The organism is Streptomyces bungoensis, assembly GCF_001514215.1.
Lineage (GTDB): Bacteria > Actinomycetota > Actinomycetes > Streptomycetales > Streptomycetaceae > Streptomyces > Streptomyces bungoensis.
Window position 1 is genome coordinate 1 of sequence record NZ_KQ948877.1, and the last position, 57,671, is coordinate 57,671.

The following is a 57,671-nucleotide window of genomic DNA, read 5'->3' on the forward strand; positions in this document are numbered from 1 at the left end:
AATCATTGAGAAAGGCCCACGCCGCATGGCGTGGGCCTTTCTGCGTTCCCAGGAAAAAAACCGCCGCTCACAGGCGGCCGGCCGCCTTCAGAGCCAGATACGCATCCGCCAGTGCCGGGGCGAAATCATCCGGTGTCGCGTCCACGACCGTCACCCCATGACGACGGAGCTGCTCCGCCGTACGCTGACGCTCGCTCTGCGCCTGAGCCGCCGCGGCGGCCTCGTACACCGCCTCGGCATCCCCTCGCGCCTGCGCCATACGGGCGATCCGGGGATCGGCGACCGAGGCGACGAGGATGGTGTGGCGTTGGGTGAGCTGCGGGAGCACCGGCAGGAGCCCCTGCTCGACCGGCGCCGCGTCGAGCGTCGTGAGCAGCACGATCAGGGAGCCACGCGGAGCCGTCCGCAGAGCCGTCGCCGTCAGACCGCGGGCATCGGTCTCGACGAGCTCCGGTTCGAGCGTCGCCATCGCGTTGACGAGGGACGGCAGGAGATCGCCGGCGGAGCGGCCCTGGACGAGGGCGCGCACACGACGGTCGTAGGCGAGCAGGTCGACACGGTCACCGGCGCGGGAGGCCAGCGCCGCCAGGAGCAGGGCCGCGTCCAGCGAGGCGTCCAGACGGGGAGCGTCACCGACGCGACCGGCCGACGTCCGTCCCGTGTCCAGGACGAGGACGATGTGGCGGTCCCGTTCCGGCCGCCACGTGCGGACGGCCACCGTGGACTGGCGGGCGGTGGCGCGCCAGTCGATGGAACGGGTGTCGTCGCCCGGTACGTACTCGCGCAGGCTGTCGAACTCGGTGCCCTCACCGCGGGTCAGCACGCTGGTGCGTCCGTCCAGTTCGCGCAGTCGCGCGAGTTTCGACGGCAGGTGCTTGCGGCTGGTGAACGGGGGCAGGACCCGGACCGTCCAGGGCACCTTGTGGGCGCCCTGACGGCAGAAGAGGCCGAGCGGGCCGTAGGAGCGGATCGTCACGCGGTCGGCCTGGCGGTCGCCGCGGCGGGTGGGACGCAGCCGGGTCGTCACGCGCCGGCGCTCGCCGGCCGGAACGGTGACGCGGTGCCGGGAGCCCTCGATCTCGGTGCCGGGCTGCCAGCTGCTCGGCGGCCACGCGTCCCGCAGACGTGCCCGCAGGAGGCGGCGCGACGGATTGGTGATCGTCAGCGTGACGCCGGCAGCCTCGCCGAGCCGGGTGGAGGTGTCACCGGAGCGGGACAGGACGAGCCGTCGTACGGGGGCCGCGAGTGCGTAGTCGCAGGCGCAGGCCAGTGCCAGGGAGCCGTTGACCGCGAGGAGCCCGGTCCAGCCGGGTTCCAGGATGCCGACGGGGAGGGAGCCGAGTGCCGCGAGGAGGGCGGCGCGTCCGGTGAGAGCCATCAGCGGGGGACCGGGACGTGGGCGAGGATCGCGTTGATCACCGAGTCGGCGGTCACGCCCTCCATCTCGGCCTCGGGGCGCAGCTGGATCCGGTGGCGCAGGGTGGGCAGGGCGAGTGCCTTCACGTCGTCGGGCTGGACGTAGTCGCGGCCGGTCAGCCAGGCCCAGGCGCGCGAGGTGGCGAGCAGGGCCGTGGCGCCGCGCGGCGAGACGCCGAGGGTGAGGGAGGGCGACTCGCGGGTGGCGCGGCAGATGTCCACCACATAGGCGGTGATCTCGGGGGAGACGGTCGTCTTCGCCACCGCGGCCCGGGCCGCCTCGAGGTCGGCCGGGCCGGCGACGGGGCGCACGCCGGCGGCGCGCAGGTCGCGGGGGTTGAAGCCGGAGGCGTGGCGGGTGAGGACGTCGATCTCGTCCTGGCGGGAGGGCAGCGGGATGGTCAGCTTGAGGAGGAAGCGGTCCAGTTGGGCTTCGGGGAGGGGGTAGGTGCCCTCGTACTCGACCGGGTTCTGCGTCGCGGCGACCAGGAACGGGTCGGGGAGCGGGCGGGGCGTGCCGTCGACCGTGACCTGGCGCTCCTCCATGGCCTCCAGCAGCGAGGACTGGGTCTTGGGCGGGGTCCGGTTGATCTCGTCCGCCAGGAGGAGGTTGGTGAAGACCGGACCCGGCTGGAAGGAGAACTCGGCCGTGCGGGTGTCGTAGACGAGAGAGCCGGTGACGTCGCTCGGCATGAGGTCGGGGGTGAACTGGACGCGCTTGGTGTCGAGTTCGAGTGCGGACGCGAGTGCCCGGACGAGCAACGTTTTGGCGACCCCGGGGACTCCTTCCAGGAGAACGTGTCCGCGGCAGAGGAGGGCGACGACGAGGCCGGTCACGGCGGGGTCCTGGCCGACCACGGCTTTGGCGATCTCGGTGCGCAGGGCTTCCAGGGAGGCTCGGGCGGTGCCCGCGTCCCCGGTGTTCCCGGCGTCGTCAGTGGTCGGGTCCATCATGAACGGCGTACCTCTCTTTCGAGGGCGTCGAGGTGGTCGGTGAGGGCGATGAGGGCCGCGTCGTCGCCGGGGGGCGGCCCGAACAGGAGTGAACGCAGGTCCTGTCCGTCACCGTGGAGATGGGCGGACAGAGCGGGGAGCAGGGCCTCGGGCGCGTGTGCCTGGGCGACGGGGACGCCGACGAGGGGGGCGAGGCGCGTGCGGGTGGTGGAGCGAAGAGCGGTGGCCGCGCGGTCGCGTGCGTTGGCCTTGCGGTAGAGGCGGGCGCGGCCTTCGGTGGTCTCGGAGGCGCGGATCACGACGGGAAGTTTCTCGGGCACGAGGGCGCCGAACCGGCGTGCCCGCCAGAAGGCGGCGAGGGCCGCCGCGACGAACAACTGCAGGGTGCCCCACAGCCAGCCCGAGGGGAGCAGGTCGACGAAGGTCTCCCGGTCGCCCTTGGTGGCGGAGGCGTCGGAGAGCGAGGGGAGGTACCAGACCAGATGGGGGCGGGAGCCGAGGAGCTGAAGGGCGAGCGAGGCGTTGCCCTGACTGCCGAGACGCTTGTTGTAGAGGATGGCGGGCGCGCCGAGTACGACGGTGTCACCGCCCCCGGAGGCGGCCGGGACGCGGAGCACGGTGGCGAGGCGCTGGCTGGGGTAGCAGGAGTCCGCGTCGAGGTGGGTGGTGGTGTAGCGGATGCCGCCGGTGTCGGCGCTGCCGGCCCGCCGGGCTTCGGGCAAGGTGCACTCGGGGGCGAAGGTCGAGCCGATGCTGGTGGCGGGATCCGCGGTGACACCGGGCGCGAGTCGCTCGATGGACCAGCTTCCGGCGGCGACGAGCACGGTGCGCCCACCGGAGGCCGCGGTCGCCGCGTGCAGACGGGACTGCTGCCGGTGGGTCAGGCGGTCGGGGGCGGCGACCAGGAGTGTGGTGTCCGGGCCGGCGGCGGCGCGCGCCGCGCCGAGCGAGGTGACGACACGCGTGGAGACCCCCCGGTCGGCGAGGAGTTCGGCGACGGCACGGCTGCCGTAGGGGTCCACGGAGCGCGGGTCGAGTTCCCCGTGCCGGACCTGGGAGCGGACGGCGGCCATGACGAAGGCCGCGACCAGGATGAGGACGGCGGCGACGGCGATGCCCCGCCCGCGGGTCCATACCTGGCGGGTGGTGGGCGACGTCGAAGTGGCCGGCAGGGTGGCCGCGTCGGTCATTCGGCGGCTCCCGGGCGGTGCTGGTCCGTGCTGGGGGCGCTAGCGGCGAGGACCGGCCTGCTGCGTTCCAGGTCCCGGTCGAGTTCGGCGATGCGCTGGTACGAGGGCTCGTCGGCGCTGCGGCCGCCGTACGTGACGTCGTCGAACTCCCGGGCGGCGGAGCGTAGCCGGTCCCGGTGCCCGGGGAGGGCGCGGCCGGCCTCGGCGGCCGATTCGTCGGCGGTGCGGCCCGGTCGGTCGTCGAGCAGGGCCCGCTCCTCCAGGGAGCGGACGATCGCCCGCATGCGCTCCTGGACGGCCTGGTTCCAGTGGCCCTGGGCGGCGTGCGCCTCGCTGGCCGCGCGGTGTTCGGCGGCGCTGCGGGGACGGTTCTCGAAGAGGGCCGCCGTGGAGACGGGCCCGCGCCGCGGGGTGCCCAGGCGCCACCAGAGGGCGGCCAGCACGACGAGGACGAAGAGGACGACGACGACCAGGCCGAGCGTGCCGCCCGGGGTCGCCGAGGCGGCCCGGTCGAGCAGCCTGCCGACCCAGTCCCAGAAGGCGTCGAGGGCACGCTGGATCAGGCCGGGGTCGTTCTCGTGGTACATCCGCTTGGACAGCTCGCGGCGCGCCGCCTCCCGCGCGGGGTCGCGCGGTGTGGTCACGGGCGGCTCGCCGCCGGAGCCGCCGGCCGCCGCCGCGGTCGCGTGGGCGGCGGCGAGCAGGCGTCGTGCGGCCGGTCCGGCGGCGCCCGGCAGTGCTGCGGGTACGGCCGTGAGAACTCCCCCCGCCAGGTTCACCGCATCAGCTCCCCGGGACGGGGCCGGGGGCGGCACCGGGGGTCTGGACACCGGCGGCGCGGGCCAGTTCGAGGTCGAGGGCCTCGCGGCGGATGCGCTGGTCGATGTACAGGAGCACGGTGACGCCCGCGTTGATCGGGAGGGTGACCATGGAGCCGATCACCGCACCGATGCCGCTGACGACGAGGAACGTCCAGCCCGGGTTCTGGCTCTGGGCGGCGAAGAGGCTCATCATGCCGTCGCCCTGGCCACCGCCGCCGGAGGCCGCAGCCGCGATGAACCGGAAGGGGACCTCGACGATGCCCGCGACGATGTTGGCGATGAGACCGGCGAGGAGCTGGATGCCGAGGACACGCCACCAGGAGCCGCGCACCAGCTTCGCGGAGCGGCTCATCGACTTCACGACGCCCTGCCGCTCCAGCATCAGGGCCGGCGAGGCAAGCGAGAAGCGGACCGCCAGCCATGCCGCGACGACGAGGGCCGCGAGGATGCCCACGACGAACAGGGCGATGGCGGCTCCTTGGCTGCCGCCGGCCACCCCGACGACGAAGCCGGGCAGCATGCCGCAGAAGATCACGCCGAACGAGATCAGGCCCAGCAGGAACAGCAGCCCGAACAGCTTGGGGACCTGCGAGCGGGCTTCGCGCCAGGCCTCTCCGACGCTGACCGGCCTGCCGAGGACGGCACGGCTGGTGACGGTCGTGAGCAGGGCGGTCGCGATGATGCTGCCGACCACGGCGATGAGTCCCACCGCCACGAGACCGGTCATGACCGTGCCGAAGGCCCGGAATATCTCACTGGCGGAGGCGCTGGGGTCGTTGAGGGTGTCGACGGTCCCGCTGTCGCCCAGGACGAGACCCTGCAGGAGGATCATGCCGACGTTGATGAGGACCGCGACCGTCAGCGAGATGCCCAGTACCGTGCGCCAGTAGGTGCGCATGGTGGAGACGGCGCCGTCGAGGATCTCCCCGACGCCGAGCGGGCGCAGCGGGATGACGCCGGGCTTGGCGGCCGGCGGGGGGCCGCCCCATCCGCCGCCCCAGGCTCCGTAACCGCCGGGAGGGCCACCGGGAGCGCCGTGACCCCCGTGTCCGCCGGGGGGACCACCGTATCCGCCCCATCCGCCGCCCGCGCCGGGGCCGCCGGGCTGTCCTGCGCCCCAGCCGGGGCCGGGCGGCGGGGGTGGAGGGGCCTGGCCCGGGCTCGGGGGGCCGGTGGGCGCGGACCACTGGCCCGCCGGCGGCTGCTGGTCGGACCACTTCGCGCCTGGGCCCTGCGGATGCGTGCCGGGCTGCGCGGACGGCGCGGCGGGGCCGGCGGGGTCCGGACGGTCGGCGGGTTCGGCGGGGCCGGACGCGCCGGGTTCCCGCCCGTCGGACGACGGGGCGGATCCGGGCGAGGCCCAGCCCGGAGTGTCAGTCATCGAAGCTCCTTCACGGTGCCCGTCCGCGGGCGCGGCGGCAGGTTGGCAGACATCGTGCCACGCGGTCGTCCCCGGGTGACCGGCCGCGGTGACGACCGCACTCCTTCAATTGTCCGCCGGATACAGGGCAGACTGACCGCATGGCTGATCAGCACGCGCAATCAGGCGAGGACAAGCGGCCGACCGAGATACCTGCGATCCGATGGGAGGAACCACCCGAAGGTCCCGTCCTGGTCCTGCTCGACCAGACGAGGCTCCCGGTCGAGGAGGTCGAGCTGGTGTGCACGGACGCGCCGGCGCTGGTGGAGGCGATCCGCACGCTCGCCGTGCGCGGGGCGCCGCTGCTCGGGATCGCGGGCGCGTACGGCGTCGCGCTCGCGGCCGCTCGGGGCTTCGACGTGGAGGACGCCGCACGGGCGATCGAGGGTGCCCGGCCGACCGCGGTGAACCTCTCCGTCGGGGTGCGCAGGGCCGAGGCCGCGCACCGGGCGGCGCTGGGCACGACCGGGGACCCCACGGCGGCCGCCACCGCGGCGCTGGCCGCGGCGCGCGCGCTGCACCAGGAGGACGCCGCGGCCAGCGCCAGGATGGCGGCCCACGGACTGGCGCTGCTGGACGAGCTGCTGCCGGCCGGCGGGCACCGGATCCTGACCCACTGCAACAGCGGATCCCTGGTCTCCGGCGGGGAGGGGACGGCGTTCGCGGTGGCCCTCGCCGCGCACCGGCAGGGGCGGCTGCGGCGGCTGTGGGTGGACGAAACGCGTCCGTTGCTGCAAGGTGCTCGCCTGACGGCATACGAGGCGGCCCGCCACGGTATGGCGTACACCTTGCTCACCGACAACGCGGCCGGTTCGCTGTTCGCGTCGGGTGAGGTGGACGCGGTGCTGGTCGGGGCGGACCGGATCGCGGCCGACGGTTCGGTGGCGAACAAGGTGGGGAGCTATCCGCTCGCGGTGCTCGCGCGGTACCACCATGTGCCGTTCATCGTGGTGGCACCGGTGACGACGGTGGATCCGGGAACGCCCGACGGGGCGTCCATCGAGGTGGAGCAGCGCCCGGGTTTCGAGGTGACCGAGATCACCGCGCCCCAGGTGCAGGTGACGGGAGCAGGAGGCGGGATTCCGGTGGCACCCCTGGGGACCCAGGCGTACAACCCGGCGTTCGACGTGACGCCGCCCGAGCTGGTGACGGCGATCGTCACCGAGGAGGGAGCCGTCTCGCCCGTGACCGCCGAGGCTCTCGTGGAGCTGTGTGCCAGGTCACGCCAGGTAACGATTTAGTTAATGGGATGATGTCGTTTATGAAGGGAAGAGTCCTTGTCGTCGACGACGACACCGCACTGGCCGAGATGCTCGGCATTGTGCTGCGTGGTGAAGGTTTTGAGCCGTCTTTCGTAGCCGACGGCGACAAGGCGCTGGCCGCTTTCCGGGAGACCAAGCCCGATCTGGTGCTGCTCGACCTGATGCTGCCCGGCCGGGACGGCATCGAGGTGTGCCGCCTGATCAGGGCTGAGTCCGGGGTGCCGATCGTGATGCTGACGGCCAAGAGCGACACCGTCGACGTGGTCGTGGGCCTGGAGTCGGGCGCCGACGACTACATCGTGAAGCCGTTCAAGCCCAAGGAGCTGGTGGCCCGGATCCGGGCGCGGCTGCGCAGGTCGGAGGAGCCGGCGCCGGAGCAGCTCACGATCGGTGACCTGGTCATCGACGTGGCCGGGCACTCGGTGAAGCGCGACGGCCAGTCGATAGCGCTGACCCCGCTGGAGTTCGACCTGCTGGTCGCGCTCGCGCGCAAGCCGTGGCAGGTGTTCACCCGCGAGGTGCTGCTCGAGCAGGTGTGGGGGTACCGGCACGCGGCGGACACGCGGCTCGTCAACGTGCACGTCCAGCGGCTGCGCTCCAAGGTCGAGAAGGACCCGGAGCGGCCGGAGATCGTGGTGACCGTCCGTGGTGTCGGTTACAAGGCCGGACCGAGCTGACATGGCCGGGGACAGCGCCGCTTCGGCCCCCGGCCGGTCCGGGACCCGGCCGGAGCGGCCTGTCGGCCGGCAGGGGGCGGATCCGGGCCGGGGACGCCTCTTCGAGGGCGGGCTGCTGCAGGGCGGGGTCCAGGGCAGCCCGGTCCTCCGGCTGTTCATGCGCTGGGTGCGCCGTCCGCTGCTGCCCGTGATGCGGCTGTGGCGGCGCAACATCCAGCTCCGGGTCGTCGCCACGACCCTGCTGATGTCGCTGGGCGTCGTCCTGCTGCTGGGCTTCGTCGTCATCGGGCAGGTGCGCAACGGTCTGCTGGACGCCAAGGTGAAGGCGTCGCAGAGCCAGGCCACCGGCGGGTTCGCGGTGGCCAAGCAGAAGGCCGACGACGAGGCCGCCAGCGGGGGCGCGGGCGGGGCCACCGGCTCCGGTGACGCGGCCGCCGACGCCGACGGACGGCAGTCGCAGAGCGTCATCCAGTGGATGAGCGACCTCGTGGAGTCGCTCTCCAGCGGTGGCGCCGGCGCCTTCGACGTCGTGACGCTGCCCGTGGGTGACGACAGCGGCGGCGGGCGCAGCCCGCGCGGCTCCGGGAACGTCAGTCCCACCGACAGCGTGCCCGGCGACCTGCGCGAACGGATCAGCGACAGCACGACCGCCGCCCAGAGCTACACCCGGATCGTCTACAAGGACGGCAAGGAGTCCCAGCCGGCGCTGGTCATCGGCAAGCAGGTCAACGATCCCAACGGCCACCCGTACGAGCTGTACTACCTCTTCCCGCTCACCCAGGAGGAGAAGTCCCTCAGCCTGGTCAAGGGCACACTGGCGACCGCCGGGCTCTTCGTCGTCGTCCTCCTCGGAGCGATCGCCTGGCTCGTGGTGCGGCAGGTCGTCACGCCGGTGCGGATGGCGGCCGGGATCGCCGAACGGCTGTCGGCCGGACGGCTGCAGGAACGCATGAAGGTCACCGGCGAGGACGACATCGCACGCCTCGGCGAGGCCTTCAACAAGATGGCCCAGAACCTGCAGGTGAAGATCCAGCAGCTGGAGGACCTGTCGCGGATGCAGCGGCGGTTCGTCTCGGACGTCTCGCACGAGCTGCGCACCCCGCTGACCACCGTGCGGATGGCCGCCGACGTCATCCACGAGGCCCGCGAGGACTTCGACCCGGTGACCGCCCGGTCGGCCGAACTGCTCGCCGACCAGCTGGACCGGTTCGAGTCGCTGCTCGCGGACCTGCTGGAGATCAGCCGCTTCGACGCGGGCGCCGCCGCGCTGGAGGCCGAGCCGATAGACCTGCGGGAGGTCGTGCGGCGGGTGGTCGGCGGGGCCGCGCCGCTCGCCGAGCGCAAGGGCAGCCGCGTGCGCATCGTCGGCGACCAGCAGCCGGTCGTGGCCGAGGCCGACGCCCGGCGGGTGGAGCGCGTCCTGCGCAACCTAGTCGTCAACGCCGTCGAGCACGGTGAGGGCAAGGACGTCGTCGTCAAGCTCGCCGCCGCGGGCGGCGCGGTCGCCGTCGCGGTGCGCGACTACGGCGTCGGGCTCAAGCCCGGCGAGGCCACGCGCGTCTTCAGCCGCTTCTGGCGGGCCGACCCGGCACGCGCGCGTACCACCGGCGGTACGGGCCTGGGGCTGTCGATCGCCCTGGAGGACGCCCGGCTGCACGGCGGCTGGCTGCAGGCCTGGGGCGAGCCGGGCGGCGGTTCGCAGTTCCGGCTGACGCTGCCCCGCACCGCGGACGAGCCGCTGCGGGGATCGCCGATACCGCTGGAGCCCAAGGACTCGCGGCGCAACCGCGGGCTCGCCGCGGCCGGTCCTGCCCGCGGCGGCGAGGAGAAGCGGGCGACCGTGCCGGTGCAGCCGGGCGGCGGCCAGGCACCGCCGCTGCCGGCGCATGCCGCGATCGCGCCGCACCTGGCCTCCGTGACGCCGGCCGTCGACCCGAGCGCGCTCCCCGGCAGTGGCGCGCGCGTGGTGCCCCGGCCCACCGGCGGCACCCGGCACCCCGGCGAGCCGCCCGCGCACGGCCCGGGAACCGACACGTACGACGCTCGACCCGATGCGGACGGGCGCAAGGACCCGAGTGAGCCAGGGGAGGCATTTCGTGGGCGTTGACCGCGAGGGGGGCGTCCGGCACCGGTCCGGGCGCGCGGTGGTCTTCGCCGCCTGCGGAGTCGTCCTGCTGGCCGGGTGCGCCTCGATGCCCGACAGCGGGGACCTGCGCAACGTCGAGTCCACGCCGCGGCAGGACACCGGCGTGCGCGTGTTCGCCATGCCGCCCGCCGAGGACGCCGAGCCCAGCGAGATCATGCAGGGCTTCCTGGAGGCGCTGACCAGCGACGACCCGCAGTACGACACGGCACGCAAGTACCTGACCGCCGACGCGGCCCGCGTCTGGCGCCCCGAGCGGTCGGCCACCGTCCTGGCGAACGGGCCGAGTGTCGTGCCCGACCGCGAGCCCGCCGGCCGGGAGACGACCGGCAGCCTCTCCTACGTCCTGACGGGCAGTCGGGTCGCCACGGTCGACGCCCAGCAGGCGTACGCGCCCGCCGACGGGCCGTTCCGCAAGAAGGTGCACCTGACCAAGGACGCCAAGAGCGGCCAGTGGCGCATCGACTCGCTGCCGCAGGGCGTCGTCATGGGCAAGACGGACTTCCAGCGCAACTACATGTCCGTCAACAAGTACTACTTCGCCTCCGGTCCGACGGTCGGCACGACCGGGCAGCCGGTGGCGGTCGCCGACCCGGTGTTCGTCCGCAGCAAGGTGGACGCGATGACCCAGGTGGTGCGGTCGCTGCTGAGCGGGCCCACCCATTGGCTCGGACCGGTCGTCAGGTCCAGCTTCCCGACCGGCACCGCCCTGCAGAAGGGCGTGTCGGGGCTGACGCCCGACGACCGGAACACCCTGACGGTTCCTCTGAACGCCGACGCGTCCCGGGTCGGGCAGGCCAAGTGCACCGAGATGGCGACCCAGTTGCTGTTCACGCTGCGGAACCTGACGCCCACGTTGGACTCGGTCGAACTGCAGGGGCCCGGCGGGCGCCTGCTGTGCGAACTGAACGAGCAGGACGCCGAGTCCGCCGCCTGGCAGGCCTCGGCCCAGCGCCCGCAGAACCTGTACTTCCTCGACGGCAAGCACCGGCTGGTGCGGCTGTCGACCGGGGACCCGACGCCCGCCACCCTTCCGGTGCCGGGGCCGCTGGGGGAGGGCGCGAAGGAACTGCAGTCGGTGGCGGTCTCCCGGGACGAGCACACCGTGGCGGGAGTCGGCGCCGACGGCAGGTCCCTGTACGTGACCTCCCTGGCGTCGGGCGGTTCGCTCGGGGACCCGGTGGTCAGCAGCCAGGGAGCGCGGCCGGAAGACCGGCTGACCAGGCCGAGTTGGGACGCCGCGGGCGACCTGTGGGTGGCCGACCGCAACCCGGACGCGCAGAAGCTGTACGTCCTGAAGCAGGGCGCCGGGAAACCGGTGCAGGTGACCCTGCCGAGCCTGCCCGGGCGCATCCAGGACGTGCGGGTGGCCGCCGACGGCGTACGGGTCGCGATCGTCGTGGAGAAGGACGGCAAGCAGTCCCTCCTCATCGGCCGGATCGAGAACGAGGGCAAGCCGGGGGAGAGCCCCTCGGTCCTCGACCTGCACTCGGCCGCTCCCGACCTGGAGCAGGTCACCGCCATGTCCTGGGCCGGGGACAGCCGGCTGCTCGTGGTCGGTGTCGAGCAGGGCGGCGTGCACCAGATGCGGTACGTCCAGGTCGACGGCTCCACGATCGACGGTCCGGCGCCCGCCGCCCTGTCGGGCGTGAAGGCGATCGCCGCGGCCGAGGACGACCGGGTGCCGCTGGTCGCCTGCTCGGAGGACGGGATCGTGCGGCTGCCGTCCGGGGCCCAGTGGCAGAAGGTGGACAAGGACGGGACGGCGCCGGTCTACCCGGGCTGACGGCACCCTGACCCAGCGCCCCGACGGCGCCACTCGTACGGGTGACCGTCGGCGACGGTCTCTTCCGGTTGTCCACAGGGCGTTGTCCACAGGGCGTTGTCCACAGGGGTGGCCGGCTCCCGCGGCCCCGGGCACAGTGGTGGCCATGCGGGGGTGGTGGCAGGACCTCACCGACCTGGTGCTGCCGACCGAGTGCGCGGGCTGCGGAGCACCTCGTACGGTGCTCTGTCCGCGGTGCCGTAGTGCTCTTGGGGGAGCCGGGCCGCGCCGGGTGCGGCCGGTGCCGGAGCCGCCCGGGCTGCCGGTGGTGCGTGCGGCTGCTCCGTACGCGGGGGAGGTGCGGGAGCTGCTCCTCGCCCACAAGGAGCGCGGGGCGCTGGCGCTCACGGGGGCCCTGGGCGCGGCCCTGGCCGGCGTGGTGCGTGCGGGGCTTCGTGCGGGCGGCGGCGGACCGGTGCTGCTCGTCCCCGTGCCCTCCGCCCGATGGGCCGTGCGGGCGCGCGGGCACGACCCGGTACGGCGGATGGCGCTGGCGGCGGCCGGGCAGCTGCGACGCGCCGGGACGTCCGCCCGGGTGGCCGCGGTACTGCGGCAGCGGCGGGCCGTGGCGGACCAGGCGGAGCTCGGCGCCCGGCAGCGCCTGGAGAACCTCGCCGGCGCCCTGGAGGTGACGGCGGGCGGGGCGGCGCTGCTCTCCGGCGGGCGGGTCGTCCTCGTGGACGACCTGATCACGACGGGCGCGAGCCTCGCCGAGGCCGCGCGGGCCCTGCGGGAGGCGTCCTTGTCCCGGTCTGGCGTGAGATCGGCCGTGTACACGGCCGTAACTCGGGAAGGAAGGGGAGAACGACGGATCGGAGCACGACCGGAGAGGGAGATGTGGGTGCATGGTGCACCGGAAATGGCGGCATCGAACGCCGCCGGAGAGACCCTCCAAGCAGCCGTGATCGCCGCTCCTCGGGATTCTTTCGAAATAAACAGGAACTGAGTACTAACTCGCGTCGTTGCAGCTAGCGAGGGACCCAATTCACCTGAAGGGAGGTACGCGGCAGTAGAGGGTGACGCCATCCGTCCGGGCGAGATATGTTCGGTTGTGAGGAAAGCCGCAGGCCACACCTCTCCTATCCGAATGCCGTGCTGCGGGTTTTGCGCAATCACCCGCACTGGTGAGGTGGAGATCGCGCCCATGGGGGAGGAGGAGGTGGAAGTCACCGAGTCCGAGGTTCCGGAGCTCACCGGAACCTGGTGCAAAAGGGAGATGCTCCGCCGGCAGAGCGGAGCGATCCGGGAACGGAGTTCTGCGTGGACATCGTCGTCAAGGGCCGCAAGACCGAGGTGCCCGAGCGGTTCCGCAAGCACGTGGCCGAGAAGCTGAAGCTGGAGAAGATCCAGAAGCTCGACGGCAAGGTGATCAGCCTCGACGTCGAGGTGTCCAAGGAGCCCAACCCCCGTCAGGCCGACCGCTGTGACCGAGTGGAGATCACGCTCCGCTCCCGCGGCCCGGTGATCAGGGCGGAGGCGGCGGCCAGCGATCCGTACGCGGCACTCGACCTGGCGGCGGACAAGCTGGAGGCCCGGCTGCGCAAGCAGCACGACAAGCGTTTCTCACGGCGCGGCGCGCGCCGGATCCCGGCGGCGGAGGTCGCCGACCACGTTCCTGACGCAGCGACACTGGGTGGAGACGGCCTCCCCGTCACACAGGAGGAGACCGAAGGAGTGCCGACCAAGAAGATCGGCTCCCTGGAGGTCAAGGGTGAAGGCCCCCTCGTAGTCCGCGAGAAGACCCACGTCGCCTCCCCGATGAGCCTCGACCAGGCCCTCTACGAGATGGAACTGGTCGGCCACGACTTCTACTTGTTCGTCGACTCCGAGACGAAGGAGCCGAGCGTCGTCTACCGGCGACATGCCTACGACTACGGCGTCATCCACCTCAGCACGGACCCGATGGTCGCCGAGGCGCAGCCCCCCGCGGCCGGAGGCACGCTGGGCGGCTGACCGCCCGGCCCCAAGCCGAGCCGGTGCCCCTGGAGCGCGTGTGCGCCCCCAGGGGCACCGGCGTGCGACCACTTCGCGCCCCTGCGCGTCACCGCGGTGACGGCCGGGCATGGAATCATGGCCGCACCGGCCCAACCGGTGGGCCGCTGCCTTGGGTTGGCGATGGCACAGGACCACAGGCCACAGCCTTCAGGGGGAGGAACGATGGCGGACACCTTCGGACCGATGCGAGACGCGGACGCCGACGACGGTGTCACCGGCATGGGCCCGGACCCGGCCGCTGCGCGCAAGGAACCGATCAGAGTCCTGGTCGTGGACGACCACGCCCTCTTCCGCCGTGGACTGGAGATCGTGCTCGCGGCCGAGGAGGACATCCAGGTCGTCGGCGAGGCGGGCGACGGTGCCGAGGCCGTCGACAAGGCCGCGGACCTGCTGCCGGACATCGTGCTGATGGACGTGCGGATGCCCAAGCGGGGCGGGATCGAGGCCTGCACCTCCATCAAGGAGGTCGCCCCCAGCGCGAAGATCATCATGCTGACGATCAGCGACGAGGAGGCAGACCTCTACGACGCGATCAAGGCGGGCGCGACCGGATACCTCCTCAAGGAGATCTCGACGGACGAGGTGGCGACGGCCATCCGCGCGGTGGCCGACGGCCAGTCGCAGATCAGCCCGTCCATGGCGTCCAAGCTGCTCACCGAGTTCAAGTCGATGATCCAGCGCACCGACGAGCGCAGGCTGGTGCCCGCGCCCCGGCTGACCGACCGCGAGCTGGAGGTCCTCAAGCTCGTCGCCACGGGGATGAACAACCGGGACATCGCCAAGGAGCTGTTCATCTCCGAGAACACCGTGAAGAACCACGTCCGCAACATCCTGGAGAAGCTGCAGCTGCACTCCAGGATGGAGGCGGTGGTCTACGCGATGCGGGAGAAGATCCTCGAGATCCGCTAGGGTCCCCGGCCCTCAGGCCAGGGCGCGGGCGAGTTCCCTGGCGAGGGGCTCGCGCAGCTCGGGGGCGTCCACGCGCTCCACGCGGACGTCCGTGCAGGAGACCCAGCTCGCGGCCTCGACCAGGGCCTGCGCCACCGCCGGGACCGCCTTCGGGCCGTCCAGGGTGACCTGCCTGGCCACCAGTGTGCGGCCCTCGCGCGCCGGGTCGACCCGGCCGACGAGCCGGCCGCCGGCCAGCACGGGCATGGCGAAGTAGCCGTGGACCCGCTTGGGCTTGGGGACGTAGGCCTCCAGGCGGTGGGTGAAGCCGAAGATCCGCTCCGTGCGCGCCCGCTCCCAGACCAGGGAGTCGAACGGGGACAGCAGGGTGGTGCGGTGCCGGCCCCGCGGCGGGGCCGCGAGCGCCGCCGGGTCCGCCCAGGCCGGCTTGGACCAGCCCGCCACCTCCACCGGCACCAGACCCGAGTCCGCTATCACCGCGTCGACCTGCTCGCCCTTGAGGCGGTGGTAGTCGGCGATGTCCGCGCGCGTGCCGACGCCCAGGGACTCACCCGCCAGCCGGACCAGACGGCGCAGGCACTCGGTGTCGTCCAGCTCGTCGTGCAGCAGCGCGGCCGGGATCGCGCGCTCGGCGAGGTCGTACACGCGCTTCCAGCCGCGGCGCTCGACACACACCACCTCGCCGTACATCAGCGCACGCTCGACCGCGACCTTGGTGCCGGACCAGTCCCACCAGTCGCTGGTCTTCTTCGCGCCGCCCAACTCCGTGGCCGTCAGGGGACCTTCCGTGCGCAACTGCTTGACGACCTGGTCGTAGGCGCCGTCCGGGAGCTTGTGGTTCCAGTGCGGGCGGTCGCGGTAGGCGCGGCGGCGGAAGGCGAAGTGGGGCCACTCCTCGACCGGGAGGATGCAGGCCGCGTGCGACCAGTACTCGAAGGCGTGGGGGCGGGCCGCCGTCGCACCGTCCGGCCGGGCGTTCCAGTAGGCGGCCTCGACCGTCCGGCGGCCGACGGCGCCCAGGCGCGCGTACGGAACCAGTTCGTGGGAGCGGGCGAGGACCGAGATCGTGTCGAGCTGGACCGCGCCGAGGTGGCGGAGCACCCCGCGGACGCCGGCCCGGCGGTCGGGCGCGCCGATGAAGCCCTGGGCCCGCAGGGCGATGCGGCGGGCGTCGTCCGCGGAGAGGGCGAGGACGGGACGCGGAAGGGTCGTCATGCTCCGGACGATAGAGGGTGGCACTGACAGCGCGGGACGGCCCGCGGTGTCACGCGCGGGCGGGCAGGTACGGAGCGGTGGACGGCAGACCCAGGTCCGAGGGGAGCAGGGAGCCCACCCAGCAGTCGCGGCGCACCCCCTTGTTGGCGACGCCCGAGCGCAGCGTGCCCTCGACGGTGAATCCGGCGCGCTCGGCGACGGCGCGCGAGGGGAGGTTGCCGACCTCGGCGCGCCACTCCAGGCGGTCGACGGCCAGGGCGGTGAAGGCCCAGCGGGCGGCGGCCAGGGTGGCCTCGGTGATGTAGCCGCGGCCGCGGTGCTCCCTGACCGCCCAGAAGCCGACCTCGCCGACACCCGGTGCGCGCATGGTCACCGCCAGCATGCCCACGAGCGTGCCCTCGGGAAGGAAGACGCCGAAGGTGAACATCGAGTCGCCGGCCCAGCCGTCGGGCACCGTCCGGCCGGTGAACCCCTCCGCGTGCTCGCGCAGATAGGGGGACGGGAACTGGGAGATCCAGCGCTGCATCGCCAGATCCTGGGCGGCCGCGAACACCGCCTCGGTGTCGTCCGGGCCGACGGCACGCAGCAGGAGGCGTTCGGTGGTCAGCGTGACGGGTTCCATCGGCCGATTCTGTGCGGACCGCACCCGCCACGCCAGCGTTTTCCCCCCGGCCGGTGAGCGGGTGATCACATTTCGCGCAATTTCCCCGTGACGGGGCGGCACCATCCGCGCGACCCGTCCGTTGTCGTGAGTGAAGCAGTCGTCGGGCCGCCAGGCTCCCGGCGCAGCCGGGTCCTCGCATACGATGGCCGTTGCTCAGTACGTCAGAAGGAAACCGACCGTCCCAGGCCCGACCGGCAAGGAGACCAGCCCCCGTGTCCGTCCTCTCGAAGATCATGCGTGCAGGCGAAGGCAAGATCCTGCGCAAGCTGCACCGCATCGCGGACCAGGTCAACTCCATCGAAGAGGACTTCGTCGACCTCTCCGACGCCGAGCTGCGGGCCCTCACCGAGGAGTACAAGCAGCGGTACGCCGATGGAGAGAGCCTGGACGACCTGCTCCCGGAGGCCTTCGCCACCGTCCGTGAGGCCGCCAAGCGCGTCCTCGGCCAGCGTCACTACGACGTGCAGATCATGGGCGGTGCCGCCCTGCACCTCGGCTACGTGGCCGAGATGAAGACCGGTGAGGGCAAGACCCTCGTCGGCACGCTGCCCGCCTACCTGAACGCCCTGTCCGGCGACGGCGTCCACCTGATCACGGTCAACGACTACCTGGCCGAGCGCGACTCCGAGATGATGGGCCGCGTCCACAAGTTCCTGGGCCTGAGCGTCGGCTGCATCCTCGCCAACATGACGCCGGTCCAGCGCCGCGAGCAGTACGCGTGCGACATCACCTACGGCACCAACAACGAGTTCGGCTTCGACTACCTGCGCGACAACATGGCGTGGTCGCAGGACGAGCTGGTGCAGCGCGGCCACAACTTCGCCATCGTCGACGAGGTCGACTCCATCCTCATCGACGAGGCCCGGACCCCGCTGATCATCTCCGGCCCGGCCGACCAGGCCACCAAGTGGTACGGCGACTTCGCCAAGCTGGTCCTGCGCCTGAAGAAGGGCGAGGCGGGCAACCCGCTCAAGGGCGTCGAGGAGACCGGCGACTACGACGTCGACGAGAAGAAGCGCACGGTCGCCATCCACGAGGCCGGCGTCTCCAAGGTCGAGGACTGGCTGGGCATCGACAACCTCTACGAGTCGGTGAACACCCCGCTCGTGGGTTACCTGAACAACGCCATCAAGGCCAAGGAGCTCTTCAAGAAGGACAAGGACTACGTCGTCATCGACGGCGAAGTCATGATCGTCGACGAGCACACCGGCCGTATCCTCGCCGGCCGCCGCTACAACGAGGGCATGCACCAGGCGATCGAGGCGAAGGAAGGGGTGGACATCAAGGACGAGAACCAGACGCTCGCCACGATCACCCTGCAGAACTTCTTCCGCCTCTACAAGAAGCTCTCCGGCATGACCGGTACGGCGATGACCGAGGCCGCCGAGTTCCACCAGATCTACAAGCTCGGTGTGGTCCCGATCCCGACGAACAGGCCGATGGTCCGAAAGGACCAGTCGGACCTGATCTACCGCACCGAGGTGGCCAAGTTCGAGGCGGTCGTCGACGACATCGCCGAGAAGCACGAGAAGGGCCAGCCGATCCTCGTCGGCACGACGTCCGTCGAGAAGTCGGAGTACCTGTCCCAGCAGCTCAGCAAGCGCGGCATCCAGCATGAGGTGCTGAACGCCAAGCACCACGAGCGCGAGGCCTCGATCGTCGCCCAGGCCGGCCGCAAGGGCGCCGTCACGGTGGCCACCAACATGGCCGGCCGTGGTACGGACATCAAGCTCGGCGGCAACCCCGAGGACCTCGCCGAGGCGGAGCTGCGCCAGCGCGGCCTCGACCCCGAGGAGCACATCGAGGAGTGGGCGCACGCGCTGCCCGCCGCCCTGGAGAAGGCCGAGCAGGCGGTCAAGGCCGAGAAGGACGAGGTCGAGCAGCTCGGCGGCCTGTACGTGCTGGGCACCGAGCGGCACGAGTCGCGCCGTATCGACAACCAGCTGCGCGGTCGTTCCGGCCGTCAGGGCGACCCCGGCGAGTCGCGTTTCTACCTGTCGCTGGGCGACGACCTGATGCGCCTGTTCAAGGCCCAGATGGTCGAGCGCGTGATGTCGATGGCCAACGTCCCCGACGACGTGCCGATCGAGAACAAGATGGTCACGCGGGCGATCGCGTCCGCGCAGTCGCAGGTCGAGCAGCAGAACTTCGAGACGCGCAAGAACGTCCTGAAGTACGACGAGGTGCTCAACCGGCAGCGCGAGGTCATCTACGGCGAGCGGCGCCGCGTCCTGGAGGGCGAGGACCTGCACGAGCAGGTGCAGCACTTCATGGACGACACCATCGACGCGTACATCGCCGCGGAGACCGCCGAGGGCTTCCCCGAGGACTGGGACCTGGACCGCCTGTGGGGCGCCTTCCGGCAGCTGTACCCGGTGAAGGTCACCATCGAGGAGCTGGAGGAGGCGGCCGGCGACCGGGCCGGCCTGACCGCCGAGTTCATCTCCGAGTCCATCAAGGACGACATCCACCAGCAGTACGAGGCGCGTGAGGCGCAGCTCGGCTCCGAGATCATGCGGGAGCTGGAGCGGCGGGTCGTGCTGTCGGTGCTGGACCGCAAGTGGCGTGAGCACCTCTACGAGATGGACTACCTCCAGGAGGGCATCGGCCTGCGCGCCATGGCCCAGAAGGACCCCCTGGTCGAGTACCAGCGGGAGGGCTTCGACATGTTCACCGCGATGATGGAGGGCATCAAGGAGGAGTCCGTCGGCTACCTGTTCAACCTGGAGGTCCAGGTCGAGCAGCAGGTCGAGGAGGTGCCGGTCGAGGAGGCCCAGCCGGTCGCCGAGGGCGTCCAGGACACGGTGCCCGCGCAGGCGGGTGCGCGGCCGGAGATCCGGGCCAAGGGCCTGGACGTTCCGCAGCGGCGGGACCTGCACTTCTCGGCGCCGACCGTGGACGGTGAGGGCGGCATCCTGGAACGCGACCTCGAGGACGACGAGCCGGTGCGGTCCGAGTCCGACGGGCTGACGCGGGCCGAGCGGCGGCGGCAGGCGAAGGGCGGCCGGCGCCGCAAGAAGTAGCCTGCGGCGCTTCAGCCCGTCGAGCCTGGGCCGGGTCCCCTTCGGGGGGCCCGGCCCCTTTGCGTCCGGCGGAGTCGCGCGAGGGCGTTGCGCAGTGCCCTGTGCCGCTGCCCGCAGCTACGTGGGGTCCACCGTGCGTGGCGGCCGTGGCCCCAGTTCCACCGCCGTGCAGCGCCAACGGTGGTCGGGGCCCTGTTCCAGGCGGAAGGCCATGGCGCGCAGCTGGTTGCCGGCGGCGATGCGGGCGAAGACCTCCAGGGCGCCGGTGCGGGGGACGTAGTAGCCGATGTCGCGGACGACGGGGCGGGTGCCGCGGGTGCGCAGGGGGCCGCGTTCGGCGAGGCGGGCGAGCTCGTCGTAGGCGCGGCCCGCGGTGTGCCGGAGCATCCAGTGGACGGGCCGCTGGCCGCTCAGCACGGCCAGCAGGCGGTCGGCGAAGACGTCGGTGGGGCGCGGCTGCGCCACGGCCGTCGCCGGCGCGGTGGCGGTCCTGCCGCGGACCGGGGTGCGGGGCGGGGCACCGCCCGGGCGGCGGGAGTCGTGGCGGGTCGGGGGGCGGTGGCGCGGGCGGGGCTGTGCGGTGCGGCTCATGACCTTGTTCATGGGGGTCCCCGTTTCGAGGGCCCGGAGCGTACCGGGCGGTAACTAGCTGGTGGGGATCTTGTACGGGGGCGGGGTCCGCGAGAGCAAGGAAGGCGGGGCTCGTGGCGAGGGGCCCGGAAGTTCACTTATCCGAGGGACGGCGGGCCGCGGAAACCCCGGGGACGAGCGGGGGGACCGGGTGACACGGGCGGTGCCGGGTTGACGGGGTCGGGGGTGTGGACGGGGACCCGAAAGGGGACGGGCGCACGTATCCTGAAGGCCCGTCGGTGACCAGGAAAGAGCGGCCAGCCATGCGCGTCTACGTCCCCCTGACCCTTCCCGGTCTCGCCGAGGCGTACAAGACGGGTGAGCTGGGGAGCGGCCCCTCCGTCGCCTACGCGGTGACTCCCGGGCTGCGCGAGTGGTACCTCTCCGACGACATCGAGGAGCTGGAGTACGCCGCGCTGAGCCGCGCCGCGCTGGCCTCGCTGCGGCTGCTGGCGGCCGATCCGGGTGCGGCACGGCGCCGGGTGGTCGTGGCCGTCGACGTCGCCGACGGGGCGGCCACGGCGGACCCCGACCGCGGACTCGACCCGGCCGCGCTGGGGGAGGTGACGGTCGCCGGAACGATGCCGCTGGCCAAGGCCGCCGCCGTGCACGTGGACGCCGGCGACGCCGAGGAGGACGTGGCCGCGGCGGCGCGGGCGCTCGAGGCGGCGGACGGCGGTGACGACGACGCGCAGTTCGTCGTGGACGGGGCCGAGGACCACGAGCTGCTGTGGTTCGCCACGCAGGAGATCGCCAACCTGGTCGACGGGGTCTGACCCGGCCCCCGCTCCCCGCTGCTCCCTCCCCGCCCCCGACTGCTCCGGCCCGCTCCGGCCGTCCGCCGTGATTGTCGGTGGGGGCGGGTACGGTCTTGGACATGGGGACGCACGCAGGGGCGCACATCGTGTGGGACTGGAACGGGACCCTGTTCCACGACAACGACGCGATCGTCGGGGCGACGAACGCGGCCTTCGCCGAGCTGGGGCTGGCGCCGATCACGCTGGAGCAGTACCGGACGCTGTACTGCGTGCCGGTGCCGAAGTTCTACGAGCGGCTGCTCGGGCGGCTGCCCACGGACACCGAGTGGGAGCTGATGGACTCCGTCTTCCACCGGTGCTACACGGAGCACCGGGTGCGGTGCGGGCTGACCCGGGGGGCGGCGGAGCTGCTCGCGGGGTGGCGCTCGGCGGGCAACAGCCAGTCGCTGCTGAGCATGTACGGGCACGAGGACCTGGTGCCCCTGGTGCGGGGGTTCGGGATCGAGGCGCACTTCATACGGGTCGACGGGCGCACGGGGCCGTCCGGCGGCAGCAAGGCCGAGCACATGGTGCGGCACCTCGAGGCGCTGAGCGGGAGGGTGGAGCCCCGCCGGACCGTGGTGATCGGTGACGCCGCGGACGACGCGGTGGCCGCCGGGCACGTGGGCGCGCGGGCGGTGCTGTACAGCGGGGGATCGCACAGCAGAGCCAGCCTGGAGGGCGTGGGGGCGCCGGTGGTGGACACCCTGGCCGAGGCGGTCGAGCAGGCGCAGCGGATGGCCGCGTAGCCGCTAGGCCCGTTCCCGCAGCACCCCGAGGAACTCCCGCATCCAGCTCGCGACGTCCGGCCAGGCGCGGGCGGAGACCAGGGTGCCGTCGGCCACCGTCCCGGTGTCCTCGAAGTGGGCGCCGGCGACCTGCATGTCGAGCTCCAGGGCGGGATGGGCGGTGACCCGGCGGCCCCGGAGGCTGTCGATGGCGGCGGTCAGCAGGGCGCCGTGGCAGATCTGGGCGACCGGCTTGTCGGCGTCGAAGAACGCCTTGAGGATCTTGCGCAGCTCCAGGTCGTTGCGCAGGTACTCGGGGGCCCGGCCGCCGGGGATCACGAGGGCCGCGTAGGCACCGGGGTCGACCTCGCAGAAGGCGAGGTCCGCGGGCCAGGTGTAGCCGGGCTTCTCGGTGTAGGTGTCGTAGCCGGGCTCGACGTCGTGGACGACGAAGCGGAGCGTCTTGCGGGCGGGGGCCGCGATGTCGACGTCGTAGCCCTCCTCGCGCAGGCGCTGGTAGGGATAGAGGACTCCCAGGGACTCCGCGGCGTCACCGGTGATGATGAGGATCTTCGCGGGCATGTCGGCTCCTCCTGGGCGGGCACGGCCCCTCCGCTCTCAGGGTGCGACCTGGACCCGCACGCCGCGACCGGATCCGCACCGCACCCCGGATACGCCACCCGCGCGCGCCCCGCCCCTGTGCAGAACGTCAAACTTCACCCCCAGGTTTTGTACACATACGGCTCATGACGACCCCCCGGTGAGGAGCGATAGCCTTGTGGCGTGATCAGCGCGATAGCTCGCGGGGGCGACGCCGCCCCTGCCTTGCGCCCGGGTCGCACGGAGCACCTCCGTGGCCGGGCGGCGGTCGCTGGTCTTCGCGGGCGGGACGGGGGCGCGGAAGCCCCCAGGACGCCGGACACGGCCCGGGACAGGGCGGTGCCGAGAGCAGCGTCACATCCGACAGGCCCCTCCGGAATGGCCGAATACCCCCCGCTCATCTCATCCCGCGGCATAGCGTCGGATCGGACCGGACACCCCGGGCCGTGGCGTCGGGCCGGGGGGAAAGAGACCGTACTTCCTTCTACGTCACGCAACGGCGCGCGACAGGAGCCAGAGGACAATGCAGACCAAGCTGGACGAAGCCAAGGCCGAGCTGCTCGAACGGGCCGCCCGGGTAGCTGAGAACAGCCCGGTCGGGGGGCACCTACCGACCGGGACCACGGGCGAGGGCACGGCCGGCACTCCCGACAGCGAGTCCGTGCTCGCGTTCCTCCAGCGCTACTACCTGCACACCGCCCCGGAAGACCTCGCGGACCGCGACCCGGTCGACGTCTTCGGCGCCGCGGTCTCGCACTACCGGCTCGCCGAGAGCCGGCCGCAGGGCACCGCCAACGTGCGGGTGCACACCCCGACCGTGGAGGAGAACGGGTGGACCTGCAGCCACTCCGTGGTGGAGGTCGTCACCGACGACATGCCCTTCCTGGTCGACTCGGTCACCAATGAGCTGACCCGGCAGGGCCGCGGGATCCACGTCGTCATCCACCCGCAGGTCGCCGTCCGCCGGGACGTCACCGGCAAGCTCATCGAGGTGCTGCCGACCGTGCGCACCCGCGACCTGCCGCACGACGGGCACGTCGAGTCCTGGATCCACGTCGAGATCGACCGGGAGACGGACCGCTCCGACCTCAAGCAGATCTCCGCCGACCTGCTGCGCGTGCTGTCCGACGTCCGCGAGGCCGTCGAGGACTGGGAGAAGATGCGGGACGCGGCGATCCGGATCGCCGACGGCCTGCAGGACGAGCCCACCCCCGCCGACCTGCCCGGACCCGAGGTCGAGGAGGCCCGCGAGCTGCTGCGCTGGCTGTCCGACGACCACTTCACCTTCCTCGGCTTCCGCGAGTACCAGCTGCGCGGCGACGACACGCTCGCCGCCGTGCCCGGCACCGGGCTCGGCATACTGCGCTCGGACCCGCAGCACGCAGCCGACGACCAGCACCCGGTCAGCCCGTCCTTCGAACGCCTGCCGGCCGACGCCCGGGCCAAGGCCCGCGAGCACAAGCTGCTCGTCCTGACCAAGGCCAACAGCCGGGCCACCGTGCACCGGCCGTCGTACCTGGACTACATCGGCGTCAAGAAGTTCGACGAGCAGGGCAACGTCGTCGGTGAGCGGCGCTTCCTCGGCCTGTTCTCCTCCGCCGCCTACACCGAGTCCGTGCGCCGGGTCCCGGTGATCCGCCGCAAGGTGGAGGAGGTGCTGGAGCGCGCCGGGTTCTCGCCGCACAGCCACGACGGCCGCGACCTGCTGCAGATCCTGGAGACCTACCCGCGCGACGAGCTGTTCCAGACCCCGGCCGTCGAGCTGCAGTCCATCGTCACGAGCGTCCTCTACCTGCAGGAGCGGCGGCGCCTGCGGCTCTACCTGCGCCAGGACGAGTACGGCCGCTACTACTCGGCCCTCGTCTACCTCCCGCGGGACCGCTACACCACCGGCGTCCGGCTGCGGATCATCGAGATCCTGAAGGAGGAGCTGAACGGCGTCAGCGTCGACTTCACCGCCTGGAACACCGAGTCGATCCTGTCCCGGCTGCACTTCGTCGTCCGCGTCCTGCCGGGCACCGAGCTGCCCGAGCTGTCCGACGCCGACAAGGAGCGCATCGAGGCACGCCTGGTGGAGGCCGCCCGCTCCTGGACCGACGCGTTCGCCGAGGCGCTCACCGCCGAGTGCGGCGAGGAGCACGCGGCCGAGGTGCTGCGCCGCTACAACAACGCCTTCCCCGAGGGCTACAAGGCGGACCACTCCCCGCGCGCCGCGGTCGCCGACCTCTCCCACCTGGAGGCGCTGGGCGAGGACAAGACCTTCAGCCTGAGCCTGTACGAGCCGGTGGGCGCCGGGCCCGAGGAGCGCCGGTTCAAGATCTACCAGAAGGGCGGCTCGGTCTCCCTCTCGCACGTGCTGCCGGTGCTCAGCCGCCTCGGCGTCGAGGTCACCGACGAGCGGCCGTACGAGCTGCGCTGCGCGGACCGCACCACCGCCTGGATCTACGACTTCGGGCTGCGCATGCCCCGCTCGGCCGGCGCCGCCGGGGACCTCGGCGACGACGCGCGCGAGCGGTTCCAGGAGGCGTTCGCGGCGACCTGGACGGGCAAGGCGGAGAACGACGGGTTCAACGCCCTGGTGCTCAGCGCCGGGCTCAGCTGGCGGCAGGCGATGGTGCTGCGCGCCTACGCCAAGTACCTGCGGCAGGCCGGCTCCACCTTCAGCCAGGACTACATGGAGGACACCCTCCGCAACAACGTCCACACCACCCGGCTGCTGGTGTCCCTCTTCGAGGCGCGCATGTCGCCGGAGCGGCAGAAGGCCGGTCTGGAGATCACCGACGCGCTCCTGGAGGAGCTGGACGCGGCCCTGGACCAGGTGGCGAGCCTGGACGAGGACCGCATCCTGCGCTCGTTCCTCACCGTCATCAAGGCCACCCTGCGCACCAACTTCTTCCAGCAGACGGTCGACGGCGAGCCGCACGACTACGTCTCCATGAAGTTCGACCCGCAGGCCATCCCGGACCTGCCCGCGCCGCGCCCGGCGTACGAGATCTGGGTGTACTCGCCGCGCGTCGAGGGCGTGCACCTGCGCTTCGGCAAGGTCGCCCGAGGCGGCCTGCGCTGGTCGGACCGCCGCGAGGACTTCCGCACCGAGATCCTCGGCCTGGTCAAGGCGCAGATGGTGAAGAACACCGTCATCGTGCCGGTCGGCGCCAAGGGCGGCTTCGTCGCCAAGCAGCTCCCGGACCCGGCCGTGGACCGGGACGCGTGGCTCGCCGAGGGCGTCGCCAGCTACAAGACCTTCATCTCGGCGCTGCTCGACATCACCGACAACATGGTGGCCGGAGAGGTCGTGCCGCCGAAGGACGTCGTACGGCACGACGGGGACGACACCTACCTGGTGGTCGCGGCCGACAAGGGCACCGCGACGTTCTCCGACATCGCCAACGGGGTCGCCGGGCAGTACAACTTCTGGCTCGGCGACGCCTTCGCCTCCGGCGGCTCGGCCGGCTACGACCACAAGGGCATGGGCATCACCGCGCGCGGCGCCTGGGAGTCCGTGAAGCGGCACTTCCGCGAGCTGGGCGTCGACACCCAGGCGGAGGACTTCACCGTCGTCGGCATCGGCGACATGTCCGGTGACGTGTTCGGCAACGGCATGCTGCTCTCGGAGCACATCCGCCTGGTCGCCGCCTTCGACCACCGGCACATCTTCATCGACCCCGACCCGGACGCGGCCACCTCCTACGCCGAGCGCCGCCGCCTGTTCGAGCTGCCCCGCTCCAGCTGGGCCGACTACGACACCGGGCTGCTGTCCACGGGCGGCGGCATCTTCCCGCGGACCGCGAAGTCGATCCCGGTCAACAGCCACATCCGGGAGGCCCTCGGCATCGAGGAGAAGGTCTCCAAGATGACTCCGGCCGACCTGATGAAGGCGATCCTCGAGGCGCCGGTCGACCTGCTGTGGAACGGCGGCATCGGCACGTACGTGAAGTCGTCGGCGGAGTCCAACGCCGACGTCGGCGACAAGGCCAACGACGCCATCCGCGTCGACGGCAGCGACCTGCGCGTCAAGGTCGTCGGCGAGGGCGGCAACCTGGGCCTGACCCAGCTCGGCCGCATCGAGTTCGCGCTGCACGGCGGCCGGATCAACACCGACGCGATCGACAACAGCGCCGGCGTGGACACCTCCGACCACGAGGTGAACATCAAGATTTTGCTGAACGGCCTGGTCGCGGACGGCGACATGACCGTCAAGCAGCGCAACAAGCTGCTCGCCGAGATGACCGACGAGGTCGGCGCGCTGGTGCTGCGCAACAACTACGCGCAGAACACCGCGATCGCCAACGCCCTCGCCCAGTCCAAGGACATGCTCCACGCCCAGCAGCGGTTCATCCGCCACCTGGTCCGCGAGGGCCACCTGGACCGGGCGCTGGAGTTCCTGCCCACCGACCGCCAGATCCGCGAGCGCCTCGGGCAGGGCCAGGGCCTGACCAGCCCGGAGACGGCCGTCCTGCTGGCGTACACGAAGATCACGGTCGCCGAGGAGCTGCTGCACACCTCCCTGCCGGACGACCCGTACCTGCACGGCCTGCTGGAGGCGTACTTCCCGTCGGCGCTGCGCGAGCGGTTCCCGGACGCCATCCACACCCACCCGCTGAGCCGCGAGATCACCACGACCGTGCTGGTCAACGACACGGTCAACACGGGCGGTACGACGTACCTGCACCGCCTGCGCGAGGAGACCGGTGCCTCGCTGGAGGAGATCGTCCGCGCCCAGACCGCGGCCCGCGCGATCTTCCGCTCGGCGCCGGTGTGGGACGCGGTCGAGGAGCTGGACAACCAGGTCGACGCGGCCGTCCAGACCCGCATCCGCCTGCACTCGCGCCGCCTGGTCGAGCGCGGTACGCGCTGGCTGCTCAACAACCGGCCGCAGCCGCTGCAGCTCGCCGAGACGGTCGAGTTCTTCGCCGAGCGGGTCGAGCACGTCTGGCAGCAGCTGCCGAAGCTGCTGCGCGGCGCGGACCTGGAGTGGTACCAGTTCGTGTACGACGAGCTGTCCGCGGCCGGTGTCCCGGACGAACTCGCCACGCGTGTCGCCGGGTTCTCCTCCGCCTTCCCGACGCTGGACATCGTCTCGGTGGCCGACCGCATGGGCAGGGAGCCGCTGGACGTCGCCGAGGTCTACTACGACCTCGCGGACCGGCTCAGCATCACCCAGCTCATGGACCGCATCATCGAGCTGCCCCGCGCCGACCGCTGGCAGTCCATGGCCCGCGCCTCCATCCGCGAGGACCTGTACGCGGCCCACGCGGCGCTCACCGCGGACGTCCTCGCGGTCGGCAACGGCACCTCGACGCCCGAGCAGCGCTTCGAGGCCTGGGAGCAGAAGAACGCGCCGATCCTGAGCCGGGCGCGCACCACCCTGGAGGAGATCCGCGGTTCGGACTCCTTCGACCTTGCCAACCTGTCGGTGGCGATGCGCACGATGCGGACGCTGCTGCGCACGCATTCGTAGTCGTACGGCGCCGAGGGCGCCCCGGGCCGGTTCACGCAACCGGGCCGGGGCGCCCTCGTCTTCGCCGCGGCCGGCTCACCGCTTCTTGCCTGCTGCTTGCCGAAGTCCAGGACAGAACGCGTGGCCTATTTACCGTTTCCTGCTAGTCGGGGCGCTTCGGCTAGGGTCTGCACTGTGACAGCGATCCCCACCGAGAACTGATGCGCGCCGAGTCGCCCAGCACCGAAAAGCCCAGCACCGTGGCCCGGCCCGGGCCGGCCGGCGCGGTGAGCGCCGGCCGGGCGCTGCCGCAGGCCGTCGTGGCCCTCCTGCTGGTCCTGATGCTGTTCGTGATCGTCCGCCTGCCGTGGGCGGGCGACCTCGGCATGCACGCGGCCACCGTGCAGCGGCTGCGGCACAGCGTCCTGCACCCCGGCAACCCGCTGGTCGACGCCGGCACACCGAGCCCGTACTACTCGCCGTGGATGGTGCTGCTGGGCTGCGTCGCCCGGATCACCAGCCTGTCGGTGTTCGACGTCCTGCGGATCGGCGCGCTCGCCGGGCTGGCCCTGCTGGTCACCGGGGTGTGGCGGTACGTCCGCACGCTCAGCGCCCACCGCGCGGCGCCCGCGCTGGCGTTCCTCGGCCTGGTGCTGCTGTGGGGCCCGCTGCTGTTCGAGTGGAGCGGTTTCCTCGGCCTCAACTCCCTGGCGCTGACGGTGGCGTACCCCAGCGTGTTCGCCCTCGGCCTGTCCTTCCACTTCTGGGCGTGGCTCACCCGTTCGCTGCGCGACGAGGCCACCGGGTGGGGCGGCCGGCTGGGCCTCGGTGTGCTGTGGGCGCTGATCCTGCTGTGCCACCAGTTCACCGGGGTCGTGGCGTCGCTGGGTGCCCTGGCGACGGTGATCGCCGCGCGCCCGGGCCGGCAGGCGCTGCTGCGGCTCGGCGCCGCGCTCGCGCTGGGCGTGGTGCTGCTGTGGCTGTGGCCGTACTACGACTTCTTCGCGCTGTTCTCCGCGGGGGCCGACCTGGAGGCGATCCACCGGCCGCTGTACGAGCACCTGGCCGGACGGTTCGGGTTCGTGCTGCTCGGGGTGGCGGCGCTGGGGCTGAGGTGGCGCCGGGACCGGTGGGACCCCCTGGTCCTCTTCTTCCTGCTGGGCGCGCTGGTGTTCGCCGCGGGCGGGCTGACCGGGCACTACTCCTGGGGCCGCGCCCTGCCCGCCGCGCTGATCCCGGCCCAGCTCGCGGCCGCCCTGGAGGCCGTGTCGGCGGGGCGGCGGGCCGTGCGGACGGGCTGGGCGTGCGTGCTGGGCGCCGCGCTGGCCGTGGGGGCGTGGACGCAGGCCGGGACGCTCGGCTACGTGCTGGGGCGGGACGCGCTGCCCGCGGCGGTGGCGGCGAAGTACCACCAGCCGTGGGTCGGGTACCAGTGGCTCACGCCGTGGGTGAAGTACGGGGACGTGGTGATGGCCGGGACGTGGCCGGCGCGCCAGATCCCCGCCTACGGCCCCTACACGGTGGCCCCCGGGTACCCCGACGTGTTCCTGCCGGACGCGGCGGAGCGCGCGGCGGCGGTACGGCGCTTCTTCGCGGCGGGGACACCGGACGAGGCACGGCGGGGCATCGCCCGCGAGTACCACGTGCGCTGGGTCGTGGGCGGCCGACACTCCACCGAGCCGTGGCTACGCCAGGTGGCCACGGGCCCGGGCGGACAGGTGCTGTACGAGGTGGTCCGCTGAGGTCCTGCGGCGACTGGCCGGGCACGCGGGGGCTGCGCTCCCGCGTGCCCGCAGCCGAGGTCCCGCAGGGTGGCCCGCGGCCAGGCGGGCAGGTGCCGTACGAGGTGGTGCGCCGAGAACCCACGGTGGCCGGCCCAGGGGCGCGGGGAACTGCGCGATCAGCCCCCACGCGCCCGCAGCCGAGCTCTCGCAGGGTGGCCAGGGGGCCGGACAGGCAGGTGCCGGGTGCCGTACGAGGTGGTGCGCTGAGGACCCACGGCGGCCGGCCTGGGGGCGCGGGGAACTGCGCGATCAGCCCCCACGCGCCCGCAGTCGAAGACGCACGCAGCCGAGCTCTCGCAGGGTGGCCAGGGGGCCGGACAGGCAGGTGCCGGGTGCCGTACGAGGTGGTGCGCTGAGGACCCACGGCGGCCGGCCTGGGGGCGCGGGGAACTGCGCGATCAGCCCCCACGCACCCGCAGTCGAAGACGCACGCAGCCGAGGTCCCGCAGGGTGGCCAGGGGCCGGGCCCGGCAGGGTGGTTTTCAAGGTGGTGCGCTGAGAACTCACGGCGGCCGGCCTGGGGGCGCGGGGAACTGCGCGATCAGCCCCCACGCGCCCGCAGTCGAAGACGCATCCGCAGCCAAGGCCCCGCAGGGTGGCCGCACGGCCACGCGGGCAGGTGGTGCTGAGGGGCACGGCGGCCGCCCAGGGGCGCGGGGAACTGCGCGAACAGCCCCCACGCGCCCGCAGCCGAAGACGCACCCGCAGCCGCGCCCTCCCCGCCCTACTCCTACCTCAGCACACTCGCCACCAGCCGCGCAGCGTTCCGCACCTTCGGGCGGTCCACCTTCTTCACCAGCGGGCGGATCACGTGGGCCGTGACGCCCACGGGGTGCCAGCGGATCTGGAGGCGGCCGGGGTTGCGGCCCTCCGGTTCGACGGTGACGTCGTGGGGGGTCGCGCCGGAGCGGTAGTCGATGCGGGCGGTGCGGGTCGGGAAGTCGAGGGGGGCCAGGAGCAGGCCGGAGTGGGCGAGACCCTGCTGCTCGAGGCGGAGCAGCGGGTGGCGCACCCCGTCGAAGCCCTGCACGGGCAGCGGCGCCGCGGACAGGTCCACCTGGACCCGCCCCTCGAAGACGCCGGGGCCGACCGGGTCCAGCCGGAAGGGGACCGTCAGACGGCGGCGGCCCGGCGCCAGCACCAGGCTCGCGCGCTGCGGGCCCACCGGAAGCCGCAGCCCGGGGTCGTAGGTGCGGATGCCGAGGGTCAGCCGGGCGCCGGGCCCCGGCGTCAGCTCGGTGATCTCGTGCCGGAACTGGGCGCTGGTGAAAGGACGGGTGTCCAGGTCCAGGTCGGAGACGTCCAGTTCCCGGCGGGCCTGCGCGGAGGCGGGGACGGTGTCGCCCCAGTAGGTGGCACCGGAGTCGTCGCCGGTGACGTGCCGCGGAGCGACCCCGTGGCCGAGGCCCCGCGCCGCCAGCTGGGCGTCGGACAGGCGGCCGTCGCGCAGGAGCTGCAGCACCACCCGCTCCGGCCGCGGGAGCCGGGCGTAGGCGTCCGGCGACAGCGTGTCCAGGTACGGGTTCACCACGTCGGCGAAGGACCGCAGCCACTCCTCGTCCCGGTAGGGCAGGTCGCCCGCGTACATCCGGAAGTCGTGCTTGAGGAACTTGAAGTCCTTGTCCTCCCGCAGCCCCGCGTGCCCGCTCTCCACCAGGAACTCGTCGATCAGCCGCTGCACGTGCACGCGGTCGCGCACGTTGGAGATCTTGTGCCGCTGGTTGGAGATGGACGCCGCGGCGGCGGCCGCGAACGGCTCGATGTACCAGACGTACACCGGGTCGGGGATGATCGTGAACGCCTTGGCCAGGCAGTACGCCTGCGCCGAGAACAGCTGGTCCTCGTAGTGGATGCCCTCGGGGAACCGCAGCTGGTGGCGGTCCAGGAACGCGCGGGCGTACATCTTGCTCGTCGACAGGTGCTCGAACAGCAGCCGAGGGTCGGCCTCGATGCCCTCCAGGGTGCGGCGCTCGGCGACCAGGTGCGGCATCCAGGTCGACTGGCGCCCGCTGTCCACCCGTACCCGCCGCACCGCGCCCATCGCGAAGTCGATCTCGCGTTCGCGGTGGGCGGCCAGCAGCGACTCGACCGCGTGGGGCGGGAGTTCGTCGTCGCTGTCGAGGAACATCAGGTACGGCGCCCGGGCGATCTCGACGGCCCGGTTGCGCGGCGCGCTGCAGCCGCCGCTGTTCTCCGGCAGCCTCAGGTAGCGGATGCGGTCGTCCTCGGCGGCCAGCCGCCGGGCCACGGCGGGCGTGTCGTCGGTGGAGTGGTCGTCGCTGATGACGATCTCGATGTTCGCGTGGGTCTGGGCGCGCAGGGAGGCCACCGCCCGGGGGAGGCGGGCCGCGTCGTTGTAGACGATGACGGTCACCGTGACGTCAGGGGTCGGGGTCGTCATGCCGTGGCCTCCTCGGGGGTCGGGGCGGGGGTGCGTTCCTCGAGCGGGAGCACCGGGGGCAGCGCCTCCTCGGGCTCCCCCAGGAACACCCGTCGTACGACCCGCTCGGCGGCGCGGCCGTCGTCGTACTCGCAGAACCGGCGGCGGAACGCGGCGCGCGCCTTGCCCGCGGCCTCGTCGCGCCAGGCGCCCGAGGTGAGGATCTCCGCCAGTTCCTCCTGGGTGCGGGCGACCCGCCCGGGCGCCTCGGCCATCAGGTCGAAGTAGACGCCGCGGGTGGTCCGGTACGTCTCCCAGTCGTCGGCGTGGATGACGATCGGGCGGTCGAGGTTGGCGTAGTCGAACATGATCGACGAGTAGTCCGTGACCAGCGCGTCGGCGGCCAGGCACAGTTCCTCGACGGGGTCGTAGGCGGACACGTCGATGATCCGTCCGCTGCGGCGCAGGCCGGTCAGGGGGCTCGCGGAGCCGCCGTAGAAGTAGTGGGCGCGCACCAGCAGGACGGTGTCGTCGCCCAGGCGGTCGGCGAGCGCGGCGAGGTCGAGGCGGGGGGTGAAGCCGGCCTCGTAGTCGCGGTGGGTGGGGGCGTACAGCACGGCCCTGCGGCCGGGGGCGATGCCCAGGCGGCGGCGGGCCGACCGGACGTCGTCGGCGGTGGCGGTGTAGAAGACGTCGTTGCGCGGATAGCCGTGGTCGAGGGAGGTGTAGCGGGCCGGGTAGGCGCGCTCCCACATACGGGTGGAGTGGCTGTTGGCGCTGACGCTGTAGTCCCACTTGTCGATGCGGGCCAGCAGCGCGGTGAAGTCCAGGCCCTTGGCGGCGGCCGGGTGGTCCATCTGGTCCAGGCCCATGCGCTTGAGCGGGGTGCCGTGGTGGGTCTGCAGGTGGATCGCGTCGGGGCGTTTGACGACCGCGTTGGGGTAGTTGACGTTGTTCGTCAGGTACTTGGCGGTGGCCAGCGTCTCCCAGTAGCGGCGGGTGCCGGGGATGACGTGGTCGGTGCCGGGCGGCAGCAGGGCCTCGTTCTCCTTGCTCACCACCCACACCCGGCGGATGTGCGGGGCGAGTTCGGCGAGCTTCGCGGCGATCGCGGCCGGGTTGCAGGAGACCCCGCGGTCCCAGTAGGCCGAGAACACGGCCAGGTTCGGGTCGACCGGGCTGCTCAGCGCCCGGTGGTACTGCTGCTCGCGGAGCTTGGCACCGACCTGGCGCTTGCGGGTGCGCACGGTCTTGCGGGCGGCGCGGCGGGTGCGGTTGGCAGCCTGGAAGGCGCGGTACTTGGTGTAGGCGCCCTCCTCGAGCAGGGCGTGCCGGACGCCCTCGACGCCGGCCGGGCGCTGGTGGCCCTCGGGGCGCCAGCGGGCCGCGGCGAGGGAGGCGCGGCGGAAGAACTCCCGGGCCACCGGGTCGGGCAGGTTCTCCCCGGCGAAGGTGCGCACCAGGTCGCGGACCATCAGGTCGTACAGGACGGCGCGGGCGGCCCGGCGCTCCTTGGCGAGCGGGAGCAGCGACTCGTAGCGGTCGACCAGGGCGTAGCGGTCCTCGGGGGTGAGGGGCGGCAGGCTCTCGGGGCGCAGCGCGCGGTCGTCGTACGCCACCTGGTTCAGGCAGGCGACGCGGTCGGCGTGCAGCAGGGCCGCGTGGGCGGCGTACGCCTCGTCGTCCGTGCCGAGCTCCTCCTCGTGGGCGCGCCAGAACGCGGCGCGCATCGCGCGGGTGCCGAGCAGCGGGGTCAGCCGGAGCAGGTCGGCCGCGTCGTCCAGGCGGAGCGGGGCGCGGCCGGCGCCGGCCAGGAAGCGGCCGTCGCGGGAGGGGCGGGCGGCGGTCTGCCAGGTGCTGGTGACGTGGTCGAGGAGGAGCACGTCCGCCGTGTCGCCGAGCTCGGCGGTCCGCTCGGCGATCAGCCGGGGCGCTCCGGCGGGCAGGCCGTCCTTGGCGTGCACGAAGTGCAGCCAGTCGCCGTTCGCCCGGGCGGCGCCCGCCGCCCGGGCCGCCGCGTCACCGGTGCCGTCCGGCAGCGGCACCACGACGGTGTCCGGGGCGTGCGCCTCGGCGGTCTCCCGGGCCCAGTCACCGACCGCGGCGACGATCACCTCGGCGTCCGCGAGCGGGCGGGACTCCACTGAGCCGAGCAGTTCGGCCAGATGCCCCTGGGTGTTGGGCCCGTAGACGATGACACTGAGGTGGGGCATCGCGGAGGACTCCTTCGGCTGGTCGTCTCAGGGTCGCCTTTCCTAACATACTGTCACCAGATGGATGAAATGGATAACCACGCCTGGCGTCAGGGCCCGGGGTGACAGGCTCGAGGCAACGGGCTCGACGTTAGAGGCCCGAGGTAAGAGCAGGGCTCACGAGGGAAGAGGGCCCTTGGCCGCGGGGTTCTTCGCGGCCGCCTTCTTCGCCGGCTTGTCGCTCTTGTCGCCGGTGAAGGCCTCGTACTCCTTCAGGACGTCCTCGGTCGGCCCGTCCATCCGCAGTTCGCCGCGCTCCAGCCACAGCACCCGCTCGCAGGTGTCGCGGATGGACTTGTTGTTGTGACTGACCAGGAAGACGGTACCGGCGTGCTGCCGCAACTCGCGGATCCGTTCCTCGGAGCGCTTCTGGAAGGAGCGGTCGCCGGTGGCCAGGGCCTCGTCGATCAGCAGCACGTCGTGGTCCTTGGCGGCCGCGATGGAGAACCGCAGGCGGGCGGCCATGCCGGAGGAGTAGGTCCGCATCGGCAGGGTGATGAAGTCGCCCTTCTCGTTGATCCCGGAGAAGTCGACGATGTCCTGGTAGCGCTCCTTGATCTGCTCCCGGGACATGCCCATGGCGAGACCGCCGAGGTGGACGTTGCGCTCGCCGGTGAGGTCGTTCATCAGCGCCGCGTTGACGCCGAGGAGCGAGGGCTGGCCGTCGGTGTAGATGTGGCCGTTCTCCACCGGGAGCAGCCCGGCGACCGCCTTCAGCAGGGTCGACTTTCCGGAGCCGTTCGTGCCGATGAGGCCGATCGCCTCGCCCTTGTACGCGACGAACGACACCCTCTTCACCGCGTGCACCCGGCGTACGCCCGCGGCCTTCTCGGCCTGCTTGCGGCGCAGCATGCGGTTGAGGGCGGCGGTGGCGGTGCCGCGGCCGGCGCCGGTCCCGTTGACCCGGTAGACGATGTCGACGCGGTCGGCGATGACGGTGGGGATCTGCTCGGTGGGTCCGCTGGGCCCGGTGCCCCCGGTGTGTGCGGTGTACTCGGTCTGCTCAGCCACGGCCGTACGTCTCCTCAGCCTTCCAGAAGTAGATGAAGCCGCCGATGCCGGCCAGCAGGGCCCAGCCGGTGGCCGTCGCCCACACGTGCGGGGGCAGCTGCCGGGAGTGGAAGCTGTCGATCAGCGCGTACCGCATGAGGTCGATGTAGACGGCGGCCGGGTTGCTCTGCAGCAGGACGGTGACGACGTGCGGCAGGTTGTCCTTCTTGGTGAGCTTGTCGATGCTCCACATCACGCCCGACACGTACATCCAGGTGCGCAGCAGGAACGGCATCAGCTGCGCGATGTCCGGGGTCTTGGCGCCCATCCGGGCCATGACCATCGACACGCCGGCGTTGAACACGAACTGCAGGAGCAGCACGGGGAGCACCAGCAGCCAGGACGCGGCGACGGGCACGCCGAAGCAGAGCAGGATGACGATCAGCGCCGCCATCGAGAACAGCAGCTGCTGGAGCTGCTGGAGGGCGAAGGAGATCGGCAGCGCGGCGCGCGGGAAGTGCAGGGCGCGGACCAGGCCGAGGTTGCCGGAGATCGCGCGGGTGCCCGCCATGATCGAGCTCTGCGTGAACGTCCAGATGAACACGCCCGTGACCAGGAACGGGATGTAGTCCGGGACGCCGTGCTTGGTGTTCAGCAGCACGCCGAAGATGAAGTAGTAGACCGCCGCGTTCAGCAGCGGGGTCATGACCTGCCAGACCTGGCCGAGCTTCGCCTCGCTGTACTGGGCGGTGAGCTTGGCGGTGGCGAAGGCGGTGATGAAGTGACGGCGGGCCCACAGCTGGCGGACGTACTGGGGCACGGTGGGGCGGGCGCCGCTGACCGACAGGCCGTGCCGGGCGGCCAGCGCCGCGAGGTCGTCGTCGGCCGTCGCCTGGATCGGGGGCGGTGTGTGGAGGACCTGGCTCACATCCGCTGCTTTCGCTCGGGGGAGGGGGGTGGGGGCGGGCGTCCGGCTGCCGCCGGCGTCGCCGTCCGTCGTCCTGGCCCGTCACCCGGCGTTTCCTTACGCTTCTCTTCACGTTCTCTTACGTCGGGACGGGACCGTATCGTCGCAACGTGAGCGTAGAACCACCGACCGTCGGAACGCAACCGTTTCGTCGTAACGGCCTATGCTGTGCGTATGACGACGAACGCCGACGAGGCCCCGAAGCGGACGCGCCGGCGGACCCCCGCCGGGGCCGCCGTGCTCCGTGAGGACGTGACCGAGGCCATCCGGGCCGCCGTCTTCGAGGAACTGGCGGCCGTCGGGTACGCCCGGATGTCCATAGAGGGAATCGCGCGCCGGGCCGGCGTCGGCAAGACGGCGGTCTACCGGCGGTGGCGGTCCAAGCTGCACCTGGTGCTGGACGTGGTGTCGGCGATGGCGGTGCTGGGGCTGCCGGTGCCGGACACCGGGTCCCTGCAGGGCGACCTGCGCCTGCTCTACGAGGTCACGTCCCGCGCCCTGCGCCACCCCGTCGCCTCGCAGATCATTCCCGACCTCCAGGCGGAGGCGGCGCGCAACCCGGACATCGCCGAGGCCTTCCAGAGGGCGCTGCGGGACGGCCAGGAGGGGGTGGCCAGCAAGATCGTGGCCGCGGCGGAGGAGCGGGGTGAGGTCCGTGCGGGCCTCGACCCCGACCTGATACTCGACCTGATCTCCGGGCCGCTGTACTGGCGCTCGGTGGTCATCCGCGCCCCCAAGCCGCCGAAGGGCTACCTGGACGACCTGGCCCGGGCCACGGCGGGCGCGCTCAAGGCCCTGTAGGGGCGTCTCGCGCGGCCGCCGGGCGGAGCCTAGGACCGGGCCGCCTCCGGGTGGTGGTGGAGCCAGCCCTCCCACGCCGACGTGATCATGTCCTCGACGTCGTACTTGGCCTGCCAGCCCAGCTCCGTGGCGATGCGGTCGGCGGAGGCGACGACGCGGGCCGGGTCGCCGGGGCGGCGGGGGGTGACCGTCGGGGGGCGGTCGTAGCCGGTGACCGCGTTGACCTGGTCGATCATCTCGCGCACGGAGACGCCCTCACCGCGCCCGATGTTGAGCGTCAGGTCGTGGCCGGGAGCGGAGCGCAGGGCGCGGGCGACGGTCACATGGGCCTCGGCGAGGTCGGCCACGTGGATGTAGTCGCGGACGCAGGTGCCGTCCGGCGTCGGGTAGTCGTCGCCGAAGATCCGCGGGGACGCGCCCTCGGTGAGCTTCTCGAAGACCATCGGGACCAGGTTCGACACGCTCGTGTCGGCGAGGGCGGGCCCGGCCGCGCCGGCCACGTTGAAGTAGCGCAGGGACGCGGTCGCGAGACCGGTGGCCCGGCCCGTCGCGCGGACCAGCCACTCGCCGGCCAGCTTGGTCTCCCCGTACGGCGACAGGGGCAGGCAGGGGGTCTCCTCGGTCACGAGGTCCACGTCCGGCATGCCGTAGACCGCCGCCGAGGAGGAGAACACGAAGGAGGCGACCTCCGCCGCCGTCACCGCCTCCAGCAGGACGCGCAGACCCTCCACGTTCTGGTGGAAGTAGTGCAGCGGCCGCTCCACCGACTCGCCCACCTGCTTCTTCGCCGCCAGGTGGACGACCCCCGTGACCTCGTGCTCGGCGAGCGTGCGCGCCAGCCGCTCGCCGTCCAGGACCGAGCCCACGACCAGGGGCACCTCCTGCGGCACCCGCTCGCGCACGCCGGAGGACAGGTCGTCGTAGACCACGGTCCGCTCACCCGCCTCGGCCATCGCGCGTACGACGTGCGCCCCGATGTACCCGGCGCCGCCGGTGATCAGCCAGCTCATCTACGGCCGTTCCTCTCGTTCCCTGCTGCCCGTGCTGTCGTGTCCGTGCCGTCGCATCCGTGCCCGCCCGCTCAGTGAAGCAGGCGGCGGAGCCTGCCGCGGGCCACCTTGGTGACGCCGCGCACGCCCGTCGCCACGCGCAGCGCCAGGGCGCCGGAGTGGGTGGCGTACGGCTGGACCAGCAGCACGCCGTACCGGGCGCTCGGCACGGCCTGCCGGCGCAGGCGGCCGGCGCCCGCGAGGGCGTGCGCCGTGGCCCGCCGGGACGCGCCGTCGGCGAAGCGCACGGTCACCCGCAGGTCCCAGGTGCCCTCGCCGAGCCCGGCCAGGTCGACGGGCAGCTCCGCCGACCAGCCGTCCGGGCCGGAGGGCGTGAGGGCGGCCGTGGCCCGCCGGGCGGTGCCGCCGCCGTTCCGGGACCGCCACTCCACCTCGACCTCGCGCGGCCCGGCCTCGGCCACCCGCCCGTACAGCTCGTGCAGCCGCAGGCACAGCCGGCTGCCCCGCGCGCGGGGGCGCAGTTCCGCGTCCACCGCCACCGGGAGGAGCCCGGTGCGCCGGGTCAGGAGCGGGGCGAGACTCACCTGCGGCAGGTCGGCGGACCAGACGGGGGTGCCGTCGGAGGTGCGGGCGTAGGGCGGGAGCAGCCGGGCCGGCCGCGCGGCGAGTTCCTTCAGGCGCGGCAGATCCCGTGGCTCCGGGGACTCCAGGACGATCCGCCCGAGGAGCCGGCCGGGCCCCCCTGGGTTCAGCTCCCAGTCGGCGGCGTCGTAGCGCGTGAGGTACTCGCGGGTGTGCGCCCACCACGCGCGCTGGTACTCCGCGTCGCGCAACCCCAGCTCGCGGACGTACATGCGCACCTCGTGGTCGAGGAACTTCGTCCGCGCGGCCCGCGCCAGTTCCTTCTGCCCGGAGCTCAGCAGGATGTCGTACGCCAGCTCGCACGCCCGCGTACGCGCCTTCCAGTTGTCGACGCACCCCCGGTCGAGGGAGAGCGACAACCGCTCGGCGGACCGGCGCACGTGCCACACGTAGACGCGGTCCGGGATCAGCGCCATGCGCGGCGCGGCGGCCAGGACGCGCGCGGTGAACACGATGTCCTCGTAGAGGAAGCGCCCCTCGGGGAAGCGGATGCCGTGGGTGTCCAGGAACGCGGTCCGGTACAGCTTGTTCACGCACAGGGTGTCGTGGACGAGCCGGGGGTGCTGGGCGGGGCGCGCGAGGACGGCGGGTTCCGCGTAGAGGGGCGCCTCCCAGGGCTGCTCCCGTCCCGAGGGCAGCTCCCGGCGCACGCACAGCCCCGCCGTCACGTCGGCGCGCGCCTCGGCCGCCGCCGCCAGCAGCGCGTCCACCGCGCCGGGCGGCAGCAGGTCGTCGCTGTCCAGGAACATCACGTACGGCATCGTCACCGCGTCGATCCCGGTGTTGCGGGGGCTGCCGCAGCCTCCGCTGTTGGCGTCGCGGCGCACCACCCGCAGCCGGGGCTCGCCGGCCGCCAGGCGGTCGAGCAGCTCGGCGCTGCCGTCCGTGGAGCAGTCGTCCACGGCGACGACCTCCCCCACGGCCGGCCCCTGCGCGAGGGCGGAGCGGACGGCGTCGGCCACGTGGGCGGCGTCGTCGTAACCGATGACGACGACGCCGACCTGAGGTGCCGGATGCGGGGCTCGCGTTTCTGGATGCATGGGGTCCACGGGTCGGGAGCGTAGATTCGCTCGGTAATACCCCGTTAAGAGACGCTTAGCGCTCTACCCGGAAGACGGTCTGAATCGGGTCGGGGTTCCGTCGCGGGCGAGGTTCTTCCGGCCGGCGTCCGCGCCGAGCGCCACAGCCGGACGAAGGACAGCACCGCGGCGGCCCCCAGCAGCCCGTTGCGGGTCAGCATCAGCAGGCAGCCCGTCCAGGTGCCGTCGATCACCTCGCCGTAGAACACCGGGTACGCCAGCGAGCTGACCGCGGTCGCCGCGAGCACCAGCACGGCCACCGGGCGCTGGCCGGTGTGCCGCGAGGTCAGGCAGACGGCGGCGAGCCCCACCAGCCAGATCATGTACTGGGGGCTGATCACCCGGCTGGTGACGGTGAACAGCAGCACCGCCGCGAGCGCCGCGTCGTACGGCGTCGCCGGGTTCCAGTGCCGCGCCCGCAGCCGCCACAGCACCAGCAGGCCGAACGCGGCGGCGGTGAGCGCCAGCGACAGGCCGGCGACACCGTGCACGTACGGGCCGACCAGTTCGATCGCGCCGTACTGGTAGATGGGCCGGCCAGGCCAGCCGGCGTGCCGCGCCAGGTTGAGCGCCGTGCCCCCGAACGACTCGATCTGCACGCCCCGGCCGCCCTGCTCCCCCAGGAACGCCAGCGAGTTGTCGAACGAGACGGCGAGCAGGGCGAGGCAGGCGCCCCCCGTGGTCACCGCCCACCCCCACGTCCGGCGGGTCGCCGGGCCCCGCGGGGTGCCCAGCAGCACCAGGGCCGGCCACACCTTCACCAGCGCGCCCAGGGCCACCAGGACGCCGCCCGCACGTGCGGACCGCGTCAGCGCCAGCAGGGAGACGACCGCGAACGCGGTGACCAGCACGTCGTAGCGCGCGAGCGGCAGTTGCAGCAGCAGCGGCAGCCCGCAGGTCCACAGGGCCGCGCCGAGCAGGCTCCGTCCCGGACGCGTGCCCGCGCGGACGAGCGCCGCCGTGATCAGGGCGTCCGCGGCCAGTGTCAGCGCCACGAACGCCTGGAAGTACGTCAGCCCGGGCAGCAGGCCCGGCGCGAGGAGCACCGCGCCGGCGCCCGGCGGGTACTGCCACATGCTGTCGTGCGCCGGGAACGCGCCGTGCGTGAGCACGGCGTACCAGTGGGCGTACAGCCGCCACACCTCACGCGGCACCGCGCCCCCGCCGAGCAGGGGCGAACCGTCGTGCGTGAGCAGCCAGGCCATCAGGGCCCGGGTGGCGAGCCAGACGGCGGTGAGGGCGAGGACCGGGCCGGGGGTGACACGGAGACGCTTCATCACGTGGGAGGGTAATCCGCGCGGATGGTGTATCCCTGCCGATACGCCGTCATTGACCGGCAAAGATTGGCTAATCGCAATAGATCGGGCCGTGATGGGCGTCGGGCCTCAGGTGGAAGAGCAGTCGGGCGGGGTGTCACGGGCCGGCGGTGCGGGCCGGACGCGGCCCGCCGTCGCCGTCGTGGTGCCCGCGGTGGTGATGGGCGCCCTCGGGCTCTGGGGGCTCGACCGCGGCGGGATGTGGCGCGACGAGGCCGTCACCTTCCAGGTGGCGCGCCGCACGGTGCCGCAGATCTGGCGGCTGCTGCACGGGGTGGACGCGGTGCACGGCCTGTACTACCTCCTCATGCACGCCGTGCTCGCCGTCCACCCCGGCGAGGTCGTGCTCCGGCTGCCGTCCGTGGGGGCTGCCGCGGTGACCGCGGCCCTGGTGGCCGCGCTCGGCACCCGGCTGCTGCGGCCGCGGGCCGGGCTGGTGGCCGGGCTGCTGTACGCGATCACGCCGATGGCCGGGCACTACGCGCAGGAGGGCCGCTCGTACGCGCTGGTCGCGGCCGGGGCGACCGCGGCCACCCTGCTGTTCGTACGCGCCGTGCAGGACGGCGGCCGCTGGCGGGCGTACGGCGTCGTCCTCGGCCTCACCTGCTGGCTGCACGAGTTCGCGGTGTTGGTGCTGCTCGCCCACGCGGTGTCGCTGGCGCTGGCCCGGCCGGGGGCGCGGGTGTGGCGGGGCTGGGGATGCGCGGCGGCCGCGGTGTCCGTGGCGCTGCTGCCGATGGTCCTCGTGTCCCACGCCCAGTCGGCCCAGCTGGCCTGGCTGCGGCAGCCGACGCCGGCCACGGCGCGGAACGTGCTGCGGGCGTTCCTCGGCGGCCCGGCCCCGGCCGTGTACTGGACGTGCCTGACGCTGGCGGTGCTGGGCCTCGCGGGGCTGGTGGGCCTCCGGTCCGGGCTGACCTGCGCGCGGGTCGCGCTGCCCCTGGCCGTGGTGCCCCCGGCCACGCTGATGCTGGTGTCCCGGCTCGCCCCGCTGTACGTCGACCGGTACGTGCTGTACGCCCTCTCGGGAGCGCCCCTGCTGGTGGCGGCGGGCGCCGAGCGGGTGGACGGAGGCGTACGCCGCCTGTGGTCCGCCTACTCCCGAAAGTCCTGTTCCTCGCAGGCCTTGAAGTTCACCCGACCGAGGGAAGCGGCCACCGTCCCGCCGCAGGCCTGGGAGTTCACTCGATCGGAGGAGGCGGCTGCGGCCCCGCCGCAGGCGGAGTTCACCCGACCGGGGGAAGGCGCTGCCGTCCCGCCGCAGGCCTTGGGATTCACTCGACCGAGGGAAGGCGATGATGTCCCGCCGCAGGCCCTGGAGTTCACCCGACCGGGGGAAGTGGCTGCGGTCCTGCCGCCGGGCTCGGAGTTCACCCGATCGGGGGGAGCCGCCGCGGCCCCGCGGACCGGCCTCCGTGACGGCGGGGTGCCCTCGCCCCCCGGCGGGCCTCGGCCACTCCGCCGTGGCCGTCTCCGCCTCGCCCGGGCGGGTGCCTCCGCCCTGGCCGTCGCCCTCGGGCTCGGGCTCGCCCTGAGCTGTCAGCTCCCCGTACTGCGGGCCGACCGGGATCCGGGCCGGCGGCCCGACGATCTCGGCGCCGTCGCGCGGGTCGCCGCGCGGGAGGTGGGGCCGGGGGAGGCCGTGCTGTTCCTGCCGGTGCGGATGCGGAACGCGGCGCTCGCCTACCCGGGGGCCTTCCGGGGCGTGCGGGACGTGGCCCTGGCGGAGCCGGGGGACCGGTCCGGGACCCTGTACGGGCGGGAGGCCGGCGCCGGGGTGCTGCGGCGGCGGGTGGCCGGGCTCGGCCGGGTGTGGGTCGTCGGTGATCAGGCGCTGCTCGACGGGCGCCGGCGGCCGTCGGATCCCGCCGAGCGAGCGGAACTCGACGCTCTGGCGCAGGCGTTCGTACCCGGTGCGCAGTCCACGCGGGGCGGGGCGACCGTGCGGCTCTACGTCCGCCGGGCCCGGCTCAGCCGCAGCTCTGCGCCTCGTGCAGTGCCGCCGCGTCCAGGGCGCCGGTGAGCCGGTCGAGGTGCTCGCGCAGCTCGCCGATCTCCTCCAGGCCGAAGCCGGTCGCCGCGGCGATGCGGCGCGGCACCTCCAGGGCCCGCTCGCGCAGCGCCGCCCCCTGATCGGTCAGCCGCACCCGGACCGACCGCTCGTCCTCCGCGCTGCGCTCCCGCCGTACCAGACCGGCCCCCTCCAGCCGCTTGACCAGCGGCGAGAGCGTGCCGGAGTCCAGACGCAGGTGCTCGCCCAGCTTCTTGACCGGCAGGTCGCCCTGCTCCCACAGCACCAGCATCACCAGGTACTGCGGATAGGTGAGCCCGAGGTCCTTGAGGACGACGCGGTAGACGCCGTTGAAGGCGCGGGAGGCCGCGTGCAGGGAGAAGCAGATCTGGCGGTCCAGGCGGAGCCAGTCCGCGTCGGAGGCGGCGGGGGTCGGCGAGGCGGTCATGGGTCCAGGATAGCTCTGGTGGGCCATTTAGTTGTGCACAACTTAATTGTGTGCTCTACTTATGGCCGTGAGGCGGCCGGACCGGGCCGCCGGACACACCCCGACTTCCGAGAGGGATGGTCTTCCATGGACGCGCTCTACACCGCTGTCGCCACCGCCACCCACGGCCGCGACGGTCGCGCCGTCTCCTCCGACGGCAGGATCGACCTCCAGCTGGCCCCGCCGGTGGAGCTCGGCGGCAACGGCGAGGGCACCAACCCCGAGCAGCTCTTCGCCGCCGGCTACGCGGCCTGCTTCGGCAGCGCGCTCGGCCTCGTCGGCCGGCAGGCGAAGGTGGACGTCAGCGACGCCGCGGTGACCGCCGAGGTCGGCATCGGCAAGCAGGGCGAGGGCTTCGGCCTGAAGGTGACGCTGCGCGTCGAGCTGCCCGACACCGTGGACGAGGCGACCGGCCGCAAGCTGGTCGAGACCGCCCACCAGGTCTGCCCGTACTCCAACGCCACCCGCGGCAACATCGAGGTCGACCTCGTCATCGAGTAGCACCCGGAACGCGGTGACCTGCCCGGCCTCAGATCGCGGCCAGCAGGTCACCCCCCACGGTCTGGCCCGGGATCCGCACAGTGGCGCTCCCGGGCATCGGCTCGCCCAGCAGCAGCGCCCGCACGACCCGCTCGGCGGCCCGCCCGTCGTCGAACTCGCAGAACCGGCCCCGGAAGTCCGCCCGCAGCCGCGCCGACTCCTCGTCCCGCCAGGCCCCGGAGGCGAACAGCCAGGTCAGCTCCCGGTAGGAGCGCGAGACGTGCCCCGGCGCCTCCGCGGTGATGTCCAGGTAGGCGCCCCGGCTCGCGGTGAACGCGGCCCAGTCGTCGGCGTGGACCACGATCGGCCGGTCCAGGTTGGCGTAGTCGAACATCAGGGCGGAGTAGTCGGTGACCAGCGCGTCGGAGGCGAGCATCACCTCCTCGACGTGCGGCTCGTCCGTCGCGTCGACCACGGTCCCGCGCCGGGCCAGGTCCGCCAGGCCCATCCCGCGCGCGGGACCGCTCGCCAGCGTCGGGTGCAGCCGCACGACCAGGGTGTGCCCCTCGCCCAGGTCCGCGGCGAACCGGGCCAGGTCGATCCGCTCCACGTGCCCGCCCCGGCGGTAGTCCCGGCGGGTCGGCGCGTACAGCACCACCGTGTGGTCCTCGGGGATGCCGTGCCGCAGCCGGAAGTCCCGGCCCGCCCCCTCGCCCGCCCGGACCAGCACGTCGTTGCGCGGGCTGCCGGTGCGCACCGAGGTGAAGTGGCAGGGGTAGGCCCGCTCCCAGACCAGCTCGGAGTGGCGGTTGGCGACCAGGCTGTAGTCCCAGCGGTCGGCCCGGCGCAGCATCTGCGGCACGCTGAACCCGTGCCGCGCGCCCGGCTTGGTCAGCAGGTCGGCGCCCATGTACTTCAGCGGCGTGCCCCGGTGCGTGTGGATGTGCACGCTGCCCGGCCGCTTCACCGGACCGCCCGGCCAGTTGACGTCGTTCACCCAGTACGCGGCCCGCGCCGCCACCGCGTGGAAGCGCGCCGAACCCGGTGTCACGTGGTCGACGCCGGGCGGCAGGGAGTCCACCACGTCCTCCCGCACCACCCACACCCCGCGCAGCTGCGGGGCGATCTCGCGCGCCATGGCGTGGATGGCGGCCGGGTCACCGCTCACGCCCCCGTGGTGGGCGGACGAGTAGACCACCAGGTGGGGGTCGAGGGGCAGTCTCGACCGGGCGGCATACCAGGCCCCCCGGGTCCGCGCCGACACCGCCCGCACCGTGCGCTGCCGGTTCCTCTCCGCCACGGCGCGCACCTCGCGCAGGCCCCGCAGCGCCGCGTACGACGCGTAGGGCGCCGACGCCAGCAGCCGCATCTCGGTGCCGCGCGGCCCCTCCGGCGGGGTGAACCCTTCCGGGAGGTGGCGGCGGTGGAAGGCGCGGATCTCGCGGTAGAAGTCCGGGCGGTCCGCGGGCGTCACCCGGTCCGGGCGGGAGAGCACGAACAGCATGTGGTCCAGCGCCCGTTCGAACAGCAGCGGCCGCGCCCACACCAGGTCGGGCCGCTCCTGGAGGAAGCCGAACAGGCCCTCGTACTGCCGGAAGATCTCGAAGTGCCGGCGCCCCGGCGTCCTGGTGATCGCGCCCTGCCGGCGCTGCCGGTACTCGACGCCGATCCGGTTCAGGCAGACGATGCGGTCCGCGAGGACCATCGACCGGTAGGTGACCGGCGCGTCCTCGTACAGTCCCGGCCCGTACTCCAGGCCGTGCTCCTGGAAGAACGAGCGCCGGTACGCCTTGTTCCACGCGACCAGGAACAGGCCCGCGTACTCAGGCCGTTCGCGCAGGCTGAAGGCGTCCGGGCCCGCCGCCTCCAGCAGGGCGGAGGCGTCGCTGCGACCGCCCCGGCCCCACCAGTGGGTGCGCACGTGGTCGAAGACCAGGACGTCCGGGTCGCCGGCCTCCGCGAGCCGGCCGGCGACGGCTGCCAGCAGGCCCGGTGTGTAGGCGTCGTCGCTGTCGAGGAAGAGGACGTAGTCGCCCTTCGCCTGTTCCAGGCCGGCGTTGCGGGCCCGGCCGAGGCCGACGTTCTCGGACAGGTGCAGCACCCGCACCCGCGGGTCGAGGTCGGCGTACTCGTCGAGGATCGCGCCGCAGCCGTCGGGCGAGCGGTCGTCCACGGCGACCACCTCGAAGTCGCCGTACGACTGCCCGAGCACCGAGTCGAGGCACTCGCGCAGGTATCCCTGCACCTTGAAGACGGGGACGATGATGCTGAAGCGGGGCACTGCTGGAGTCAGCTCCTCACGAGGGTGGCGGCGGGGGCCGGGATGCGCTCCGCGAGCGGGATCACGGGCGGGATCGACTCGGGCGGCTCACCGAGCAGCACCCGGCGTACGACGCGTTCGGCGGCGCGCCCGTCGTCGAACTGGCAGAACCGCGCGCGGAACGCGGCCCGCGCCGCCGTGGCCTCCCGGCCCGCGTAGGAGCCGTCCCGGAAGACGCGCGCCAGTTCCTCGGGCGTCCGGGCCACCGCGCCCGGCGGGGTCTCCATCAGGTCGAAGTAGACGCCGCGGGTCTCCCGGTAGACGTCCCAGTCGTCGGCGTACACGACGATCGGCCGGTCCAGGTTGGCGTAGTCGAACATGATCGACGAGTAGTCGGTGACCAGCGCGTCGGCGGCCAGGCACACGTCCTCGGACGAGCGGTGGGACGTGACGTCGATGATCCGGCCGCTGCCGTGCCGGCCGCCCCGGTCGTAGAAGTAGTGGGCGCGCAGCAGGACGACCACGTCCTCACCGGCCGCCCGGCAGAAGGCCTCCAGGTCCAGGCCGGTCTCGAACCCGGTGTGGTAGTCGCGGTGGGTGGGCGCGTACAGGACGGCCGTGCTGCCCTGCGGGATGCCCAGCTCGCTGCGGATGCGCGCCACGTCGTCCGCCGTCGCCGTGCAGTACACGTCGTTGCGCGGATAGCCGTACTCGAGGATCTCGTGGGCGCCGGGGAAGGCCCGCTCCCACATCTCGGTGGAGTGCCGGTTGGAGGCGAGGTTGTAGTCCCAGCGGTCCACCCGGGCCAGCAGCCTGGCGAAGCTCCCGGTCGCCGCCGCCACCACCGGGTACGCCGCCTGGTCGACGCCCATCCGCTTCAGCGGGGTGCCGTGCTGGGTCTGCAGGTGCACGCTGCCGGGGCGCTTGACCACGGCGTCCGCGAAGTTGGCGTTGTTGACCAGGTACGTGGCGCGGGCCAGCACCTCCCAGTAGCGGCGCGAGCCGATCACCGCGTGGTCGACGCCCTCCGGCATCGCGTGGACCTGGTCGGCCTCGACCAGGAACACCGAGCGGATGTGCGGGGCGAGTTCGCGGGCCTTGGCATGGATCGCGGCCGGGTTGCAGGCGTAGCCCCGGCCCCAGTAGGCGCAGAACACCGCCAGGTCCGGGTCGAGCGGGCGGCGCAGTTGCCGGGCGTAGTGCAGCCGGGTGCGCAGCGCGCGGGGGCGCGGGACGCGGGCCGCCGCGCCGGCCGAGACCCGGTTGACGCCCCGCAGCGCGCGGAACGCCGTGTACGCGCCCGCCGCCAGCAGCCGGTGCTGCACGCCCAGGCTGCCGGCCGGGGCCTGGTACCCCGCGGGCCGGTGCGCCCGGTACAGCCGCCCGGCGCGGCGGAAGAACGCCCGGTGCCCGGAGGGCAGCCGCTCCGGCCGGGACGCCGTCTTCAGCACCAGGGTGAACAGCTGCTCGAAGAGCGCCCGGGTCCGGTCGGCCGCCAGGCCCTGCGCGGCGGCCCGGGCCAGCGCCGACTCCACCTGCTCCAGCAGGGCGTGCTGGTGCGGCCCGGGCAGGTTGAGCCGGCTGCCCTGCCGGCGCAGCCGGTGCCGTACGACGGCCTGGCGCAGCACCGCGAGCCGCCCGGCGGCCGGCATGATCCGCCCGGCCCAGCCGACGTCCGTGAAGTACCCGTCGGGAAAAGCGAGTTCGTGCTCGGTCAGGAAGGCCCGGCGGTAGACGGCGCTCCACGCGGGCAGGGCCACACCGGTCAGCTCCGGGCACTCCTCCGGCGCGAAGGCCCCCCGCGGGGCCCCCGACAGCAGTGGGGCCGCGGGACGGGTCGGCTCGCCCTCCCACCAGGGGGTCCGCTCGTGCTCGGCGTAGAGCACGTCCGGATCGGCGGTCTCCGCCAGCCGCGCGTCCAGTGCCGCCAGCGCGCCCGGCAGCAGCAGGTCGTCGCCGTCGAGGAAGAGCACGTACGCCCCGGTCGCCGCCGCCACCCCGGCGTTGCGCGCCCCGCTCAGGCCGGCCGCCGGCGGCGAGTCGACCGGGACCACCCGGGAGTCCCGCTCGGCGTGTCCGGCGGCGACCGCGGCGGCCGGGGCGTCGGGGCCGTCGCAGACCGGGATCAGCTCCAGGTCGCCGAAGGACTGACCGAGGACGGAGTCCAGCGCCTGGGACAGCCGGCCGGCTACCCCGTGGGACGGGACGATGATGGTGAAGCGGGGCATTCTGCTCTTTCTGTTGTCATGCGGACGCGGTGGGGCCGCCCCGTGGGACGCCAGGCGGACGGCCGGACCGGAGTGGGCCGCGTCGTGCCGAGGGGCATGGGAACTCCCGCTGGGTCCAACGGTGTTCAGCGGCCCTCGGTGACGGGACGCGGGCCGGAAGGTTGCGGCACGCGGGCGAGCGGCGCCCGCGCGAGGGCGGCGGCCGCCGACGGCACCGGCCGGCGGTCGGCGAGCGGTACGAACGCCGGCAGCCCCGCCGTCTCCCCCAGCACGACGTGCCGGACGACCCGCTCGGCGGCCCGCCCGTCGTCGTACGGGCAGAACCGCTCGCGGAACGCGGCCCGCAGCTCGGCGGAGCGGGAGCCGTGCCAGTGGCCGGTCGCGAAGAGGTCGATCAGCTCGTCCTCGCTGCGGGCCACCGCTCCCGGCGGGAAGGCGCGCAGGTCGAAGTAGGCGCCGCGGGCGGCCTCGAACGCCTCCCAGTCCTCGGCGTGCACGACGATCGGCCGGTCCAGGTTGGCGTAGTCGAACATCAGCGGGGAGTAGTCCGTGACCAGCGCGTCCGACGCCAGGCACAGCGACGGCAGGTCCGGGTGGCCGCCGACGTCGACGATCCGGCCGCCCGGCCCGGGGGAGAGGCGCCCGGCGGCCTGCGGGAGGCGGGCCAGGACCACGAAGCGCGGGCCCAGGCGGCGCACGATCCGCTCCAGGTCCAGCGGCGGGGGCTGGGTACGGCGGTGGTCGCGGTGCGCGGGCGCGTACAGGAGCGCCACCGAGTCCTCCGGGACGCCCAGCGACTCGCGCAGCCGGGCCACGTCCGCCGGCGTGGCCCGCTGGAGGACGTCGTTGCGCGGGCTGCCGTACTCCAGCGTGGTGTAGCGGCCCGGGAGGACCCGCTCCCAGGTCAGGGTGGAGTGGCGGTTGCCGGACAGGACGTAGTCCCACTGGTCGACGCCCCGCAGCAGCTCCTCGAAGTCGGTGTCCCGGGCCGCCGCCGGGCGCTCCTGCAGGTCCAGGCCCTGGTGCCCGAGCGGGGTGCCCTGCCGGGTCTGCACGAACACCTGGCCGGGGCGCTTGCGCACCCGCCGGCCGAGGGCGGTGTCGCTCACCAGGTACCGGGAGCGGGCCAGTGCCGTCCAGTACGCGGCCGTGCCCGGGCGCAGCCGGCGCGGGCCCGGCGAGGCGGCCGCCCGGTGCCCGGGGCCGTCGATCCAGGCGGTGCGGACGTGCGGGGCGTGCGTCCGGAACGCCTCCTCCAGCGCGCCCGGATCGCAGGCGTGGCCCCGGCCGTCGTCGGCGGCGAACACCGCGCGGTCCGGCCTGAGGGGCAGCCGCAGCTGGATCCGGTAGTGCAGCCGCAGCGCGGCCGTCCTGAGGGCGCGGGCGAGTTTCACCGCCGCTTTCAGCGCCCGCCGGCGGGCGGCCGAGGCCAGCCGCAGGGCGCGGAAGGTGCGGTGCAGGCCGAACCGGACCAGGGCGTGCCGCAGCCGGGCGCGCAGCGGCGCCCTGGTGCCCGGGACCCGGTAGCGGCGGTGGTGGGCGCCGGCCCGGCGCAGGAACTCGGCCCGGCTGCGGCGCGGCAGCCGGTCCCGCTTGGTGAACACCACGATGTAGTGGTCGATCATCCGGCGGAACAGGTCCGGCCGCCAGCGGGCCAGTTCGGGCCGCTGCTCGACGTAGGCGAACACCCGCTCGTACTGGTCGAAGATGTCGAAGTGGCGCCGGCTGGTGGTGCCGAGGATGTTGCCCTGCCGGCGCTGCCGGTAGTGCACGCACACCCGGTCCAGGGTGGCGAGGGACTCGGCCGCCATCAGGGCCGGGAAGGTCCAGGGGGTGTCCTCGTAGTACCCGGGCGGGAACCTGAGGCCCTGCTCCTCGACGAACTCCCGCCGGTACGCCTTGTTCCACGCCACCATCAGCACGCGCAGCAGCCCCGGCCGGTCCGCCAGGCGGAACGGCGCCGGGCCCTCCTCGGTGAGGGGGGCGGCCGTCTGGTTGCGGATCACCTCGCCGTTCCAGAAGGCGCGCGCGTAGTCGTAGACCAGCACGTCCGGCCCGCCGGTCTCCTCGATCCGGCCGGCGATCGCGCGCAGCGCGTGCGGGGTGAGGGTGTCGTCGCCGTCCAGGAACACCAGGTAGTCGCCCGTCGCCTCGGCCATCCCCGCGTTGCGGGCGCGGCCGAGCCCCTGGTTCTCGGCGAGGTGGACGGCCCTCACGCGCGTGTCGCGGGCCGCGTACTCGTCGATCAGCACGCCGCAGGCGTCCGGGGAGCAGTCGTCGACGGCGATCAGTTCCAGATCGGGGTACGACTGCGACAGCACCGAGTCCAGGCACTCGGAGAGGTACGCCTGGACCTTGTACGCGGGGACAATGACACTGAACCTGGGCAAGGGACATCCATGGGTCGTCGGCGCGGGCGTTCTGCCCGGCAACGGCCGATGGAGTGAATTGGTTACGGTTCCTCAGCCGTCCGGGGGACGGCGCGGGACCGCCGAGGGGCGGGCCGCCGGCGGCCCGCCCCTCGAAGAACGCCCGGTACCGGCCTACTTGACCGCGCCGGCCATCACCCCCGACACGAACTGCCGCTGGAACGCGAAGAACACGGCCAGCGGGATCACCATCGAGATGAACGCGCCGGGCGCCAGCACGTCGATGTTGTTCCCGAACTGCCGTACCTGCGTCTGCAGCGCCACCGTGATCGGCTGCGAACCGGACTTGGTGAACACCAGCGCGACCAGCATGTCGTTCCACACCCACAGGAACTGGAAGATGCCGAGGCTCGCGATCGCGGGCCCGCCGAGCGGCATCACCACCCGGGCGAACAGGCGCAGTTCACCCGCACCGTCCAGCCGGGCGGCCTCCAGCAGCTCGCGCGGGATCTCCGCGAAGAAGTTCCGCAGCAGGAACACCGCGAAGGGCAGGCCGAAGCCGACGTGGAACAGGATCACCCCGAGGATCGACCCGAACAGGCCGATCTTCCCGAACAGTTCGGCGATCGGGATGAGCGCCACCTGGACGGGCACCACCAGCAGGCTGACCACGCCGAGGAACCACCAGTCACGGCCCGGGAACTCCATCCACGCGAACGCGTAGCCGGCCAGCGAGCCGATCACCACGACCAGGACCGTCGCGGGCACCGTGATCAGCACCGTGTTCACCAGGGAGCCGGTGATGTCGCCGTTCTCCAGCAGCTTCTGGTAGCTGTCGAAGGTCAGCTGGGACGGCTTGCCGAACACCGTCCACCAGCCGCTCGCGCTCATGTCGCCCGGCGCGCGCAGCGAGGAGATGAGCAGGCCGATGGTCGGCACCAGCCAGAACAGGCCCACCACGAGCAGGAAGACCCGCACCAGGCCGCCGCTGAGCCGTCCCGCGATCCGCGACCCGAGTGACTCCCGGGCCGGTGCCACGGGGCCGGGGGACGTCGTCTTGCCGATGCTTCCGAGGGTCGCCGTCATCGCCTGACCTCCCGCCGCAGCCTGCGGATGTTGAACAGCATCACCGGGATCACCAGCAGCAGCAGGAACACCGCGATCGCGCTCGCGATGCCGGGCTGGCCCTCCGCGAAGCCCTTGCGGTACAGCTCCAGGGCCAGCACGTTGGCGTCGTCCTGGGAGGAGCCGGGGGCGATGATGTAGACGAGGTCGAACACCTTCAGCACGTTGATCATCAGCGTGACGACGACCACCGCGAGGACCGGCGCGAGCAGCGGCACGGTGACCTTGCGGAACACCTGCCACTCGTTGGCCCCGTCCACCCGCGCGGCCTCCAGCAGTTCCCGGGGCACGCCCGCGAGCCCCGCCGCGATCAGCACCATCGCGAAACCGGCCCACATCCACACGTACGACCCGATGATGGCCGGGGTGACCAGCGACGGGCCGAGCCAGTCGACGCCGTTGTACGGCTCCCTGAAGTTGCTCGCGGGCAGCCGCAGCCGGGCGCCGTCGGCCGCCGCCGGCAGCGTGAAGGTGCCGTCGGCGGCCGCCTCGGCGGATGCCACCACCGTGCCGCCCTTCACCGCCTCGATCCGCATCCCGGCGTAGCCCAGTTCGGACGGGTCGGGCGCGCCCAGCCTGCCGACGCCCTTGCCGCGCGTGAAGTCCTGCCAGGTGGTGCCGGTGATCCTCCCCGGCTCCGCCTTCGCCGCCACCGCCCGCTCGGCGTCGCCGGGCATCTGGTCGGGTGCGACACCGACGAGCGGCAGGGCGACCGGCTGCCCGGCCCGCACGGCGGACCTGGTGAGGAAGCCGCCGCCCTGCGGCACGAGCGGCGACTCGCGGCCCGGGTGCGCCCTGGGGAACGCCGACGACGAGGCGAAGGTGTCGTGCACCCCCACCCACACCGCGTTGGCGACGCCCTTGTCCGGGTCCTGGTCGTACACCAGCCGGAAGATGATCCCGGCCGCCAGCATCGAGATCGCCATCGGCATGAAGACGACCAGCTTGAACGCCGTTCCCCAGCGCACCCGTTCGGTCAGCACCGCGAAGACCAGACCCAGCGCGGTGGAGACGGCGGGCGCGAACACCACCCAGATGACGTTGTTCTTCAGGGCGGTGCGGATGCCGTCGTCCGTGAAGATCGCCTTGTAGTTGTCGATCCCGGCGAAACCGTCGCCGTTCGCGTCGTAGAGGCTGCGGACGATCGAGTACCCGATCGGGTAGACCACGAGCGCGCCCAGCAGCACCAGGGCCGGCAGCAGGAACAGGGCTGCCACGGCCTTGCGGGTGCCGGTCACGCTCTTGCGGCTCCTGGGTGCGGCCGGGCCCGGTGAGGCCCCGGCCGCCGCTGCCGACGCCATCGCCGGATCAGCCCCCGTTCCCGTACGCGGCCGCCGCGTCCTTCTCCAGCTTCGCCTGCGCGCCCGCGACGTCCTTCGGGTTCTTCAGGAAGTCCTGCAGGTCCTTCCACTCGCCCTTGCCCGGCGTGCCGCCGAACGCCTGCGGGGCCTGGTCGGACATGTCGAAGCGGAAGTCGTCGCCGGACGCGATCAGCGCCTTGGCGATCTTGCGCTGCACCTCGTTCGGGTACGCGGAGTCCGGCACGTTCTTGTTCGGCGAGAGGTAACCGCCCAGCTTGGCCTGGATGGTCGCCGCGTCCGGGGAGGCCAGCCAGGTGGCCAGCGCCTGCGCCGCCTTGGAGTCCTTCAGCACGACGGCCGCGTCACCGCCGGAGACCACCGGGGCGGCGGAGCCCACGGCCGGGAAGGGGAACACCTTCGCGTCCGTGCCCACCTTCGCCTTGGTGTCACCGATGTTGACCTGCGCGAAGTCGCCCTCGTAGACCATCGCCGCCTTCGGCTGGTCGCCGCCGGTGAAGGTCTGCGTGACGGAGGCCGGGAACTCGGTCTGCAGCGCGCCGTCCGCGCCGCCCGCCACGTAGTCCTTCTTGCCCCAGACCTGGGCGAGCGTGGTGAGCGCCTGCTTCACCGACGGGTCGGTCCACTTGATCTTGTGCTGGGCGAGCTGGTCGTACTTCTCGGGGCCCGCCTGCGACAGATAGACGTTCTCGAACCAGTCCGTCAGCGTCCAGCCGTCCGCGCCGCCGACCGAGAACGGCGTCACACCCGAGTCGTACACCGCCTGCGCGGCGGTCAGCAGCTCCTGCCAGGTCTTCGGCTCCTTGGCGCCCGCGTTGCCGAACGCCTTGGTGTTGTACCAGATCAGCGACTTGTTGGCGGCCTTGTAGTAGACGCCGTACTGCTTGCCGTCGACCTTGCCGATGTCCTGCCAGCCCTGCGAGTAGTTCTTCTGGAGCTCCTTGACCGCCTCCGGGCCGAGCGGCTTGGCCCACTTCTTGTCCACGGCCTGCCTGATCGCGCCCGGCTGCGGCAGCAGGGCCACGTCCGGCGGCTGGCCGCCCGCGATCTTCGAGCCGAGGAAGTTGATGATCGGGTCCTGCGCGGGCACGAACGTCACCTTCGCGCCGGTGCGCTTCTCGAACTCGGCCAGCACCTGCTTGAAGTTCTTCTGCTCGGTGCCGGTCCAGACGGCGGCGACCTCCAGGCTCGCGCCGTTCAGCTTCGGCAGGGTCACGGTGGAGCCGGACGCGCTCGCCCCGCCGTCGCCCCCGCCGTCCCCGGACTTGCTGTCACCGCCGGAGCAGGCGGTGAGCGCGAGGGCCCCCGTCAGCAAGGCGGCGCCTGTGGTGACGGCCCTGTGGGTCCGGATCGTGCTGCTCTTACTGCGCATCACTTCCCCGTTCGTCGTTCTTCGTTGAACGTCAGAACTCTGTCCCGTGCGCTCCGGTCTACGCCGGGCCGTCGGAGGGCGGCAAGAGCGCCTGCGCCGTCCGGCGGTTGATCGTGACCCGCTCGTGATCGGGGAGGCATGCGTGCCGGGGGGGGTGACTTCGGGCTTCCTAGAGGAGCGAGGGGACCTCCGCCGCCGCCACCTCGCGCGCCGCGCGTTCGACCGCGCTCGCGAGCAGGGCCAGGTCGGTGGGGCCGTTGCCGAGTTCGCGGACGGGGCGGCGGGCCGGCGGATCGCCCATCCGCTGCCACTCCAGCGGGACCACCGTGGGCCGCTGGGTCGCGGTGCGCGGGATGCGGCCCGTGACCCGGCCGCCCTGGAAGCCGATGGCCCGCCCGTCCGGATACGTCAGCCTGCCCCGCCCCGGCGCCGGCTCGTCCGGCCCGGCGGACGGCCCGTCCAGGGCTATCCGCAGGCCGGCCCGCCTCGCCGGTTCCGTCTCCGCCGTGCGGCCGCCCGTCCCGGCCGCCGCCACCAGGTGCACGCCGAGCCGCTCGCCGTCCCGGGCCACCGCCTCCAGCGCCCGCATCACCGACCCGGCTGCCGGCCGGCCCGGCGAGCCGAGCGCGGGGGAGACCAGGGCGTCCAGGTCGTCCACGACCACGACGAGCCGGGGCAGCGGGGGCGCGGCCTCGGTGCGCTGCCGGGCCGCGGCGCCGGGCCGCAGCCGCAGCGTGGAACTGGGCGGCGCCTCTATGTCGCCGCTCCCGCCGCCGGGCGCGGGGGCGGCCGGGCGGCCGCCCGAGGTGCGCTGGGTGACCATGCGGCCCGACACCTCGCGTCCGGTGTGCCACCGGGCGAAGTCGGTGCGGCCCACCAGCTCGGCCCGCCGTTTCAGCTCGGCGCTCAGCGACTGCGCGAACTCCCGCATGCGCACGGGGTCGTTGGCGATGAGATGGGTCGTCACATGCGGTATGTCCGTGCAGGCCCGCAGCCCCTCGGCGCGGCCCGCGCCCGTGCCGACGCCGTCCCGGCCGTCGATCAGCACCAGGCCCAGCCGGTCGGGCCGCTCGGCGGCGGCGAGCGAGGCGACCACGGCCCGCAGCAGCTCGGTGCGGCCGCTGCCGGCCGGCCCCTCGATGAGCAGGTGCGGCCCGTCGGCCACCAGGTCGGCGCTCAGCGGGCCGCGCGGCCCGGCGCCGAGTACCGCGCGGGCCCGGCCGCCCAGCGACTCGGTGTCGTCGGCCGCGTCCGCCCAGCGGGCCATCAGCGAGGCGGGCGTGGCCCGGGCCAGGCCCAGTTCGTCCAGCAGCCGCGCCGACTGCGGCAGCGGCACGGCCACGCGCGCGTGCCGTTCCCCGCCGGGCCCGTCCGGCCGCAGCGGCGCCAGCGCCCGCGCGAACCGCTCCGCCCAGGCGGGGGACACGGCGTCGACGGCGGCGAGCGTGCCCGGGCCCACCGGACCGGCGGGCGCGACCCGCATCAGGTGCAGCGCTCCGGCGACGTCACCGCTGAGCAGGGCCACCGCCCCGCAGTGCCGGAAGGTGGGCACGGCCGCGCAGGCGGCCTCGTACGTCTGCGCCACCGGGGAGGCGGGCGTCGCGGCCGCGGTCTCGGCCAGGCAGAGCACATGGATCCCGGCCCGCGGCCCGGCCGCGGCCAGTCGCGCCAGGGTCTCCTGGAGGGCGGCCCCACCGGGGTCCCCGTCCACGACGACGACCGTGTAGGGCCCCGGGAACCCGCCGATGCCCGCCGGCTCGCCGTTCTCCCTGGCCCAGGAGGGGCGGCGGCCGGGGGTACGGGGGTGGGCCGGCGCCGGCGTCCGCCCGGGAGCGGTGCCGAGGTCCGGTCCGGCGGGGCGGGCCGGATCCGGTCCGGCGGTCGCCTCTGCGGCCGCTGCCGCGGCCGGCTGGGCCGTGCCGCGGCCCGTCGCCGCGTAGTCCTCGACGCGGCGCAGCAGTTCCTCCGCGCGGGCCGCCGCCTGCTCGCGGTCGTATGCCAGCAGCAGGCGGCAGTCCTGGCCGTGGCCCGGGCGGACGTGCGGGAGCCAGCCGAGCCAGGACCACTCGGCGGTGCGCTCCTCCACCGGGCGCGAGCGGTCCGCGCTGATCAGCACGATCTCCAGCAGGTCGGGCGAGTGCAGCGCGGCGAGCTGGGCCAGCACCGCGCGGGCCAGGCCGGACAGCCGGGGACGCGGGCCGGCCAGGCCCAGGGCGCCCGCCTCGCGCAGCGCCGCGGTCACCGGGACGGCGGGCAGCACGCCCGACCCGTCCGGGGCGCTCCGGTCGGCCGTGCCGAGCCGGACCGTCAGCGCCTCCGGGTGCCCCGGCCCCCGCTCCCACAGCCGGGGCCCGGGGCCCAGGGCCGTCAGCAGCAGCGCGGCGGGGTCGGGCCAGGTCTCCGGCCGCTGGAGGAGATCGGCGACGGCCGGGGCGCCGTCCGTCGCGGCGCCCTCGTGCTCGTACGCCTCCGCCTCGCCCGCGAGCGGCTCCGCGCGCCCGCCGGCCAGCCGCCGCGCCCACGCGCCGAGCCCGCCCCGCCGGCGGCCGGAGGGGGGCGCGTCGGTGCCGCGCAGGGGGGTGTCCTTGCGGCTGCCGCCGTCCGGCGCCGCGTCCTGAAGGGCCGCACCGGCCGCGTACGCACCACTGGGGCCGACGACGCCGTAGTACCCCGCGTGGGTGGCCCCGTCGCCGACGACGGCCGCCGGACCCGGCGTGCCCGGCTCGGGGAGCCGCCCCGCACCGGTGTCCCCGGCCCGGCTCTCGACGCTCGGCGCCCCGGCCTGACCGGGTACCGCGGGCTGCTCGGCGTGCCGGTGCTCCTGGGCGGAGGCGTCCGCACCCGTGGTGGCCCAGCCGGCCGAGCCGAACGCGTGGGGGGCCGGTCCGGACGCCGCGCCGGCCGGAGCGGCCCCGGCGTCCGCCGCCGTGCCGTCCCCCGGGACGACCCGCACGCACCCCTCGCCGTCCGGCACCGTGCGCACCCGGGCGCCGGGCCCCCCGGACGGCGTCACCCTCAGGGCGGACTCGCCGACGCGGAGCAGGGCGCCCGCGGGGAAGCGGACCGGGCGGTCGGTCAGGCGCGTGCCGT

39 protein-coding genes (1 of these 39 running past the window's edge) are annotated in these 57,671 nt (G+C 73.3%); 15 read left to right on the plus strand and 24 right to left on the minus strand.

The features are described 5' to 3' along the window. Nucleotides 1-67: 67 nt before the first annotated feature. From AQJ66_RS33980 to AQJ66_RS34000, 5 genes are read right to left on the minus strand one after another with little or no spacing between them, the layout of a single operon-like run. Nucleotides 68-1,378 (minus strand): DUF58 domain-containing protein, encoded by a 1,311-nt coding sequence (locus AQJ66_RS33980; RefSeq protein ID WP_061929890.1) that lies wholly within the window; start codon nt 1,376-1,378, stop codon nt 68-70. Then, nucleotides 1,378-2,367, minus strand: coding sequence for an AAA family ATPase (locus AQJ66_RS33985; RefSeq protein WP_107119127.1), 990 nt, complete (start codon nt 2,365-2,367; stop codon nt 1,378-1,380). Before AQJ66_RS33985 ends, AQJ66_RS33980 begins: the two co-directional genes overlap by 1 nt. Continuing rightward, nucleotides 2,367-3,560 carry a DUF4350 domain-containing protein gene (locus AQJ66_RS33990; RefSeq protein ID WP_061929896.1) on the minus strand — a complete coding sequence of 398 codons (1,194 nt, stop codon included), beginning with the start codon at nt 3,558-3,560 and terminating at the stop codon, nt 2,367-2,369. Before AQJ66_RS33990 ends, AQJ66_RS33985 begins: the two co-directional genes overlap by 1 nt. Then, nucleotides 3,557-4,339: a DUF4129 domain-containing protein gene (locus tag AQJ66_RS33995; RefSeq protein WP_061929899.1), complete on the minus strand. Its 783-nt coding sequence runs from the start codon at nt 4,337-4,339 to the stop codon at nt 3,557-3,559. Before AQJ66_RS33995 ends, AQJ66_RS33990 begins: the two co-directional genes overlap by 4 nt. 4 nt (nt 4,340-4,343) lie before the next feature. Continuing rightward, the gene (locus AQJ66_RS34000; protein ID WP_061929902.1) at nt 4,344-5,762 is read right to left on the minus strand and encodes a DUF7847 domain-containing protein; all 1,419 of its coding nucleotides are present in this window, start codon (nt 5,760-5,762) and stop codon (nt 4,344-4,346) included. Between the two features lie 140 nt (nt 5,763-5,902). Between AQJ66_RS34000 and mtnA the strand changes: the two genes are divergently transcribed. From mtnA to AQJ66_RS34035, 7 genes are all read left to right on the plus strand, one after another. Further along, a complete protein-coding gene (mtnA, locus tag AQJ66_RS34005) occupies nt 5,903-7,042 on the plus strand; it encodes an S-methyl-5-thioribose-1-phosphate isomerase (RefSeq protein ID WP_061929905.1) in 1,140 nt (379 codons plus the stop codon). Nucleotides 7,043-7,050: 8 nt separating this feature from the next. Then, on the plus strand, nt 7,051-7,740 hold the full coding sequence (gene mtrA, locus AQJ66_RS34010) for a two-component system response regulator MtrA (protein WP_191870552.1): 690 nt from the start codon (nt 7,051-7,053) through the stop codon (nt 7,738-7,740). Nucleotide 7,741: 1 nt separating this feature from the next. Beyond that, on the plus strand, nt 7,742-9,847 hold the full coding sequence (gene mtrB / locus AQJ66_RS34015; RefSeq protein WP_079060583.1) for an MtrAB system histidine kinase MtrB: 2,106 nt from the start codon (nt 7,742-7,744) through the stop codon (nt 9,845-9,847). Continuing rightward, nucleotides 9,837-11,669 carry an LpqB family beta-propeller domain-containing protein gene (locus AQJ66_RS34020; RefSeq protein WP_244163015.1) on the plus strand — a complete coding sequence of 611 codons (1,833 nt, stop codon included), beginning with the start codon at nt 9,837-9,839 and terminating at the stop codon, nt 11,667-11,669. Before mtrB ends, AQJ66_RS34020 begins: the two co-directional genes overlap by 11 nt. Before the next feature lie 145 nt (nt 11,670-11,814). Beyond that, nucleotides 11,815-12,654, plus strand: coding sequence for a ComF family protein (locus tag AQJ66_RS34025; RefSeq protein ID WP_061930018.1), 840 nt, complete (start codon nt 11,815-11,817; stop codon nt 12,652-12,654). A gap of 314 nt (nt 12,655-12,968) precedes the next feature. Further along, nucleotides 12,969-13,661 carry a ribosome hibernation-promoting factor, HPF/YfiA family gene (gene hpf / locus AQJ66_RS34030; RefSeq protein ID WP_061929908.1) on the plus strand — a complete coding sequence of 231 codons (693 nt, stop codon included), beginning with the start codon at nt 12,969-12,971 and terminating at the stop codon, nt 13,659-13,661. 204 nt (nt 13,662-13,865) lie between these two features. Further along, nucleotides 13,866-14,612, plus strand: a complete 747-nt coding sequence (locus AQJ66_RS34035) for a response regulator (RefSeq protein WP_061929911.1) — start codon at nt 13,866-13,868, stop codon at nt 14,610-14,612. 12 nt (nt 14,613-14,624) lie between these two features. Here the strand turns inward: AQJ66_RS34035 and AQJ66_RS34040 are convergent, their stop codons facing one another. Together AQJ66_RS34040 and AQJ66_RS34045 are read right to left on the minus strand one after the other, a co-directional pair. After that, complete coding sequence (locus AQJ66_RS34040; RefSeq protein WP_061929914.1) at nt 14,625-15,827, minus strand: winged helix-turn-helix domain-containing protein; 1,203 nt, start codon at nt 15,825-15,827, stop codon at nt 14,625-14,627. A gap of 49 nt (nt 15,828-15,876) precedes the next feature. Next, a complete protein-coding gene (locus tag AQJ66_RS34045; RefSeq protein ID WP_061929917.1) occupies nt 15,877-16,449 on the minus strand; it encodes a GNAT family N-acetyltransferase in 573 nt (190 codons plus the stop codon). A 254-nt stretch (nt 16,450-16,703) separates the two neighbouring features. Here AQJ66_RS34045 and secA point away from each other — a divergent pair, with 254 nt between their 5' ends. Further along, nucleotides 16,704-19,514 (plus strand): preprotein translocase subunit SecA, encoded by a 2,811-nt coding sequence (gene secA, locus AQJ66_RS34050; protein ID WP_061929920.1) that lies wholly within the window; start codon nt 16,704-16,706, stop codon nt 19,512-19,514. Nucleotides 19,515-19,631: 117 nt separating this feature from the next. Here the strand turns inward: secA and AQJ66_RS34055 are convergent, their stop codons facing one another. After that, nucleotides 19,632-20,117 (minus strand): Rv3235 family protein, encoded by a 486-nt coding sequence (locus tag AQJ66_RS34055; RefSeq protein WP_061929924.1) that lies wholly within the window; start codon nt 20,115-20,117, stop codon nt 19,632-19,634. A gap of 290 nt (nt 20,118-20,407) precedes the next feature. Here AQJ66_RS34055 and AQJ66_RS34060 point away from each other — a divergent pair, with 290 nt between their 5' ends. Beyond that, entirely contained in the window at nt 20,408-20,920 is a 513-nt protein-coding gene (locus AQJ66_RS34060; RefSeq protein WP_061929927.1) for a DUF6912 family protein, read from the plus strand. 101 nt (nt 20,921-21,021) lie between these two features. Continuing rightward, a complete protein-coding gene (locus AQJ66_RS34065) occupies nt 21,022-21,690 on the plus strand; it encodes an HAD family hydrolase (RefSeq protein ID WP_061929930.1) in 669 nt (222 codons plus the stop codon). Between the two features lie 3 nt (nt 21,691-21,693). Here the strand turns inward: AQJ66_RS34065 and AQJ66_RS34070 are convergent, their stop codons facing one another. Continuing rightward, nucleotides 21,694-22,251, minus strand: coding sequence for a DJ-1/PfpI family protein (locus AQJ66_RS34070; RefSeq protein ID WP_061929933.1), 558 nt, complete (start codon nt 22,249-22,251; stop codon nt 21,694-21,696). A 541-nt stretch (nt 22,252-22,792) separates the two neighbouring features. On the opposite strand from AQJ66_RS34070, the gene AQJ66_RS34075 reads away from it, so the two are divergent. Both AQJ66_RS34075 and AQJ66_RS34080 read left to right on the plus strand, forming a co-directional pair. Then, nucleotides 22,793-27,730 (plus strand): NAD-glutamate dehydrogenase, encoded by a 4,938-nt coding sequence (locus AQJ66_RS34075; RefSeq protein WP_061929936.1) that lies wholly within the window; start codon nt 22,793-22,795, stop codon nt 27,728-27,730. 320 nt (nt 27,731-28,050) lie between these two features. Then, nucleotides 28,051-29,451 carry a hypothetical protein gene (locus AQJ66_RS34080; RefSeq protein ID WP_061930020.1) on the plus strand — a complete coding sequence of 467 codons (1,401 nt, stop codon included), beginning with the start codon at nt 28,051-28,053 and terminating at the stop codon, nt 29,449-29,451. 772 nt (nt 29,452-30,223) lie between these two features. Here the strand turns inward: AQJ66_RS34080 and AQJ66_RS34085 are convergent. The 4 genes from AQJ66_RS34085 to AQJ66_RS34100 form a co-directional block, all read right to left on the minus strand. Then, a complete protein-coding gene (locus AQJ66_RS34085) occupies nt 30,224-31,894 on the minus strand; it encodes a glycosyltransferase family 2 protein (protein WP_061929939.1) in 1,671 nt (556 codons plus the stop codon). Continuing rightward, a complete protein-coding gene (locus AQJ66_RS34090; RefSeq protein ID WP_061929942.1) occupies nt 31,891-34,086 on the minus strand; it encodes a CDP-glycerol glycerophosphotransferase family protein in 2,196 nt (731 codons plus the stop codon). Before AQJ66_RS34090 ends, AQJ66_RS34085 begins: the two co-directional genes overlap by 4 nt. Before the next feature lie 156 nt (nt 34,087-34,242). After that, entirely contained in the window at nt 34,243-35,136 is an 894-nt protein-coding gene (locus AQJ66_RS34095; protein WP_061929945.1) for an ABC transporter ATP-binding protein, read from the minus strand. Continuing rightward, complete coding sequence (locus tag AQJ66_RS34100) at nt 35,129-36,043, minus strand: ABC transporter permease (protein WP_061929948.1); 915 nt, start codon at nt 36,041-36,043, stop codon at nt 35,129-35,131. The genes AQJ66_RS34095 and AQJ66_RS34100 overlap by 8 nt, the downstream gene beginning before the upstream one ends. A 213-nt stretch (nt 36,044-36,256) precedes the next feature. Between AQJ66_RS34100 and AQJ66_RS34105 the strand changes: the two genes are divergently transcribed. Beyond that, the gene (locus AQJ66_RS34105) at nt 36,257-36,883 is read left to right on the plus strand and encodes a TetR/AcrR family transcriptional regulator (RefSeq protein ID WP_061929951.1); all 627 of its coding nucleotides are present in this window, start codon (nt 36,257-36,259) and stop codon (nt 36,881-36,883) included. 29 nt (nt 36,884-36,912) lie between these two features. Here the strand turns inward: AQJ66_RS34105 and galE are convergent, their stop codons facing one another. The 3 genes from galE to AQJ66_RS34120 form a co-directional block, all read right to left on the minus strand. Then, nucleotides 36,913-37,893 (minus strand): UDP-glucose 4-epimerase GalE, encoded by a 981-nt coding sequence (gene galE, locus AQJ66_RS34110; protein WP_061929953.1) that lies wholly within the window; start codon nt 37,891-37,893, stop codon nt 36,913-36,915. A 71-nt stretch (nt 37,894-37,964) separates the two neighbouring features. After that, nucleotides 37,965-39,575, minus strand: coding sequence for a glycosyltransferase family 2 protein (locus tag AQJ66_RS34115; RefSeq protein WP_061929957.1), 1,611 nt, complete (start codon nt 39,573-39,575; stop codon nt 37,965-37,967). A 44-nt stretch (nt 39,576-39,619) separates the two neighbouring features. After that, the gene (locus tag AQJ66_RS34120) at nt 39,620-40,891 is read right to left on the minus strand and encodes a glycosyltransferase 87 family protein (protein ID WP_208611518.1); all 1,272 of its coding nucleotides are present in this window, start codon (nt 40,889-40,891) and stop codon (nt 39,620-39,622) included. Nucleotides 40,892-41,090: 199 nt separating this feature from the next. Between AQJ66_RS34120 and AQJ66_RS40455 the strand changes: the two genes are divergently transcribed. Continuing rightward, complete coding sequence (locus AQJ66_RS40455) at nt 41,091-42,953, plus strand: glycosyltransferase family 39 protein (protein WP_244163016.1); 1,863 nt, start codon at nt 41,091-41,093, stop codon at nt 42,951-42,953. On the opposite strand, the gene AQJ66_RS34130 is transcribed toward AQJ66_RS40455, so the two are convergent. Then, the gene (locus AQJ66_RS34130; protein WP_061929963.1) at nt 42,901-43,389 is read right to left on the minus strand and encodes a MarR family winged helix-turn-helix transcriptional regulator; all 489 of its coding nucleotides are present in this window, start codon (nt 43,387-43,389) and stop codon (nt 42,901-42,903) included. The two genes, AQJ66_RS40455 and AQJ66_RS34130, sit on opposite strands and share 53 nt — an antisense overlap. Nucleotides 43,390-43,515: 126 nt before the next feature. Here AQJ66_RS34130 and AQJ66_RS34135 point away from each other — a divergent pair, with 126 nt between their 5' ends. After that, nucleotides 43,516-43,929, plus strand: coding sequence for an organic hydroperoxide resistance protein (locus tag AQJ66_RS34135; protein ID WP_061929966.1), 414 nt, complete (start codon nt 43,516-43,518; stop codon nt 43,927-43,929). A gap of 28 nt (nt 43,930-43,957) precedes the next feature. On the opposite strand, the gene AQJ66_RS34140 is transcribed toward AQJ66_RS34135, so the two are convergent. From AQJ66_RS34140 to AQJ66_RS34170, 7 genes are all read right to left on the minus strand, one after another. Then, nucleotides 43,958-46,189: a bifunctional glycosyltransferase/CDP-glycerol:glycerophosphate glycerophosphotransferase gene (locus AQJ66_RS34140; protein ID WP_061929969.1), complete on the minus strand. Its 2,232-nt coding sequence runs from the start codon at nt 46,187-46,189 to the stop codon at nt 43,958-43,960. A gap of 8 nt (nt 46,190-46,197) precedes the next feature. Next, the gene (locus AQJ66_RS34145; protein WP_061929973.1) at nt 46,198-48,396 is read right to left on the minus strand and encodes a bifunctional glycosyltransferase/CDP-glycerol:glycerophosphate glycerophosphotransferase; all 2,199 of its coding nucleotides are present in this window, start codon (nt 48,394-48,396) and stop codon (nt 46,198-46,200) included. Nucleotides 48,397-48,521: 125 nt separating this feature from the next. Then, on the minus strand, nt 48,522-50,786 hold the full coding sequence (locus tag AQJ66_RS34150; protein WP_061929975.1) for a bifunctional glycosyltransferase/CDP-glycerol:glycerophosphate glycerophosphotransferase: 2,265 nt from the start codon (nt 50,784-50,786) through the stop codon (nt 48,522-48,524). A gap of 153 nt (nt 50,787-50,939) precedes the next feature. Beyond that, nucleotides 50,940-51,851 carry a carbohydrate ABC transporter permease gene (locus AQJ66_RS34155; RefSeq protein ID WP_061929978.1) on the minus strand — a complete coding sequence of 304 codons (912 nt, stop codon included), beginning with the start codon at nt 51,849-51,851 and terminating at the stop codon, nt 50,940-50,942. After that, entirely contained in the window at nt 51,848-53,191 is a 1,344-nt protein-coding gene (locus tag AQJ66_RS34160; RefSeq protein ID WP_079060585.1) for a carbohydrate ABC transporter permease, read from the minus strand. Before AQJ66_RS34160 ends, AQJ66_RS34155 begins: the two co-directional genes overlap by 4 nt. 7 nt (nt 53,192-53,198) lie before the next feature. Then, a complete protein-coding gene (locus AQJ66_RS34165) occupies nt 53,199-54,581 on the minus strand; it encodes an ABC transporter substrate-binding protein (RefSeq protein ID WP_061929984.1) in 1,383 nt (460 codons plus the stop codon). A gap of 169 nt (nt 54,582-54,750) precedes the next feature. Continuing rightward, a protein-coding gene (locus AQJ66_RS34170) for an FHA domain-containing protein (RefSeq protein WP_061930023.1) crosses the window boundary here: on the minus strand, nt 54,751-57,671 show its 3' portion. Its footprint extends 520 nt past the window's final position; the window shows 2,921 of its 3,441 coding nt (coding positions 521-3,441); the start codon falls outside the window, past its right edge — the gene reads right to left on this strand; its stop codon occupies nt 54,751-54,753.

Excerpts from the sequence above, each read along its gene's own strand:
- AQJ66_RS34075 (WP_061929936.1), top strand. The coding sequence starts at position 22,793 with ATGCAGACCAAGCTGGACGAAGCCAAGGCCGAGCTGCTCGAACGGGCC.
- AQJ66_RS34145 (WP_061929973.1), bottom strand. The coding sequence starts at position 48,396 with ATGCCCCGCTTCACCATCATCGTCCCGTCCCACGGGGTAGCCGGCCGG.
- AQJ66_RS34035 (WP_061929911.1), top strand. The coding sequence starts at position 13,866 with ATGGCGGACACCTTCGGACCGATGCGAGACGCGGACGCCGACGACGGT.
- mtrB (WP_079060583.1), top strand. The coding sequence starts at position 7,742 with ATGGCCGGGGACAGCGCCGCTTCGGCCCCCGGCCGGTCCGGGACCCGG.
- AQJ66_RS34045 (WP_061929917.1), bottom strand. The coding sequence starts at position 16,449 with ATGGAACCCGTCACGCTGACCACCGAACGCCTCCTGCTGCGTGCCGTC.
- AQJ66_RS34025 (WP_061930018.1), top strand. The coding sequence starts at position 11,815 with ATGCGGGGGTGGTGGCAGGACCTCACCGACCTGGTGCTGCCGACCGAG.
- AQJ66_RS34160 (WP_079060585.1), bottom strand. The coding sequence starts at position 53,191 with ATGGCGTCGGCAGCGGCGGCCGGGGCCTCACCGGGCCCGGCCGCACCC.
- AQJ66_RS34130 (WP_061929963.1), bottom strand. The coding sequence starts at position 43,389 with ATGACCGCCTCGCCGACCCCCGCCGCCTCCGACGCGGACTGGCTCCGC.
- mtrA (WP_191870552.1), top strand. The coding sequence starts at position 7,051 with ATGATGTCGTTTATGAAGGGAAGAGTCCTTGTCGTCGACGACGACACC.
- AQJ66_RS34080 (WP_061930020.1), top strand. The coding sequence starts at position 28,051 with ATGCTGTTCGTGATCGTCCGCCTGCCGTGGGCGGGCGACCTCGGCATG.
- AQJ66_RS33980 (WP_061929890.1), bottom strand. The coding sequence starts at position 1,378 with ATGGCTCTCACCGGACGCGCCGCCCTCCTCGCGGCACTCGGCTCCCTC.
- AQJ66_RS34165 (WP_061929984.1), bottom strand. The coding sequence starts at position 54,581 with ATGCGCAGTAAGAGCAGCACGATCCGGACCCACAGGGCCGTCACCACA.
- AQJ66_RS34040 (WP_061929914.1), bottom strand. The coding sequence starts at position 15,827 with ATGACGACCCTTCCGCGTCCCGTCCTCGCCCTCTCCGCGGACGACGCC.
- AQJ66_RS34000 (WP_061929902.1), bottom strand. The coding sequence starts at position 5,762 with ATGACTGACACTCCGGGCTGGGCCTCGCCCGGATCCGCCCCGTCGTCC.
- galE (WP_061929953.1), bottom strand. The coding sequence starts at position 37,893 with ATGAGCTGGCTGATCACCGGCGGCGCCGGGTACATCGGGGCGCACGTC.
- AQJ66_RS34105 (WP_061929951.1), top strand. The coding sequence starts at position 36,257 with ATGACGACGAACGCCGACGAGGCCCCGAAGCGGACGCGCCGGCGGACC.
- AQJ66_RS40455 (WP_244163016.1), top strand. The coding sequence starts at position 41,091 with ATGGGCGCCCTCGGGCTCTGGGGGCTCGACCGCGGCGGGATGTGGCGC.
- AQJ66_RS34115 (WP_061929957.1), bottom strand. The coding sequence starts at position 39,575 with ATGCATCCAGAAACGCGAGCCCCGCATCCGGCACCTCAGGTCGGCGTC.
- mtnA (WP_061929905.1), top strand. The coding sequence starts at position 5,903 with ATGGCTGATCAGCACGCGCAATCAGGCGAGGACAAGCGGCCGACCGAG.
- AQJ66_RS34070 (WP_061929933.1), bottom strand. The coding sequence starts at position 22,251 with ATGCCCGCGAAGATCCTCATCATCACCGGTGACGCCGCGGAGTCCCTG.
- AQJ66_RS33985 (WP_107119127.1), bottom strand. The coding sequence starts at position 2,367 with ATGGACCCGACCACTGACGACGCCGGGAACACCGGGGACGCGGGCACC.
- AQJ66_RS34085 (WP_061929939.1), bottom strand. The coding sequence starts at position 31,894 with ATGACGACCCCGACCCCTGACGTCACGGTGACCGTCATCGTCTACAAC.
- AQJ66_RS34055 (WP_061929924.1), bottom strand. The coding sequence starts at position 20,117 with ATGAACAAGGTCATGAGCCGCACCGCACAGCCCCGCCCGCGCCACCGC.
- AQJ66_RS34090 (WP_061929942.1), bottom strand. The coding sequence starts at position 34,086 with ATGCCCCACCTCAGTGTCATCGTCTACGGGCCCAACACCCAGGGGCAT.
- AQJ66_RS34060 (WP_061929927.1), top strand. The coding sequence starts at position 20,408 with ATGCGCGTCTACGTCCCCCTGACCCTTCCCGGTCTCGCCGAGGCGTAC.
- AQJ66_RS34155 (WP_061929978.1), bottom strand. The coding sequence starts at position 51,851 with ATGACGGCGACCCTCGGAAGCATCGGCAAGACGACGTCCCCCGGCCCC.
- AQJ66_RS34065 (WP_061929930.1), top strand. The coding sequence starts at position 21,022 with ATGGGGACGCACGCAGGGGCGCACATCGTGTGGGACTGGAACGGGACC.
- AQJ66_RS34135 (WP_061929966.1), top strand. The coding sequence starts at position 43,516 with ATGGACGCGCTCTACACCGCTGTCGCCACCGCCACCCACGGCCGCGAC.
- AQJ66_RS33990 (WP_061929896.1), bottom strand. The coding sequence starts at position 3,560 with ATGACCGACGCGGCCACCCTGCCGGCCACTTCGACGTCGCCCACCACC.
- AQJ66_RS34120 (WP_208611518.1), bottom strand. The coding sequence starts at position 40,891 with ATGAAGCGTCTCCGTGTCACCCCCGGCCCGGTCCTCGCCCTCACCGCC.